Source organism: Rhodococcus sp. MPR-R1B, from assembly GCF_058793255.1.
The window spans coordinates 1-47685 of the sequence record NZ_JBXAFO010000037.1 but is presented as its reverse complement, the minus strand read 5'-3'; the positions used below and the strand labels follow the sequence as shown (position 1 = coordinate 47685).

43 protein-coding genes are annotated in these 47685 nt (G+C 62.8%); 28 read left to right on the top strand and 15 right to left on the bottom strand.

Features of this window, described 5'->3' with window-relative positions:
- Nucleotides 1–177 precede the first annotated feature (177 nt).
- The gene (locus AC1Q61_RS30065; protein ID WP_492651264.1) at nt 178–777 is read left to right on the top strand and encodes a GtrA family protein; all 600 of its coding nucleotides are present in this window, start codon (nt 178–180) and stop codon (nt 775–777) included.
- Nucleotides 778–803: 26 nt separating this feature from the next.
- On the opposite strand, the gene AC1Q61_RS30060 is transcribed toward AC1Q61_RS30065, so the two are convergent.
- The 5 genes from AC1Q61_RS30060 to AC1Q61_RS30040 form a co-directional block, all read right to left on the bottom strand.
- Nucleotides 804–2126, bottom strand: coding sequence for a sensor histidine kinase (locus AC1Q61_RS30060; RefSeq protein ID WP_003940828.1), 1323 nt, complete (start codon nt 2124–2126; stop codon nt 804–806).
- A gap of 26 nt (nt 2127–2152) precedes the next feature.
- Nucleotides 2153–2833, bottom strand: a complete 681-nt coding sequence (locus tag AC1Q61_RS30055) for a response regulator transcription factor (RefSeq protein WP_003940916.1) — start codon at nt 2831–2833, stop codon at nt 2153–2155.
- A gap of 37 nt (nt 2834–2870) precedes the next feature.
- Nucleotides 2871–3437 carry a PH domain-containing protein gene (locus tag AC1Q61_RS30050; protein ID WP_003941034.1) on the bottom strand — a complete coding sequence of 189 codons (567 nt, stop codon included), beginning with the start codon at nt 3435–3437 and terminating at the stop codon, nt 2871–2873.
- A gap of 74 nt (nt 3438–3511) precedes the next feature.
- Nucleotides 3512–4087 carry an HdeD family acid-resistance protein gene (locus AC1Q61_RS30045; RefSeq protein ID WP_003941007.1) on the bottom strand — a complete coding sequence of 192 codons (576 nt, stop codon included), beginning with the start codon at nt 4085–4087 and terminating at the stop codon, nt 3512–3514.
- 118 nt (nt 4088–4205) lie between these two features.
- Nucleotides 4206–5060, bottom strand: coding sequence for a biotin--[acetyl-CoA-carboxylase] ligase (locus AC1Q61_RS30040; RefSeq protein ID WP_003940755.1), 855 nt, complete (start codon nt 5058–5060; stop codon nt 4206–4208).
- 115 nt (nt 5061–5175) lie between these two features.
- Between AC1Q61_RS30040 and AC1Q61_RS30035 the strand changes: the two genes are divergently transcribed.
- From AC1Q61_RS30035 to AC1Q61_RS30025, 3 genes are read left to right on the top strand one after another with little or no spacing between them, the layout of a single operon-like run.
- Nucleotides 5176–6816 carry an acyl-CoA carboxylase subunit beta gene (locus AC1Q61_RS30035; RefSeq protein WP_003940853.1) on the top strand — a complete coding sequence of 547 codons (1641 nt, stop codon included), beginning with the start codon at nt 5176–5178 and terminating at the stop codon, nt 6814–6816.
- On the top strand, nt 6813–7154 hold the full coding sequence (locus tag AC1Q61_RS30030; protein WP_007731147.1) for an acyl-CoA carboxylase subunit epsilon: 342 nt from the start codon (nt 6813–6815) through the stop codon (nt 7152–7154). The genes AC1Q61_RS30035 and AC1Q61_RS30030 overlap by 4 nt, the downstream gene beginning before the upstream one ends.
- A gap of 16 nt (nt 7155–7170) precedes the next feature.
- Complete coding sequence (locus AC1Q61_RS30025) at nt 7171–7812, top strand: Maf family protein (RefSeq protein WP_007731146.1); 642 nt, start codon at nt 7171–7173, stop codon at nt 7810–7812.
- A gap of 109 nt (nt 7813–7921) precedes the next feature.
- On the opposite strand, the gene AC1Q61_RS30020 is transcribed toward AC1Q61_RS30025, so the two are convergent.
- Both AC1Q61_RS30020 and AC1Q61_RS30015 read right to left on the bottom strand, forming a co-directional pair.
- Nucleotides 7922–9232 (bottom strand): HNH endonuclease signature motif containing protein, encoded by a 1311-nt coding sequence (locus tag AC1Q61_RS30020; RefSeq protein WP_215515827.1) that lies wholly within the window; start codon nt 9230–9232, stop codon nt 7922–7924.
- A 61-nt stretch (nt 9233–9293) separates the two neighbouring features.
- Nucleotides 9294–10991 carry an MFS transporter gene (locus AC1Q61_RS30015; RefSeq protein WP_042922151.1) on the bottom strand — a complete coding sequence of 566 codons (1698 nt, stop codon included), beginning with the start codon at nt 10989–10991 and terminating at the stop codon, nt 9294–9296.
- Nucleotides 10992–11141: 150 nt separating this feature from the next.
- Here AC1Q61_RS30015 and AC1Q61_RS30010 point away from each other — a divergent pair, with 150 nt between their 5' ends.
- The 9 genes from AC1Q61_RS30010 to AC1Q61_RS29970 all read left to right on the top strand — a co-directional run bounded on the left by AC1Q61_RS30010 (nt 11142) and on the right by AC1Q61_RS29970 (nt 20086).
- Complete coding sequence (locus AC1Q61_RS30010; protein WP_042449584.1) at nt 11142–12635, top strand: condensation domain-containing protein; 1494 nt, start codon at nt 11142–11144, stop codon at nt 12633–12635.
- Complete coding sequence (locus tag AC1Q61_RS30005) at nt 12635–14098, top strand: condensation domain-containing protein (RefSeq protein ID WP_042449587.1); 1464 nt, start codon at nt 12635–12637, stop codon at nt 14096–14098. Before AC1Q61_RS30010 ends, AC1Q61_RS30005 begins: the two co-directional genes overlap by 1 nt.
- A gap of 118 nt (nt 14099–14216) precedes the next feature.
- Complete coding sequence (locus AC1Q61_RS30000; RefSeq protein ID WP_003940962.1) at nt 14217–15122, top strand: sulfurtransferase; 906 nt, start codon at nt 14217–14219, stop codon at nt 15120–15122.
- Entirely contained in the window at nt 15119–15535 is a 417-nt protein-coding gene (locus AC1Q61_RS29995; RefSeq protein WP_003940804.1) for a SufE family protein, read from the top strand. Before AC1Q61_RS30000 ends, AC1Q61_RS29995 begins: the two co-directional genes overlap by 4 nt.
- 4 nt (nt 15536–15539) lie before the next feature.
- A complete protein-coding gene (locus AC1Q61_RS29990; RefSeq protein WP_003940858.1) occupies nt 15540–16940 on the top strand; it encodes a condensation domain-containing protein in 1401 nt (466 codons plus the stop codon).
- A 138-nt stretch (nt 16941–17078) separates the two neighbouring features.
- A complete protein-coding gene (locus AC1Q61_RS29985) occupies nt 17079–18875 on the top strand; it encodes an acetyl/propionyl/methylcrotonyl-CoA carboxylase subunit alpha (RefSeq protein WP_030535031.1) in 1797 nt (598 codons plus the stop codon).
- Between the two features lie 76 nt (nt 18876–18951).
- Nucleotides 18952–19377, top strand: coding sequence for a DUF1707 SHOCT-like domain-containing protein (locus AC1Q61_RS29980; RefSeq protein ID WP_003940708.1), 426 nt, complete (start codon nt 18952–18954; stop codon nt 19375–19377).
- The gene (locus tag AC1Q61_RS29975; RefSeq protein ID WP_003940792.1) at nt 19377–19727 is read left to right on the top strand and encodes a hypothetical protein; all 351 of its coding nucleotides are present in this window, start codon (nt 19377–19379) and stop codon (nt 19725–19727) included. Before AC1Q61_RS29980 ends, AC1Q61_RS29975 begins: the two co-directional genes overlap by 1 nt.
- A complete protein-coding gene (locus AC1Q61_RS29970; RefSeq protein ID WP_042922147.1) occupies nt 19724–20086 on the top strand; it encodes a VanZ family protein in 363 nt (120 codons plus the stop codon). Before AC1Q61_RS29975 ends, AC1Q61_RS29970 begins: the two co-directional genes overlap by 4 nt.
- Here AC1Q61_RS29970 and AC1Q61_RS29965 read toward each other — a convergent pair whose 3' ends face one another.
- On the bottom strand, nt 20087–20887 hold the full coding sequence (locus AC1Q61_RS29965; protein WP_007727222.1) for a tyrosine-protein phosphatase: 801 nt from the start codon (nt 20885–20887) through the stop codon (nt 20087–20089).
- A gap of 130 nt (nt 20888–21017) precedes the next feature.
- On the opposite strand from AC1Q61_RS29965, the gene uraD reads away from it, so the two are divergent.
- From uraD to AC1Q61_RS29935, 6 genes are all read left to right on the top strand, one after another.
- Nucleotides 21018–21536, top strand: a complete 519-nt coding sequence (uraD, locus tag AC1Q61_RS29960) for a 2-oxo-4-hydroxy-4-carboxy-5-ureidoimidazoline decarboxylase (RefSeq protein ID WP_042922194.1) — start codon at nt 21018–21020, stop codon at nt 21534–21536.
- Nucleotides 21533–21862, top strand: a complete 330-nt coding sequence (gene uraH, locus AC1Q61_RS29955) for a hydroxyisourate hydrolase (protein ID WP_003940720.1) — start codon at nt 21533–21535, stop codon at nt 21860–21862. The genes uraD and uraH overlap by 4 nt, the downstream gene beginning before the upstream one ends.
- 64 nt (nt 21863–21926) lie before the next feature.
- Nucleotides 21927–22829 carry a factor-independent urate hydroxylase gene (pucL, locus tag AC1Q61_RS29950; RefSeq protein ID WP_030535035.1) on the top strand — a complete coding sequence of 301 codons (903 nt, stop codon included), beginning with the start codon at nt 21927–21929 and terminating at the stop codon, nt 22827–22829.
- A 53-nt stretch (nt 22830–22882) separates the two neighbouring features.
- On the top strand, nt 22883–24196 hold the full coding sequence (locus AC1Q61_RS29945) for an 8-oxoguanine deaminase (protein WP_232319072.1): 1314 nt from the start codon (nt 22883–22885) through the stop codon (nt 24194–24196).
- A 7-nt stretch (nt 24197–24203) separates the two neighbouring features.
- On the top strand, nt 24204–25013 hold the full coding sequence (locus AC1Q61_RS29940; protein WP_030535037.1) for an FAD binding domain-containing protein: 810 nt from the start codon (nt 24204–24206) through the stop codon (nt 25011–25013).
- A complete protein-coding gene (locus AC1Q61_RS29935; protein WP_054188167.1) occupies nt 25010–27718 on the top strand; it encodes a molybdopterin-dependent oxidoreductase in 2709 nt (902 codons plus the stop codon). The genes AC1Q61_RS29940 and AC1Q61_RS29935 overlap by 4 nt, the downstream gene beginning before the upstream one ends.
- Here the strand turns inward: AC1Q61_RS29935 and lat are convergent.
- Both lat and AC1Q61_RS29925 read right to left on the bottom strand, forming a co-directional pair.
- Nucleotides 27715–29043 carry an L-lysine 6-transaminase gene (lat, locus tag AC1Q61_RS29930; RefSeq protein WP_042922145.1) on the bottom strand — a complete coding sequence of 443 codons (1329 nt, stop codon included), beginning with the start codon at nt 29041–29043 and terminating at the stop codon, nt 27715–27717. The two genes, AC1Q61_RS29935 and lat, sit on opposite strands and share 4 nt — an antisense overlap.
- Before the next feature lie 65 nt (nt 29044–29108).
- The gene (locus AC1Q61_RS29925; RefSeq protein ID WP_003940830.1) at nt 29109–29573 is read right to left on the bottom strand and encodes an Lrp/AsnC family transcriptional regulator; all 465 of its coding nucleotides are present in this window, start codon (nt 29571–29573) and stop codon (nt 29109–29111) included.
- A 30-nt stretch (nt 29574–29603) separates the two neighbouring features.
- Here AC1Q61_RS29925 and hglS point away from each other — a divergent pair, with 30 nt between their 5' ends.
- Both hglS and amaB read left to right on the top strand, forming a co-directional pair.
- Nucleotides 29604–30899, top strand: coding sequence for a 2-oxoadipate dioxygenase/decarboxylase (hglS, locus tag AC1Q61_RS29920; protein ID WP_042922144.1), 1296 nt, complete (start codon nt 29604–29606; stop codon nt 30897–30899).
- On the top strand, nt 30886–32391 hold the full coding sequence (gene amaB / locus AC1Q61_RS29915) for an L-piperidine-6-carboxylate dehydrogenase (RefSeq protein WP_042922141.1): 1506 nt from the start codon (nt 30886–30888) through the stop codon (nt 32389–32391). The genes hglS and amaB overlap by 14 nt, the downstream gene beginning before the upstream one ends.
- On the opposite strand, the gene AC1Q61_RS29910 is transcribed toward amaB, so the two are convergent.
- From AC1Q61_RS29910 to AC1Q61_RS29900, 3 genes are read right to left on the bottom strand one after another with little or no spacing between them, the layout of a single operon-like run.
- Complete coding sequence (locus tag AC1Q61_RS29910) at nt 32342–33127, bottom strand: alpha/beta fold hydrolase (protein WP_042922140.1); 786 nt, start codon at nt 33125–33127, stop codon at nt 32342–32344. The genes amaB and AC1Q61_RS29910 overlap by 50 nt on opposite strands.
- Nucleotides 33124–34188 carry an isopenicillin N synthase family dioxygenase gene (locus AC1Q61_RS29905; protein WP_042449601.1) on the bottom strand — a complete coding sequence of 355 codons (1065 nt, stop codon included), beginning with the start codon at nt 34186–34188 and terminating at the stop codon, nt 33124–33126. Before AC1Q61_RS29905 ends, AC1Q61_RS29910 begins: the two co-directional genes overlap by 4 nt.
- Nucleotides 34169–35560, bottom strand: coding sequence for a uracil-xanthine permease family protein (locus tag AC1Q61_RS29900; protein WP_007727244.1), 1392 nt, complete (start codon nt 35558–35560; stop codon nt 34169–34171). Before AC1Q61_RS29900 ends, AC1Q61_RS29905 begins: the two co-directional genes overlap by 20 nt.
- Before the next feature lie 134 nt (nt 35561–35694).
- Between AC1Q61_RS29900 and AC1Q61_RS29895 the strand changes: the two genes are divergently transcribed.
- Genes AC1Q61_RS29895 through AC1Q61_RS29885 form a run of 3 tightly spaced genes read left to right on the top strand, consistent with a single transcriptional unit; the run spans nt 35695 to nt 38444 of the window.
- A complete protein-coding gene (locus tag AC1Q61_RS29895) occupies nt 35695–36258 on the top strand; it encodes a helix-turn-helix domain-containing protein (RefSeq protein ID WP_007727247.1) in 564 nt (187 codons plus the stop codon).
- Between the two features lie 55 nt (nt 36259–36313).
- Nucleotides 36314–37318, top strand: a complete 1005-nt coding sequence (locus tag AC1Q61_RS29890; RefSeq protein ID WP_128637938.1) for an acyl-CoA dehydrogenase family protein — start codon at nt 36314–36316, stop codon at nt 37316–37318.
- Nucleotides 37319–37352: 34 nt separating this feature from the next.
- Nucleotides 37353–38444 (top strand): N-formylglutamate amidohydrolase, encoded by a 1092-nt coding sequence (locus AC1Q61_RS29885; RefSeq protein WP_042922139.1) that lies wholly within the window; start codon nt 37353–37355, stop codon nt 38442–38444.
- A gap of 38 nt (nt 38445–38482) precedes the next feature.
- Here AC1Q61_RS29885 and AC1Q61_RS29880 read toward each other — a convergent pair whose 3' ends face one another.
- Entirely contained in the window at nt 38483–39814 is a 1332-nt protein-coding gene (locus tag AC1Q61_RS29880; protein WP_003940851.1) for an anaerobic C4-dicarboxylate transporter family protein, read from the bottom strand.
- Nucleotides 39815–39920: 106 nt separating this feature from the next.
- On the opposite strand from AC1Q61_RS29880, the gene AC1Q61_RS29875 reads away from it, so the two are divergent.
- Both AC1Q61_RS29875 and AC1Q61_RS29870 read left to right on the top strand, forming a co-directional pair.
- Nucleotides 39921–44468 (top strand): ATP-dependent helicase, encoded by a 4548-nt coding sequence (locus AC1Q61_RS29875; RefSeq protein WP_042449813.1) that lies wholly within the window; start codon nt 39921–39923, stop codon nt 44466–44468.
- A gap of 63 nt (nt 44469–44531) precedes the next feature.
- Nucleotides 44532–45323, top strand: a complete 792-nt coding sequence (locus AC1Q61_RS29870; protein ID WP_492651263.1) for a DNA-formamidopyrimidine glycosylase family protein — start codon at nt 44532–44534, stop codon at nt 45321–45323.
- Here the strand turns inward: AC1Q61_RS29870 and AC1Q61_RS29865 are convergent.
- Nucleotides 45310–45879: a TetR/AcrR family transcriptional regulator gene (locus AC1Q61_RS29865; protein ID WP_019747721.1), complete on the bottom strand. Its 570-nt coding sequence runs from the start codon at nt 45877–45879 to the stop codon at nt 45310–45312. The genes AC1Q61_RS29870 and AC1Q61_RS29865 overlap by 14 nt on opposite strands.
- Nucleotides 45880–45966: 87 nt before the next feature.
- Between AC1Q61_RS29865 and AC1Q61_RS29860 the strand changes: the two genes are divergently transcribed.
- Complete coding sequence (locus tag AC1Q61_RS29860; RefSeq protein ID WP_019747720.1) at nt 45967–46908, top strand: oxygenase MpaB family protein; 942 nt, start codon at nt 45967–45969, stop codon at nt 46906–46908.
- Nucleotides 46909–46925: 17 nt separating this feature from the next.
- Nucleotides 46926–47462, top strand: a complete 537-nt coding sequence (locus tag AC1Q61_RS29855) for a hypothetical protein (protein ID WP_019747719.1) — start codon at nt 46926–46928, stop codon at nt 47460–47462.
- Nucleotides 47463–47685: the final 223 nt, after the last annotated feature.

Here is a 47685-nt window from a genome sequence, read left to right as displayed (position 1 = left end):
GTCGAGGGGTGGTCGGGCGGGCGGGGATCTGCGCGGGATCGTTGTTGCCGGTCACGGCTCTCTATGTTGTCATGTGCCGCGTTCGCCCGTTCATTCAGCGTTCCCAATCTGTGATTCTGCTGATGAATCCGCGGCAAATTGGTGGTAACGCGGTTTCGTTTCGTAAACTCATCTGTTGTGCCATTTGTCGACGGGGTCATTGCCCGCATACCCCAACCGTTTCGTGACATCGCTCTGCGTCACAGCGAGCTGATCAAATTCGCGATCGTCGGCGGAACGACCTTCCTCATCGACTCGGGCATCTTCTACACACTCAAGCTGTCGATCCTCGAATCCAAGCCGATCACGGCCAAGATCATCGCCGGCGTCGTCGCGGTGATCGCGTCGTACATTCTCAACCGCGAGTGGTCGTTCAAGAACCGTGGTGGCCGTGAACCAGCGCACGAAGCTGCGCTGTTCTTCATCATCAGCGCCATCGGTGTCGTCATCAGCTTCATCCCGCTGTACATCTCCAGTTACGTCTTCAACCTGCGCGTACCCGAAGTCAGCCTGGCGACGGAGAACATCGCCGACTTCATCAGTGCATATGTCATCGGCAACCTGCTGCAGATGGCGTTCCGATTCTGGGCCTTCCGCAAGTTCGTGTTTCCCGACGAGAATCCGGAACCGCTCGAGCTGTCCGACACCACAGGATTGTCCGAAACCACAGCGTTATCCGAAAACACGGCGCCTGACCCGGTAATTCCTGACGCCGAAGAGGAGCTCGGGCACTCCTGAGTTTTCCGTCTGCGCCGGCCTTTCGGTCAGCGCGGTTCGCGGCGCGGAACGACGTCCGCGGTCGGCGCCGTGTTGGCCACCGGCAGGAAGACGGCGAACAAGGCAGGCTTACGCCTCTGCAGTTCCAGTCGGCCCCCGTCGGCTTCGATCAGTGCACGTGCGAGCGCCAACCCGACGCCGGTGGACCCCGCCCCCGAAAATCCTCTGTCGAAGATGTGCGGCGCCAGATCGTTCTCCACGCCGGAGCCTTCGTCGGTGACCTCGACGCACACCATCGAGTCACGGCGAGACGAACTGCGACCCGTACCGTCGATCAATCGCACCGACACCGTGCACGTGCCTTCACCGTGTTCGAACGAATTGTCGACCAGAACGGAAACAGCTTCACGCAGACGCGAGCCTGTGGTCGCGGCCATCACCGTGCGATCGCCGCGTAGGCGCAGCCTGCGTCCCTCTCCGTCGAACTGAGCCTGCCAGTCGCGAGTCACCTGTTCCAGCTCGCCGACTACCGACACCAGACTCGCCGATGACCCACTGGTGCGCGACGAGCGAATCAGGTCGTCGATTCCGTCGGTGAGCCTGTCCACTTGCGCCATGGCTTCCTCGGCCTCGTTCACGACGTCAGGATCTTCGTGAACGGACAACTCGTCCAGGCGCAGCCGCACTGCAGTCAGTCGACTGCGCAGTTGATGCGAGACGTCCGCAACCAGCGCGCGCTCTCGTTGCAGCCGCACGGAGATCTCCACGGTTGCCGCATCGAGGACGTCGGACACGCGGTCGAGTTCGGGGATGTCGTGCCGACGAGGATCCGGCCGGAAGTCGCCTTCGGCGAGGCGCGCCGCCCGGTCGGCCACATCCTGCAGCGGATCGGCAAGCCGACGCGCAGTGACCACAGCTACCACGGTGCCTGCCGTGATGGACAGAAGCACGAGCACGCCGACAGCCATCACCGCTTGTTTCTGCTGGGTGCGCAGGTTCTCCGACGGCACCTCGAGGCGCAACGAGCCGGACGTTCCCATCGCGAGCGATTCGACGAGTGCGTTCTTGACCGTCGCCTCACCGACGTCGACGCGTGCGGCGCCGTCGACGACGGTCGGATACACGACAACGAGGCGCCCGTCGTTCGGGGTGAGAACCTTGAGCGAATCTGTGTTCAACGCACCTTCGACGAGTCCGTTCGTCCCCTCTTGCGCGATGACCTCAGCGGCCATCCGGTCGAGGCGCACCCGGAGATCACTTCGCGTCACGTCCTCCACCCAGAGCCACGCCGTGTAGATCAGCGGAACCCCCAGCAGCAACGCCGTCATGATCACGACAGCGAGAATCGACTGCAATATGCGACGCCGCATGCCGGCAGTTCCTGATTCTCGAGAAGTTAGTCGGTGTTGATTCGGAAACCGACACCGCGGACGGTGGCAATCCTGCGTTCCACTGCGGGGCCCTCGTCGCCGATCTTGCGGCGCAGCCACGACATGTGCATGTCGAGCGTCTTCGATCCACGAAGCTCGACGTCGCCCCACACCTCACGAAGGATCGTATCGCGCGAGACCACTTCCCCGGCGTGCTCGAGGAGGACCCGCAGAAGCTCGTATTCCTTGTTGGCCAAGGCGATTTCGGAGCCGTTGACGAGTACGCGTCGTGCCGCGGGCTCGAGCCTGATGCCACCGACCTCGACGATCGTGTCCTCGCGGCCACCGTGGCGACGCAGGAGTGCTCGCACACGTGCCATCAACTCGGCGAGACGAAACGGCTTGCTGACGTAGTCGTCGGCGCCCGCGTCCAACCCGACCACGAAGTCGACTTCGTCGGTCCTGGCGGTCAACATCAGCACGGCGAGCGAGGTGCGATGCGCACGAATCTGTCGGCAGACCTCGAGGCCGTCCATGCCCGGAAGGCCGAGATCGAGAATCAACAGGTCGAAATCACCTTCGAGCGCCTGCTGCAACGCAGCGGGTCCGGTCGGTTCGACCGTCACCGAATACCCTTCACGCCCCAAGGCGCGGGAAAGGGGTGCAGCAATGGCCTCGTCGTCTTCGGCTAGCAATACGGCAGTCACACGAACAGACTACGGACAACACGCCTTTGCACGTTGATTACCAGCCATTTCGATCGTTCGGGTCGTCGTTTTCACCTGACGGCCACTGCGGTGCCTGCGAGGGTGGCTGCTGCATGGAATCGAAAACCTGGTGATACAGCAGGGCGTGAACGTGCTCGACGTCAGGAATGTCGTCGAACTCGAGCGGATCGTCACTGGCAGATGCGATGACCAGAGTTCCGGTCTTGAGCATTCGATCGATCAGGCCGTGACGGAACTGAACATTGCTGATCCGCCCCATGGGAATGTCGATACCCGTGTGCGTGAGCACTCCGTGGCGGATGAGCACTCGCCGATCGGTGACGATGAAATGCGTGAACTTCCAAACCGTGAAGGGCGCAACCGACCGCCAGGCCACGACACCGAGCCAGATGATTCCGACGGCAATGGACGACACGGTGCGAGCCGTGCCGTCCAATCTCGTCTGTGCGAGGCCCAGCAAGAACCCGGCGACGGCCGTCGCAAGCACGAACGTCAGCGCCGGAAGCACCAACATCTTCCAATGAGGATGGCGATGCAGTATCAGTTCCTCGTCCTGAGCGAGGGCGTCTTCGGGATATCCCATGACGGGAAGTCTGCCACCCCGCACCGACTTTCAGACACACCGACTTTCAGGCACACCCGTCTTCAGGGCAACGCTCAGGGCTGCGCGATCTTTCGCAGCACCAACGGGGTCACGACGATGATGATGCCGTACAGCACCATCCACACGCCGACCACGATGCGGAAGACGTCGAGCGAGAGTTCGGGCTGCAGAAGGACGATTGCACCCGCGACGATGCTGATGACTCCGAGCACGATCGACAGACCGCGATCGACGGTGTGCCCGGACGCCGCGTCGACCAGATCGAGAACGCCACGGAATACCCACCAGGCACCGATCACCAACGCGATCAGAACCACCGTCTGCAAAGGGCTACGGAGAACCAAGAATCCGAGGAGCACTGCCAACGCGCCGGAGATCGCGACGAGCGTGCGAGTTCCACCCGAAGCCGTCACGTCCGCGAACGAACGGATGATCTGAACGATTCCGAATCCGAACAGCTGGATCGCAATGACAACCGCGACCACGAACAGGGTGGCATCCGGCCACGCGAGTACCGCGATACCCAGGCCCAATGTGAGGACACCGAGCAGCACCGTCACGCCGGTGAGTACGCGGCGAGCGCTCTCGGCCGTCTCGGCTTCGGTCGGAACAACGATCGGTGTGGTCATGACGCCCCTAGGCAGCTCGGTAAATCCCGCAGTTGAGTGAAATGAAGGACGGACGGTTGGTTCGAAAACCGGTCCGGGCCAAAAATTAGCACTTTGGTGCCAGAAAATCCGGCAACGTTCACGATTCGGTGACCGGGGCGGCGCGAAGGTGCGTGATATCACCTGCTGCGACCGCAAAGGTCTCCCCATCTGTTCCCTCGATTTCGATGACGACGCGTCCGGAAGTGTCGACGTCGGTCGCGATACCGAACACCTCCTTGTCGCCCGGCAAAACCGCGCGGACTCGTTTGCCCAGCGTCCCGCAGCGCTGCCGGTATTCGGCAGCCAACACAGATGTATCCCATTTCGACGATTCCCAAGCACGGAATTGCGTCGCCAATTCACGGGCGATTGCGCGAACGAGAGTGTCGCGGTCGACAGTCGATGCTTCTTCGATCAGCAGTGACGTAGCGGTCGGGACGGGCAGCTCCTCGACGCCGAGGCTCACGTTCAGCCCGATCCCCACCACCACCGCGGGATCGGGCGCCGTCCTCGCCACCTCGGCCAGAATGCCGGCGACCTTCTTGTCACCGATGAGAACGTCGTTCGGCCACTTGAGTTCTGCGGGTACTTCGGCCACGTTGCGCAGCGCGTCGACGACCGCGATTCCCGACAGTAGCGGGAGCCAACCCATGTCCGCGAGATTCATTCCGGGCATCGACAGCAGAACCGACATCGAGATCTGCGCTTGCGGCGGACTCACCCACGTGCGCGAATGACGGCCACGGGCACTCGCCTGATATTCGGCGATCAGAACGTGACGGTCGGCATCCGGATCTGCCGCTCGCGCAAGGAGATCCGCGTTCGTCGAACCGGTCTCCTCGACAACGTCGAGGCGGTTCCAGAAAACGCGCGCGTCGTCGTTGTCACTGCGCACCAGTGCGCGTCGTAGGGCATTGCCGTCGAGGGGCGGTCGGTTCAAGTCGGTCCACATAGCCCCAGCCTATGACGACGGCGAGAATGTACTGGTCAGTAGCTTGAGCCTGCAAGACAGCGACAATCGGACCTGCCTTCGAAGCCCCCCACGCACTCTCGTTAAGCTCACGTCCATGACCACTGTCCAAGAGCCGAACGCGCCGGAGGCGGCGGCCGCACCCGATATCCACACGACCGCGGGAAAGCTCGCGGACCTGCGGAATCGCCAAGCCCAGGCGCAGGCACCGAGCGGCGAAGCCGCCATCGACAAGGTGCACGCCAAAGGCAAGCTGACCGCCCGCGAGCGCATCACCGCCCTCCTCGACGAGGGCTCCTTCGTCGAACTCGACGCACTGGCACGGCACCGAAGTGTGAACTTCGGTCTCGCTGACAACCGCCCGGTCGGCGACGGCGTCGTCACCGGTTACGGCACCATCGACGGCCGCGACGTCTGTGTCTTCTCACAGGACGCCACCGTTTTCGGCGGATCGCTCGGCGAAATCTACGGTGAGAAGATCGTCAAGGTCATGGACCTCGCGATCCGCACCGGGCGCCCCCTCGTCGGCATCAACGAAGGTGCAGGCGCGCGCATTCAGGAAGGCGTCGTCTCGCTCGGCCTCTACGGCGAGATCTTCCACCGCAACGTCCAGGCCTCGGGTGTCATCCCCCAGATCTCACTGATCATGGGACCCGCCGCCGGCGGCCACGTCTACTCCCCCGCACTGACCGACTTCGTCGTGATGGTCGACGAGACTTCCCAGATGTTCGTCACCGGCCCCGACGTCATCAAGACAGTCACCGGTGAAGACGTCACGATGGAAGACCTCGGTGGTGCTCGCACCCACATGGTCAAGTCCGGAGTCGCCCACTACGTCGCTTCCGGCGAGCAGGATGCCCTCGACTACGTCAAGGACCTGCTCAGCTACCTGCCGTCCAACAACCAGGCAGCAGCTCCCCGCGGCGAGATCACCGACCCCATCGTCGGTTCGATCGAAGACAGCCTGACCGCCGAGGACATCGAACTCGACACCCTCATCCCGGACTCGGCCAACCAGCCGTACGACATGCACGAGGTCATCCGTCGCATCCTCGACGACGACGAGTTCCTCGAGGTCCAGGCCGAGCGCGCGATGAACATCATCGTCGGTTTCGGTCGCGTCGACGGACGCTCGGTCGGCATCGTCGCCAACCAGCCCACCCAGTTCGCGGGCTGCCTCGACATCGACGCCTCGGAGAAGGCCGCTCGCTTCGTGCGTACCTGCGACGCGTTCAACGTCCCGATCATCACCCTCGTCGACGTTCCCGGTTTCCTCCCCGGAACCGAGCAGGAATACAACGGCATCATCCGTCGCGGCGCGAAGCTCCTCTACGCGTACGGCGAGGCAACGGTCGGCAAGATCACGGTCATCACCCGCAAGGCTTACGGCGGAGCGTACGACGTCATGGGCTCCAAGCACATGGGCGCCGATGTGAACCTGGCATGGCCGACCGCTCAGATCGCCGTCATGGGTGCATCCGGAGCAGTCGGATTCGTCTACCGCAAGCAGCTTCTCGAAGCCGCGAAGAACGGCGAAGACGTCGATGCATTGCGCCTCAAGCTGCAGAACGAGTACGAGGACACCCTCGTCAACCCGTACGTCGCCGCTGAGCGCGGATACGTCGACGCTGTCATTCCTCCGTCGCACACCCGCGGACAAATCGTTTCCGCATTGCGACTGCTAGAGCGCAAGGCCGTTTCCCTTCCGCCCAAGAAGCATGGGAACATTCCCCTATGACCGCAACCACCGAGGACATTCTCAGCGAAGATGTCGCACTGGCGGAGACCGCACCGACCAACGGTGCGGTCGTCGAGGGAACCGCGACGGATGCTTCGCTCACGGAGCTGACCGAGACGTCGACCTCCGACGCGTCGGTCATCAAGATCGTCAAGGGTTCGCCCACGGACGTCGAGATCGCGGCACTGGTCAGCGTGCTTGCTGCGGCTGCCGGCAGCGGTCAAGCTCCCGAGTCGAACGTTCCCGCGGAGACCTGGGGCGATCCGACTCAGTTCCACCGCACGCGTGCGCCGTTCTCGCCGTACGCGTACCTGAACCCCGCGATCCGTCGCAGCTGACGATCACTCTGCTGACGTGACTCAACTGGTTCTAGCTTCAGCGTCCCCGGCTCGCCTCGCAGTTCTGCGGGCGGCCGGGGTTTCGCCGCTTGTGCGTGTCTCCGGCGTCGACGAGGACAAGATCGCCGACAACCTCGGACCCGACGCCGCCCCCGAAAAAGTCGTGACGGTGCTGGCGGAGGCCAAGGCCGCCGAAATCGTCCCCGGCCTCGCCGCCGACAATCTCACCGACGTAGTCGTTGTCGGGTGCGATTCGATGCTCCTGATCGACGGGCAACTTCAAGGCAAGCCGGGCAGCGTCGATATCGCCCGAAAGAGATGGGCCGCAATGGCCGGACGCAGCGCCACTCTCTTGACCGGGCACTGTGTCCTACGCGTCGCCGACGGCCGCATCGTCCGCATGGCCTCGGATCACAGCGCAACAGTGGTTCATTTCGCGCAACCGTCCACCGAGGATCTCGAGGCATACCTGGCAACGGGCGAGCCGCTCCAAGTCGCCGGAGCATTCACGCTCGACAGTCTCGGCGGCTGGTTCGTGGAGAGGATCGAGGGTGATCCCTCGAGTGTCATCGGTATCGGATTACCTTTGGTACGAACACTTCTCGAGCGTGTCGGGGTTTCCGTCTCGGATCTCTGGCGCACGCAGAGCATCTTCTGACGCGTTTTCTCCAAGCACGTTTTCTCCAAGCACCACTGACCAGCCCCGCATCGGGTCCATGCCGATGCGAAGCTGGTCGTTTTTGTTGTCACCGAAAAGGTTTGACCCTTCAGGTTTTGAAGGTGGTGTTCGCCGGCCTCGGTTGCTGTCCGGGGTCGATCGAGGGCGGCGGAATGAACCACGGCTTGTTGTCGACACCGATCCGAATCGCCCACTTCCCGACGAACCCTGATTTCCGGTGCATCAACCGGTGGTGCGAACGGCACAGCAGGACCAGATTGTTCATCACCGTCGGGCCACCGTTGGCCCAGTGCCGGATATGGTGCGCATCAGTCCAAGCCGGTACACATGTGCAACCCGGGAACGCACAGCCTCTGTCTCGGGCAATCAACGCCACTCGCTGTTCGGCGGTCACCAACCTCTTCCCTGGTTTCGCATCGAGCGGCGCGCCGTGATCGTCGAGCAGAACGGTCGACAGGAAACAATCACACCCGAGAAGCCTGGTCTGCGACACCGACAGCGGTCCCAGCCAGGGCATGTGCCCGACATCAAGATCGGACAGCTCCAGTGAGCCGTCATCACCCGAATCCGAAGACTGTGCGGCACAATCCCGATGCTCAGCCAAATCACGAGCATTGATGTGAACATTCACATGCGGACGCTGACCACCATCGGTACCAGTCTTGGCGCAATCGAGATAACGCCGGATCAGTTCGGTGAACCCATCCGCAGTCCGCTTCGCCGCCGACCGGGCATCGGGAGTCCCGTCCGGTGCCGGGGTCGGCATCGTCAGATTCGACAACGCCGACAACAACATTTCCCCGGTGAGGGCATCGAAATCACCACGCACCACCACCCGACCGTTCAACGTCGACGCGATCCGCAACTCATTGAGATCGACATCTTCAGCGGGCGGAATCTCATCCGATTCGAACAACCGCTCCAACGTCGCGATCACGTTCCGCACCTTCGTCGTCGTCGCCTCCACACCCGACGCAGCAGCCAACAACAAATCGATACAGCGAGGGAGCGCGTCCTCCGGCATCCCCTTCGGCGGTGACTCGCAGAACGCCACGATCAACACCGCGTGCTCGAACGAGCAATCCCCGCAATCGAACCGAGCCGCCACCGCCGGAAACGGCCGCAACGCTGCACCGAGAGCGGCGATCTTCTTCCCGTCCCGAACCTGCAGCATCGTGTTGGCCGCCAACCACGCACCCACCCCGCGACTGGCAATCACCTGATCATCCGGGCGCAACGACAACTCGTCCACCACCGCCACACGCACAGCTTCGAGGCGCAGAATCTCCGCACTCGCCGACACCGCAGCAGCGCGCAACTCTGCAGCAGACAACTGCCACAACCGTCCGCGTAACCCCACCGCAGAACCCGACACCACATCCGACAACAAGACACTCATTGAATCCCCCGATCCCCTGCACACAGGGTACTCGAACACCCGTTCGAGTCAAGGGCAATTTTCAGACCGGCGAATTGACCCGCGGCAGAGCAGTCGACGCCAATCCGATACCGAGCGCAATTGCTGCGATGATCGCGAGCACACGGCGCTGCGCTTCGAGAAATGCTTCGCCGGCCGCCGCGCGAGTCGATGCGTACGCGGCATCAACTGCCACCTGAACGGATTGACCCCCGGCACCGGCGGAGCCGTCCCGGCGACATTCCGGCGCCACCTCCATCGGTGTTCCGGATGCCAATTGGCTTGTTGCGCAATCGACAAAGGCCTTTTCGGCGATGTCGATCAGGCCGGGACCAACGCCGGCAGCTTCAAGGTTCGCAACGTACTCGGGTCGCTCCCCCTGCACTGCTTGCGGAGCTTGCCCCGCGACGAGCGAGAAGAACACCACTCCGATCAAGGCCAGTCCGATGGAGCTGCCAACCTGCTGAACGGTAGGAAGCAGTCCCGACACCGAACCCGCGTGCGCGGGTTCGACCGTCGCAAGGATCGCGGTTTGCAGTGGTGCCACGAACAGTCCGAGACCTGCGCCACCGAGAAGCAGCGGACCGGCGAGCGCGAGCCAGCGTGGATCGGTTCCTTCGCGTTCGAGGATGATCGACAGCGCGATCAGCGAGCCGGCAAAGACGACCATCCCCAGGATCAGAACACGGTTTCCGAGCATCCGGTACACCGCCGATGAGAGAACCGCCGCCACGCCCATTCCGACGGCCCACGGCAGCGTCATGACGCCCGCTCGCAATGCGGAGAACCCGAAGCCGAACTGAAGGGTGAGACTGATGGTGAAGATCAAGGAAGTCAGGGTTCCGAAGAAAACGAACGCAAGAACCGCGCCGATTGTGAAGGCTCGGTCGCGGAAAAGCTCGAGACGAAGGACCGGATCGCCGCCTCGTTTCGCCAAACGCGATTCGTAGAGCACAAACGCCACTGCCACCGGCGCCGACATCGCGAGCATTACGACAAGACCTGTGGGCCATCCGCGCGCCCTTCCCTCGGCCAGGGGAAGGATCAGCAGGAACAGCGCCAGTGATGACAGTGCGGCGCCGATGAGGTCCAGTGAGCGCACATGCTCAGCGCGAGCATCGACGAGATGGAAATATCCGAGAATCAAGGCGGCGATGCCGATCGGGATGTTGACGAAGAAGATCAGGCGCCAGCCCCAGTCGAACAGATTCCACTCGATCAGCAGCCCGCCGATCAGAGGCCCGCTGACCGTTGCGAGCCCGATGGTCGCACCGTAGATCCCGAAGACTCGCGGATGCCTGGCCTTCGGAAACAGACCCGAGATGATGGCGAACGTCTGGGCGGACATCGAACCGGCCGCCAATCCTTGCAGACCCCGGAAGACGATCAACATCGTCGCGCTCTGCGCGAGCCCGCACAGCAACGAGGCAACCACGAATACGGACAAGGCGGTCAGAAAAACAACTCTACGGCCGAACAGGTCCCCCAGCCGCGCTGCAGTGATCAACGAACACGCGAAAGCCAGGATGTACACGCTGACCATGAGCAACTGCGCCGATACGCCTGCTTGAAGATCGACGGCGATACTCGGAAGCGCGACGTTGACGATGGTCGCGTCGAGCAATTGCATGAATGCCGCCGCCAGACTCGTCGCCAACCCGAGCCAGGGCGTCAGAGAACCAGCTCGCCGCCCGCCCTTGTGGTCGGCGCCGACAGCGTCACCTAAAGGGTCCGGAAGCACCGAATGATCCTAATCGAACACAACGCTTCTAGAACCTGTTCTTGTTTAGATTGTAGTATTTCGGACAATTCAGTCCCCCAGATGGGATAGTTCGTCGTCTGCCCATTTTCAGAGCAGGCTTCTCGACGACACACGCAGGAGTTCTACTCGATGGATCTGAACTTGATCACCCATTGGCACCCGCTTCCTGGGCGGGTAATCGAATGGGGCGTCACGCATGCTTCCGCTCAACGAGCCGCCGAAGCCGAGATCGACCGAGAACTACCCCCGACCACGATGCAGGATCGCCACCTGCGACGCGCCCGCGTCACCGCAGAGAAGGGCGATCCGCAGTCTCCGTGGATCGGTATCGCCTTCGATTTCGCAGGAACACTGGACCGCGACGCCATGACGCGAGCCCTTCAGCGCTACATCCGTCGCCACGACACGCTGCACAGCTGGTTCTCGTTCGACGAAGCAACCACCGACGCTGCGGACACCTCGTTCGAGGTCCGTCGACACGTGGTGCCGGTCGAAAGCATCGAACTCGAGTACCGCGTCGGCGACGACGTCTCCGAATCCGAGGCGATCCGCGCGCTCGTCGCGACCAAGTTCGCCACCGAAACCAGCGCGCTGCAGTGGCCGGCCTTCGTGTTCGGTGCCGTCGAGCACCACCATGCCGACCTCGAAGCCGATCCGAGCTTCACCCTGTTCCATGCAGTCGACCACGCCCATTCGGACATGAACTCGATGGTGCTGATGTACGCAGAATTGCGTCAGCTCTACGCCGCGGAAACGACCGGATCGCATCCCGAGCTCGGGCCGGCCGGAAGTTACGCACAGTTCGGTCGCGTCGAACGCGAGCGAACAACCGAACTGACGATGCAGTCACCCGAAGTGCACCAGTGGCTCGGTTACCTCATGCGCAGCGGCGGCTCGTTCCCCGGATTTCCGCTCCCGCTCGGGGCCGAAGACGCGCCCAAACCGGCTATCGGTTCACGCTTCGACCTGGCCGACGACATCGAGTGCGAGAAGTTCGGTGCGGTTTGTAAAGCCAACGGCGCCAACTTCATCGGCGGAATGTTCACCGCGCTCGCGATTGCGGAATTCGAACTCGCCGGACGCGACAAGTACATCGCCCTCTCGCCGGTCAGCACACGAACCGAGGCCGACTCGTTTGCGCAGGGCTGGTACATCAACCTGATCCCGGTCGGCATCGACGTCGACGACAAGCGACGCTTCACCGAGTTGGCAAAGCTCGGGCAGCAGGGGTACCACGACGGCAAGGCACTCCTCGATGTCTCTGTGCAGCAGGTCATCGATCTGGTTCTGTCGAGCTTGGCCGAGTCGGATTCCGCACCCGGCGGACTGTCGAAGACGCTCACCCCGCCGCCGATCGTCTCGTACATCGACGGCCGACGCATGCCGGATCCATACAGTTACGCCGAGACGAAGGCAACGGGAATCGTCGGCGGCAAAGAGACTCAGATCGCGTCGATGTGGATCAACCGGATGCACACCGGAACCTGGATCGCCGTGTCTCACCCCGACACCCCCATTGCCCACGAATCGGCCACCCGCTTCGCCGAGCATGTCTCGAAGATCATCAAAACTGTTGCAGCTCAAGGCGACTACTCGTTCGTGGCACCAGAGGGAGTGGCCTGATGCATGTCACCTCGATCGATCGATACGGACTCGACCCCGGAATCGTCACCGAATGGTCGCTTCAGCCCGCGGACGGCGCCGTCACCGAGTCGGAAGTACCACCGTCGTACAACCAGCATTTTCACCTCGAGACTGCGCGAACACACGGCATGGGCCGGAGTGTGTGGATGGCAGCCGCATTCGACCTTCCCGGAGAACTGAATCGGCCTGCACTCGATCTCGCGCTGCGCCTGTTCATCAGTCGCCATGACACTCTGCACACAGGATTCGAGGTGGGCGAGTTCACCACCACCCGAATGGGACTCGATCCAGACGGCACACACATCGAGACTTCGGAACCTCTGAAATTCGATTCGACCGAAGACCTCCGAGCGCATCTCAAGAAGCGATTCACGACGGTATGCGATCCACTGACCTTCCCTGCATACACGTTTGCCACGGTCGAACGCGAAGAGCATTACACGGTCCTGAGCGCGTTCGATCACACACTCGTCGACGGCTACTCGTTGGTCATTGCTCTCGGGGAACTGCGACAGATCTACGAGGGACTGATCGCCCTACCCGATCTGACCGACCACGAGGCCGTCGACGCAGTGATGAGCCGACTGGGTGACCCGGGAAGTTTCGTGCGGTACTGCGAACTGGAGGCAGACGCTCTGCTTCCCGTCGACAACGACCCTCGAATCCGAGAGTGGGCAAGGTTCTACGAGATCTGCGGTGGCACATCACCGAGTTTCCCCTTGGATCTCGGCGTCGAGGGCGGAAAGCCCGCGCCGCAGGGCGCCGATGTGCGCGTGCTGCTCGACGAGGAGTTGACGGCGACGTTCGACGAGATCTGCCTATCCGCCGGCGGTAGCGTGTTCACCGGAATCCTCACTGCGATGGGACTTTCCGTCCACTCGTACACCGGGCAGTCGACGCTTCCGCTGCAATTTCCGCTTCACATTCGCAAAGATCCGCGGTGGGCCGACGCGATCGGCTGGCTCACCACCAGCGCGCCGATCACGGTCCAGATCACTCCCGACGCGGATTTCGGTGCATCCCTTGCACATACGCACGCGTCGTTCCGAGTTGCGTTGACGCTCGAGGGCGTCACCATGGCCCAGGTTCGAGATGCTTTGGGCGACAAGATTCGACGCACACGCACCGACGTCTTCATGGTGTCGTACATCGATTACCGCAAACTACCCGGCACAGACGATCATGATCTCCTCAACGCCCATCACATCAGCAATGTGACGGTCGCCGACGATGCCCAGTTCTGGATTTCGCGAACGAACCGTGGTCTCTCGCTGCGTTCACGCTTTCCCGATACCGAGACGGCAAACGAAACCATGGTGAATTTCCTCACCGAACTCGACCGGATTCTGAGAGAAGTCTGCGCCCGGGGCGTGACGCCGATCGGAAGTGTCACCGAACAATTGAGAGATTCGAGCGTCGGAGCAGGAACACCGAGGATTTAGGGTCGGCAACGGGCACGAGCAGGCAGAACCTGCTTCCGGGCGTCTCACCTTGCGCACAGCGCATAGAATCGATCAAGTCCGTGTTCGAACCGAACGATTCGTCTTCAGGAGTACGCCCGTGCCCGTTGCCCCCGATCCCTCAACCGCGTTTGCCGAGTTCGCGCATCCCGACCGGTTGGTCTCGACGGAATGGCTCTCGGCGAATCTCGGTGCGCCGGGCCTCAAGGTTGTCGAATCCGACGAAGACGTGTTGTTGTACGACGTCGGCCACATCCCCGGAGCCGTGAAGATCGACTGGCATCTCGACCTCAACGATCCGGTCACCCGCGACTACATCGACGGTGCGAAGTTCGCAGAGTTGATGAACCGCAAGGGCATCGGCCGCGACGACACCGTGGTCATCTACGGCGACAAGAGCAACTGGTGGGCGGCCTACGCACTGTGGGTCTTCACTCTTTTCGGCCACGAGGACGTCCGTCTTCTCGACGGTGGCCGCGATGCGTGGATCGCCGAGAACCGCGACACCGCTTTCGACGTTCCCGACATCACGTCGACCGATTACCCGGTCGTCGAGCGCAACGACGCTCCCATCCGCGCATTCAAGGACGACGTTCTCGCGCACTTGGGCGACGGGCCGCTCATCGACGTGCGATCTCCGCAGGAGTACACCGGCGAGCGCACCCACATGCCCGACTACCCCGAAGAGGGTGCGTTGCGTGGTGGACACATTCCCAGCGCGCTCAGCATCCCGTGGGCGAAGGCAGCGGCACCGGACAGCCGCTTCCGCACCCGTACCGAACTCGGCGAGATCTACGGCGACCTGTCGGCCGACGACAACATCGTCGCGTACTGCCGCATCGGTGAGCGTTCCAGTCACACCTGGTTCGTGTTGACTCATCTTCTCGGCTACCCGAACGTTCGTAACTACGACGGTTCGTGGACCGAGTGGGGCAATGCCGTGCGCGTCCCGATCGTCCAGGGCGAAGAGCCCGGCGCCGTTCCGTCCTCTGTATCGGCGTCATGAGCGCTCTTCCTTCGGCTCTGGCCGAGATCGTCGACGACTTCGCGGCCGTCGGCGCCTCGGACAAGCTCACCCTTCTTCTCGAGTTCAGCCGAGAGCTGCCGCCGTTGCCGGCGGAGCTCGAGCAGAGCGCGATGGAGCCGGTCCCCGAATGTCAGTCGCCGCTCTTCCTCTCGGTCGACGATTCGGATCGCGACAACGTCCGTCTGTACTTCAGCGCTCCCCCCGAGGCTCCCACGACGCGTGGTTTCGCATCGATCCTCGCGCAGGGGCTCGACGGCCACAGCGCCGACGAGATCCTCGGTGTACCCGACGACTTCTATTCGGCGCTCGGTCTCGCAGAAGCCGTGAGCCCGCTCCGTCTGCGCGGAATGTCGGCCATGCTCGCGCGCATCAAGCGGCACTTGCGGGGCTGAAAACATGGAGTTCACCGAACTGGCCGACTATGCGATTCCGGCCGGCGCACTCGTCGAATGGTTGCCGTGCGCAACCGGGCCCTGGGTTCCGGATCCGCGGCCCGTCTCCTACATTCACGAGGCACATCTCAACCGTTCCGCTGCAGGCGCAGGCGACAAGTCTTGGCTGGGAACAGCTTTCGAGATTTCCGGCCCGCTCGACGTCGATGCGTTCCGAGTCGCTCTCGGCCGGTGGATCGACCGTCACGAAGTTCTGCGCTCGCATACCGTCCTCGAACCCTCGAGCGGCGAGATCACCCGGCACACGGTCCCGCTCGGCGGAATCGACATCGGGGTCGTCAGCCACGGCTACGACGCGTCCAGCCAGGACAACTTCGACCACCTTCACCGCCTGTTCGACGATTACGCGTCCCCGCACAGTTGGCCGTCGTACGTCTTCGCGACGTTGACGCCCCGCGGTGGCGACGGTCCGTTCACCGTGTTCTTCGCGGCGGACCACTCGATCATCGACGGGTTCTCGATCGTGCTGGTCGCTCACGAGATCGCAGCTCTGTACCGCGAGGCCTCGACCGGTAGTGCTGCAAATCTGTTTCCGGTGGGCAGCTACGTCGATTTCGGTGCCGTCGAACGCGAGCAGATGGCCGACATGGAAGCCGAGAAGGCTGCGGTCGAGATCTGGCGAAAGGCTCTCGGCACGGACGGTCTACCCCAGTTCCCGCTACCGATCGGTGACCGTGGAACCGATTCTCAGAACGGCCTGTCGACCTGGCTGCTCGACGCCGACCAGTCCAAGGCCTTCAGTTCGACGTGTGCAGCCACCGGCGTGGGGTACTTCGCCGGACTTCTCGGCGGACTTGCCGCTGTAGGTCGCGAAGTCGCGGGATCCGATCGATTCGAGGTCGTGACGCCAGTTCACACCCGCAGCGCTCAGGAGTGGGCGGGCGCGCTCGGCTGGTTCGTCGGACTGTGCCCGGTCGAGTTCGCCGTTGGATCGGACTGTTCGTTCGGCGACCTCGCGACACGCGCCGCCGAATCCATCGCTTCGGTCAAGCCTGCCGCAGCTGTCCCGTTCGATCGGATCGGTGAGCACCTCGAAACCCCGATCCGACCGCGATTCGTCGTGTCCTACATGGACGTTCGCTTCGTGCCCGAAGCCGCACAATGGCCCGAATGGAACGCCAGAGCACTTCGAAGCAAGGCATATACGCACGACGTCTACATCTGGATCAACCGCACACCCCAGGGACTCAACCTCGCGGTCAGGTACCCAGGCAACGAGACGGCGAACGCCGCGGTTCACGCCTACGTGGCCGCACTGCGCCGGACCATCGAAGAAATCGTCACCGAACCGGACGCCGCCACCTCCGACAGCTACTCATCGGTAGTTTTCGAAACCGTTTCCTAAGCCGGAGTGGGCTTTAGCGATCCGGTTACAACCAGCGCCGAAGCGATGCATACACTCCGAAGTGATGCCAATCCCCCGATGGTGAAATCCCAGAGGAATACACCGCGGAGACAGACTATGCGAACCACAGGAGGCTCAGTGCCCAGTCATGCCAGCGCGCACATTACGAAGGTGCTTGTCGCGAACCGCGGTGAAATCGCGGTACGGGTCATCCGGGCGGCCAAGGATGCCGGCTACGGCAGCGTTGCCGTTTACGCCGAGCCCGATGCAGACGCGCAGTTCGTGAAGCTCGCAGACGAGGCATTTGCCCTCGGTGGACAGACGTCCGCCGAGTCCTACCTCGTGTTCGACAAGATCCTCGACGCAGCCAAGAAGTCCGGCGCCGACGCCATCCACCCCGGCTACGGTTTCCTCTCCGAGAACGCCGACTTCGCCCAGGCCGTCATCGACGCGAACCTCATCTGGATCGGTCCGTCACCGCAGTCCATCCGCGACCTCGGCGACAAGGTCACGGCACGCCATATCGCAGAACGCGCGAAGGCGCCGATGGCAGCAGGCACCAAGGATCCCGTCAAGGGCGCCGACGAGGTCGTCGCATTCGCCAAGGAATACGGCGTCCCGGTTGCGATCAAGGCTGCCTTCGGTGGCGGTGGACGCGGCATGAAGGTCGCCCAGACCATCGAGGAAATCCCCGAGCTGTTCGAGTCGGCCACCCGTGAGGCCATCGCAGCCTTCGGTCGCGGCGAGTGCTTCGTCGAGCAGTACCTGGACAAGGCCCGCCACGTCGAGGCTCAGGTCATCGCCGACCAGCACGGCAACGTCGTCGTCGCCGGTACCCGCGACTGCTCGCTGCAGCGTCGCTTCCAGAAGCTCGTCGAAGAGGCTCCCGCTCCCTTCCTGACGGACGACCAGCGCGCACGCATCCACGCATCCGCCAAGGCCATCTGCAAGGAAGCCGGCTACTACGGCGCCGGAACGGTCGAGTACCTGGTTCAGGGCGACACCATCTCCTTCCTCGAGGTCAACACCCGCCTGCAGGTCGAGCACCCCGTCACGGAAGAGACCGCGGGCATCGACCTCGTGCGTCAGCAGTTCCTCATCGCCAACGGCGAAGAACTCTCCATCAAGGAAGATCCCACCCCGCGTGGACACTCCTTCGAGTTCCGCATCAACGGCGAAGACGCCGGCCGCGGCTTCATGCCTGCCCCCGGCCCGGTCTCCGTCTACCGTGAGCCCACGGGCCCCGGCGTTCGCGTCGATTCCGGTGTCGTTGCCGGCGACGTCATCGGCGGACAATTCGACTCCATGCTCGCCAAGCTCATCGTCACCGGCGCCACCCGCGAAGAAGCCCTCCAGCGGGCATCGCGCGCTCTGGCCGAGTTCGAGATCGACGGCCTCGCGACCGTTCTCCCGTTCCACCGCCACATCGTCGAGAACCCGGCGTTCATCGGTGACGGCGAGAAGTTCGACATCTACACCAAGTGGATCGAAACCGACTGGGTCAACCCCATCGAGCCGTACGCAGGCGCCGGTGCTCCCGTAGACGACGAGGACGAGGCTCTGCCGCGTCAGAACGTCGTCGTCGAGGTCGGTGGACGTCGCGTCGAGGTTTCCCTCCCGGGCCAGTTCTCGCTCGGCAACGGCGGCGGCGCTGCCTCCGGTGCGATCCGCAAGAAGCCGAAGGCGCGCAAGCGCGGCGGCGCCGGCGGAGGTGCAGCATCGGGTGACGCTGTCACGGCTCCGATGCAGGGCACCGTCGTCAAGGTTGCAGTGACCGAAGGCCAGGAAGTCGCAGAAGGCGATCTGATCGCCGTTCTCGAAGCCATGAAGATGGAAAACCCCGTCAACGCGCACAAGGCCGGTGTCGTCACCGGACTGTCCGTCGAGCCGGGTGCAGCAATCACGCAGGGAACGGTTCTCGCAGAACTGAAGTAGGGCCTCCGGCCCCGTGCGCCTTTCCGGTAGTCCCCACTACCGGAAAGGCGCACAGTCGTTTGAGTAGGCTGTAACGATGGCTGACGTCCCCGACATTCGCATCGGCACTGCAGAACGCGAGCAGGCACTCGATCTCCTGAGCGAGCACTTCGCCGCAGGCCGCCTCACCGTCACCGAGTTCGACGAGAGAAGCGGAATCGTCAGTGCCGCAACAACTCGCAGTGAACTCGTTCCGGTGTTCGCCGATCTTCCGGGCAACTACCAAGCCCCCGGCACCGCTCCACTGTCGATGGTGACGCCTCCCGACGCGCCGGCGGAGCGAGGCTTCAACCCCGACTGGTCCGGTCGCGTCATGGCCGTCGTCCCGATTCTCGCGGTGATCCTGTTCTTCGTCACCGGCACCTGGTTGTGGTTCCTCGCGATTCCCCTGGCCGGTGCACTGCTGTTCGGTACCGACCGGGAACGCAAAGCCAAGCGCCGCCGCGAGCGGGACTCCGACTGATGGAGCCGATCGAGATCAACGCAGGCGGCTGGTATCTACGCGCACTACGCGCAGACGAGCGTGTGGACGACCGCCCCGCCCTTGCCGATGGTGGTATCACCGACCCCGATTACGTGAGTCAGCGAAGCGCTCAGTGGCACGAAAACAGCGTCTACTCCTGGGCAGTGTGCCAACCCAACACCGGTGAGCTTCTCGCCGAGGTCGTTCTGACGCCTCTCGACTCCACCGCCCTGCTCACCGGCTGGGCCCGCGACGGGCACACCGAGGCGCTCACGACGGCCGCCGACGCCGTCACCAGATTCGCCGAAGGTGCACTCGGACTCGTCGTCGTCGAGGGGCAGACGAATTGAAGAACAACCGATACTGGCCGTTGGCGATCGCCGTGGTCATTGCCCTGATCATGCTCTTCTCCCCGGGTTCCACCGTGCCCTCGAGCCCGGAGAACACCGACAAGATCACTCACACGCTGATGTTCGCGGTATTGGCGATCACCTCGTTGCACGCGCGGATCCCGGTGTGGCTCACGGCTGTGTGGTTGTTGATCTTTGCCGCGACGTCCGAGGTTCTTCAAGCAGCGCTGCCCATTTCGCGTTCCGGTTCGATCTGGGACGGCAGCGCCGACCTGCTCGGCATCGCCATCGGGATCGGTATCGTCAGCCTCGTGACGAGGCGACGAACTTCCCGCCGAGACGAGCCGAGCAGGTCCTGATCAGCTGAGCAGGTTGCTTCGCAATTGGTCCTGGGTCGACGCGTCGATCTTCAAGCCGTCGGTGAAGTAGGCCTCGATGGATCCGTGTACCTGCGCGAGCTCTGCCATCGACGCCTCCAGGTACTCGCGCCTGACACCGAGGACACCCTCGAGCAGGGTCGGGTCGATCCCCTTGGCCTCGAATCGCTCGAGGAGCGGCGCGAACATCGGCAACAAAATCTTGTTGGTTTCGAGGTAGTCCGCGAAGACCGCGTCCTCGGAGGCACCCAGGAACAGCAGTAACGCGGCCGCTGCCCAACCCGTGCGATCCTTGCCCGTGGTGCAGTGAATGAGTGCCGGCGAGCTGGGCGGCTGCGCCAAGTCGACGAACAGTTGCCGGTACGACGCGACCGCACTCGGCAAGGTCACGAAATCGCGGTAACTTCCCTGAAAGTACTCGAGCGCCTGGCCGCTGCCCAACGCTTCGGCAGCAAACGCCGGGTCGGCGATCATCTGCTGCATCTGAGCCGGAATGGCGCGATACTGCTTGTCCGCCAATACGTCCAGGCCGATTTCTCGGATACCGTCCGGCGTCAGATCCGGTGCCGTCTCGCGTTCGGATTCGGTGCGCAGATCGTAGATCGTGACGATGCCCAGATCGGCGAGGGTCTGTGCGCCGTCCGCACTGAGCGATGCCAGATCGGTGGAACGAAACACGCTCCCGGTGCGGACGGTGCCACCGAAGCTCGATTCGGGGCCACCGATGTCTCGGAGGTTCGCCAGGGACGGTACGACGGAAGACAGCTTCGGAGTATCGGTCATACCTGAGAATGTATCGGTCGCCGAGAAACCGTGATCGGGGAAGAGCAGCCGGAGAAATAAGATCGAGACACATCATCTCCCGTAATTGCTGCGCTACAGATCCGTAACATGCTCAAGTAATCCTGTGGACATGCCTACAACGAATTCCAGTGGTCTCGGAGCCTTCGATGCGCTCGGTGACCACCAGGCAGTCGCGGCGCTGCTCGAGTGTTGCCATTCCGCCGTGTGGGCACAGGAAATCGCCTCGTCTCGCCCGTTCGCCGATCTGGAAGCTCTGTTCGACAAAGCAGATGCGGTGCTGGCCGAGCTTCCCGAGTCCGAGATCGACGACGCTCTCTCCGGCCACCCACGAATCGGTGAGCGAAGCGAGAGCGCGTCCTCTACCCGTGAACAGTCGGGAGTCTCGTCGGCGACAGAAGACGTACTCGCGGAACTTCGACGGAAGAACGCCGAGTACGAAGAGACATTCGGCCATGTTTACCTGGTCTGCGCGTCGGGGAAATCTGGAACGGAGCTCCTCGACATCCTTCGAGGTCGTCTCCGAAACGACCCGGCGACCGAGCGTTCCGTGCTTCGAACCGAATTGGCCGCCATCAATCGGATCAGACTCGCCCGTCTGATCGATGCACTCGCCGGAGGCACAGCATGAGCAAGACCCTCAGCACGCACGTTCTCGACGCGACGACGGGCAACCCCGCGGCGGGGATTCGCGTCGAACTTCGTGATCGAGACGGCGCCTCCGTCACCACTGCGGAGACCGACTCCGACGGCCGCATCCCCGAACTTGCTCCCAGCGGCCTGACCGCCGGTCACTACACCCTGACTTTCGACACCGGAACGTATTTCGAGACCAACGGACAAGAAAACTTCTACCCGGAAGTGACAGTGACCTTCCGGGTGGACGACACGGCACGGGGCTATCACGTCCCACTGTTGCTGTCGCCCTTTGCTTATTCCACCTATCGCGGGAGCTGAACACGTGACTACCGAAAACATCACGACCGGCAACATCACAACCGGCAGTACGAACACCGAACGGTTGAGCGGATCGATCGAACTATCGGGTCACCAGTACGGCAAAGCGGAAAATCGAGTAGTCCGAATCTATCGAGACACCCCCCGTCACGAAATTCACGACATCAACGTCTCCACCTGCCTGCGTGGAGATTTCGCCGACGCGTACCTCACCGGTGATCAATCGAAGGTTCTGCCGACCGACACGCAGAAACAAACGGCCTACTCCTACGCCAAGGAAAAGGGTCTGATCTCGATCGAGACGTACGGACTCGAACTCGCCCGTCATTTCGTCGACGACATCGAACCGGTCAGTGGCGCGCGGATCGAGATCGAGGAATACGCCTGGGAGCGTGCGATTGTCGACGGCAGCGAGCACGACTACACCTGGATTCGGAAGGGTCAGGAAGTTCGGACGGCGTCGATCACCATCGCCGATACCGGGACATGGGTGATCGGCGGTCTGAAGGACCTCGTGATCCTCAAATCGACCGGTAGTGAGTTCTCGGGTTTTCTCGAAGATCCGTACACCGTTCTCGAGCCGACCGACGACCGCGTCATGGCGACGACGTTGGTCGCCCAGTGGCGATTCGTCACCACCGACGTCGACTGGGAATCGGTCTACGCGGGAATCAAGGCACAGATCGTCAAGCAGTTCGCACAGGTACATTCACTTGCCCTGCAGCAGACGCTCTTCCACATCGGCAAGGCAATCCTCGAGGAATTCCCGATCATCGCGGAGGTTCGACTGTCCGCACCCAACAAGCATCATTTCGAATATGCACTCGGCCGCTTCGGAGTGGAGAACGACAACGAGGTGTTCCACGCTGCGGATCGTCCGTACGGCCTGATCCAAGCTGCGGTCAGCCGATCCGACGCACCAGACGCGGGACCGTCGTGGACCACCTACGCCGGTTGGTTGTCGTGACCGAATCAGCTCTCGGGGCAACACTCGTCGTGGCGGGCGCTCATGTGGTCACGATGGACGGCGACCGCTCCGAGTACTCCGACGGCTATGTGGTGATCTCGGGCAACAAGATCGTCGACGTCGGCGCCGGAACGCCACCCGAATACCCGGGTGCGCAAGTGATCGACGGGAGTGGTTGCCTGATCACGCCGGGTCTGGTCAACACACATCATCATCTCTACCAATGGATCACCCGAGGCCTGGCCGCGGACTCGATGCTTTTCGAGTGGCTGACCACCCTGTACCCCGTCTGGGCAGGTATCGACGCCGACGCCGTCCACGTGGCGGCCACCGGCGGCCTCACGTGGTTGGCGAAAACCGGATGTACGACCACCACCGACCACCACTACGTCGTTCCCCGCGACGCCGGCGACGTTTTCGAGGCCGAGATCACCGCTGCTGCGCAGGTCGGCCTTCGATTCCACCCGTGTCGTGGGTCGATGGATCTCGGCCAGAGTTCCGGCGGCCTGCCACCGGATCACGTCGTGGAAAAACTCGATGACATCCTGACCGGCACGCAGTCGGTGATCGACCGTTGGCACGACCCGAATCCCGGATCGATGCTGCAGATCGCGGTAGCTCCCTGCTCACCCTTCTCGGTGACGGAGGCATTGCTCCGCGAGTCCGCGACGCTGGCCCGCGAAAACGGCGTGCGTATGCACACGCATCTGGCCGAGACACTGGACGAGGAGAGATTCTGCCGCGAGCATTTCGGTTGCACGCCGGTCGAATACATGGAACGAGTCGGCTGGGTGGGCCCGGACGTCTGGTACGCCCACGCAGTCCATCTCGACGACGCCGGTATCGAGACGATGGCGCGAACCGGAACTGCGGCGGCGCACTGCCCGACCTCCAACGCGCGCCTGGGAGCCGGTATCGCCCGTGCCGCCGATTTGGTGAACGGCGGGGTCACCGTGGGGCTCGGCGTAGACGGCGCGGCGAGCAATGAAGCTTGCAGCCTGATCGAGGAGTCTCGTCATGCACTTCTGTTTGCTCGCGCGAAGGGCGGACCGCAGACGATGACGGTACGAAAAGCCTTGGAATTGGGAACGATCGGCGGCGCACGAGTTCTGGGCCGCGAGGGCGAAATCGGATCGATCGAGGTCGGAAAACTTGCCGACCTGGCGGTGTGGAAACTCGACACCGTCGCGCATGCCGGCATCACCGATCCGGTGGCGGCGCTCGTACTCGGCTCGACTCCCCCGCTGAAGTTACTGCTCGTCAACGGACGAATCGTAGTTGCCGACGGACGAGTCACCACCGTCGACGAGGACGTCGTGGCCTCGGATGTCGCACGCGCACACCGCGATCTACTCGGAAAGGCTTGAGGTCGCGATGGACCTGCACAGCGTCGACGAAGTTCTGGTGCCGCGGACCCGCGCCGAACTCCCCTGTGCCTCACCCGGCATCGGGTTCATCGGTGGCGGCACCTGGCTGTACTCGGAACCGCAGCCGCACCTGACCACCCTTGTCGACCTTGCGGGCTTCGACTGGGAAGCTGTGGCGGTCGGCGATCTCGGTCTCGAGATCGCGGCCACCTGCACCATCGAGGAACTGTGCCGCGCCGAACTTCCCGCATCCTGGCGCGCCGCAGCGCTGTTCCAACACTGCGCTGACGCACTACTCGCATCGTGGAAGGTGTTGCGATACGCGACAGTCGGCGGCAACATCGCGCTCTCCTTCCCGGCCGGAGCGATGACGACTCTGTGTACCGCTCTCGATGCCGAACTGACGATCTGGCGTCCGGACGGTACCGAATACTCCTTCCCCGTAGTCGATTTCGTTATCGACGATTCTCGAAACGTACTCAGGTCCGGCGAAATCATCCGCAGTATCCGGATTCCCGTGCATGCATTGACTGCACGTACCGCGATGCGAAAGCTGGCTCAGACGTCACTCGGGCGATCGGCCGTAGCCGTGGCCGGACGCTGCGGCGCCGACGGTTTCACGCTGGCGATCACCGCCGCGACCCGCCGTCCGTACGCTCTCAAATTCGACGAACTCCCCGACGCCACAGCACTTGCGGATGCGTTGCGCAGCAGGATTCCGGAAGACGCCTACTTCACCGATGTCCATGGAACTGCGCCGTGGCGGAAGGCGATGACCGAGCTTCTTGCCGAAGAAATCCGAGGTGAACTGGAATGAAGTACTCGGTGGACGGAGTTCCGCGCGACGACCAGCCCCGCCCAGGACAGTGCCTGCGAACCTTCCTCCGCGAGCACGGAGCGAACTCCGTCAAGAAGGGGTGCGATGCCGGAGACTGCGGCGCCTGCTCGGTGCTGGTCGACGGACACCCCACCCATTCGTGCATATTTCCCGCCCATCGCATCGACGGCCGCGACGTCGTCACCGCCTCCGGTCTCGGAACACCGGAGAAACTTCACCCCATTCAACAGGCATTCGTGGACGCGGGCGGATTCCAATGTGGTTTCTGTACAGCGGGAATGGTAGTCACCGCATCAGCGTTGTCGGTCGAGCAAAAATCCGATCTCGCGTGCTCGATGAAAGGTAACCTGTGCCGCTGCACCGGTTATCGGTCCATTCGTGACGCTCTCGCCGGTACATCCAATACGGAGACTGCCAAAATAGGCGGGGCACAAGGGCGTTCGATCGCAGCACCGGCGTCCGCGCGCATCGTCGCGGGAACCGAGCAGTACACCATGGACTTCTCCCCGGGTGAGAAGCCGGTCGACCTGCTTCACGTCGCAGTACTCGGCAGTCCGCACGCACACGCACACATAACGCGGATAGACACGGCAGCAGCCGAAGCGGCGCCGGGCGTCGCCGCGGTCCTCACTTTTCATGACAGTCCGGACGTGCTGTTCTCGACCGCCCGGCACGAGGACCGCAACGACGATCCGGACGACACGCGCGTGTTCGACAGCACCCTCCGTTTCCGCGGCCAGCGCGTAGCCGCGGTCATCGCCGAAACCCCGACGCAGGCGGAACGTGCACTCTCGCTGATCGAAGTCGACTACGAGGTACGCGACGCGGTATTCGAACCAGATCTGGCGCGTTCCCCCGGCGCTCCACTCCTGCACGGCGACAAGGACGAGAGCTCGCGGATCGCCGAGGCCCCCCGCAACGTGGTTGCCGCGCTTCACGATGGCGTCGGCGATCTGGACCGTGCGCTCGCGGATGCGACTGCAGTCGTCGAAGGTAAGTGGAAAACTGCGCGAGTCCAGCACGTGGCCTTGGAAACTCACGGCGCAGTGGGGTGGCTCGACGAGGAGGGCCGTCTCGTCATCAGAAGCAGCACACAGGTGCCGTTTCTGGTTCGGGACGAATTGGCCCACATCTTCGATCTCGATCGCAGCCGAATCCGGGTGTTCGCAAAACGGGTAGGCGGGGGTTTCGGCGGGAAGCAGGAACTACTCACCGAGGATCTGGTCGCACTGGCCGTCTTGAAGACCGGCAAGCCCGTAGCCTACGAGTTCAGCCGAAGCGATCAGTTCACCATCGCACCGTCACGGCATCCGATGCGAGTATCGGTGCGTGCGGGCGCCGACGCCGACGGAACTCTCACTGCGCTCGCTATCGACGTCCTTTCCGACGCGGGGGCGTACGGGAACCATTCGATCGGAGTCATGTTCCATGGGTGCGCCGAATCCATGGCGGTCTATCGCGCTGCGACCAAACGCGTAGACGCCGAAGCGGTCTACACGAACAACGTTCCCTCCGGGGCCTTTCGTGGTTACGGGCTCGGCCAGATCATCTTCGCCGTCGAGTCGGCCATGGATCAGCTCGCGGATCGTCTCGGCATGGACCCCTTCGAGTTTCGGCGGCGCAACGTCGTCGTTCCCGGAGACGATTTTGTCGACTGGCACGTCGAAGACGGTGATCTCGAATTCGGCAGCTACGGACTGGACCAGTGCATCGACCTCGTCGACAGTGCACTGTCGAGCGGGCGCGGAGAGGCTGCACCGGCTGGGTCGCGTTGGCAGATCGGTCGGGGCATGGCAATTGCCATGATCGCGACGATCCCGCCGCGTGGTCACTTCTCCGACACCACCGTCGCACTCGAGGCCGACGGTCGGTACGTCGTGAACATCGGCACCGCTGAGTTCGGCAACGGAACCACTACGATTCACCAACAGATCGCGGCCACCGAATTGCGGACGACAGTCGATCGCATCACGATTGTTCAATCCGACACCGATGCCGGCGGATACGACACCGGAGCGTTCGGGTCGACGGGAACGGTGGTCGCCGGAAAGGCGCTCCTGATCGCCTGCGAGCGCCTTCGCGAGCGGATACTGACCCGTGCGGTGCGATCGAGCGGTCGCGGCGCGCAGATCGACGACCTTTCGCCGGACGGTGTCGAAACGTCCCACGGTTGCCTCGATTTCGCGACGCTACTCGAAGGTGGCCCGCTCGCCGCTGACGGTCGCCACGACGGGACACCGCGCTCGGTCTCGTTCAACGTTCACGGTTTTCGCGTTGCCGTCGACACGAACACCGGCCGGGTGAAGATCCTGCAGTCGGTTCAGGCCGCCGATGCCGGCACCGTCATGAACCCGGCACAACTGCGCGGGCAGGTGGAAGGCGGTGTGGGACAAGCGCTCGGCGCTGCGCTGTCGGAGGAGATCGTCATCGAAGAAGGTCGGGTGATCAATCCGCAGTTGCGCAATTATCACGTTCCCCAGATCGGGGATCTGCCGATCACCGAAGTACTGTTTGCCGACACGTACGACAAGCTCGGGCCTTTCGGCGCGAAATCGATGAGTGAGGCCCCCTTCAATCCTGTAGCACCGGCGTTGGCAAACGCGATTGCCAACGCGTGTGGAGTGCGTATGTACTCCACACCGATGACACCGGATCGAGTGTGGGAACAGCTACAGAGGCCCTAGGTCTCGCGTGCGAGCACGCGCTCGACCGCGTCGACCGCGTCGTCCAGCTCACTGGTGGTCACCGTCAGCGCGGGCCGGAATCTGATTCCCCTCTTCCCGGTAGGCAGTATCATCACGTGCTCGTCTTCACGCAGTCGCTGTACGACGCGATCGCGAAGGTCACTGTCTTCCAGAGTGATCGCGCACATGAGGCCACGACCGCGCGGCTCGGTTGCCGCCGCGTACCGCCCGCAGACTTCGGTCAACCGGGCAAGGAGATGCGCACCCGTGAATCGCACGCGGTCGATCAGTCGGTCCTGCTCGACGACTTCGAGTATCCGCCGGGCACGAACCATGTCGGTGAGGTTGCCACCCCACGTCGAATTGATCCGAGAACTGACGTGAAACACGTTGTCATGCACTTCATCCACGCGCCCGCCGGCCATGATTCCGCACACCTGCGTTTTCTTGCCGAACGCCACCACATCCGGACTCAGACCCAATTGTTGGTAGGCCCAGGCAGTTCCGGTGATTCCGCAACCGGTCTGTACTTCGTCGAGAATGAAGAGGGCGTCGTTTTCGTGGCACAACTCCTGCATCGCCTGCAGAAATTCCGGCCTGAGGTGATGGTCGCCGCCCTCGCCCTGGATCGGCTCGGCGATGAAACAGGCAATGTCGTCGGGGTTGTCGGCGAAAGCTCGGCGCGCTTGATCGAGAGCTTGCCTCTCCGCAGCTTCGACATCGCGGCCGTCTGCCAGGTACGGCGAGTCGATACGTGGCCAGTCGAACTTGGGGAATCGCGCGACCTTGCCCGGTTCGGTGTTGGTGAGCGACATCGTGTAGCCACTGCGGCCGTGAAAAGCCTCGGTCAGGTGCAGGACCTTTGTCCCCAGATCTGCTGACAACCCACGGCTTTCGTTCCACCGACTCTTCCAGTCGAAGGCAACCTTGAGTGCATTTTCCACCGCCAGGGCTCCGCCGTCGACGAAGAACAAGTGTGGGAGTGCCGAATCCCCCAGTACCCGAGCGAAAGCCGCAACGAAGCGCGCCATGGGTTCGGTGTAGATGTCGGAGTTACTCGGCTTGTTGGAGGCCACGACAGCCAACTCCTGTTGAAACTCCTCGTCGCCTGTGATCGCAGGGTGATTCATACCCAGGGCCGAAGAGCCGAAGAAACCGAACATGTCCAGATACTCGGTTCCGTCTCGCAGGTCACGGAGATAGGAACCCCGCGACCCTTCGACGTCGAGAATCAGATCGAATCCGTCGACGAGGATGCTGGCCTTCAACACGTCGTAGACCGGAAAGAGCGCACTGTCACCGAAGTCTCGCATCGCAGTACTCATACGCGAAGGCTATGTCAATTTTCCGGGAGTGTCGATAGAGGACCGTAAAAGTTATTGAACAAGCGTCATTCGTCGTAAAAAGTTTGTAGGATGATGGTGCTTCGTGTGTTGACGTTGGCTGCCGTACGGATCTCCTGCAGCAATCGCTCCAACGCCCGAGGTGACGCCACCCGGACCAGGAGGACGTAGCTTTCGCTCCCGGCTACCGAGTGACACGAGACGACCGCCGGCAGATGACGCAAGCGGGCAGGCGCATCGTCGGGCTGCGAGGGATCGAGAGGAGTGATGGCGACAAATGCGGACAGATTGTGACCGAGTGCCTCCGGATCGATCTTCGCGGAGTACCCACGGATCACCTTGCGAGATTCCAAACGACGCACTCGCGACTGGACTGCGGAGATCGAGAGTCCAGCCTTTTCAGCAAGACTCGCGAGAGTGGCACGGCCGTCCAAGACCAATTCACGCATCAAGAGTCGATCGGTTTCGTCGACCGGAACACCGGCAACGTCACTGGTTTCTGTTTCTCGCACCTGCGCAGGCTAACGCAATCGGACATTCGTATGGTTGAAACCTGGGAGCTACGTGCACGGTTCGCAGCGGCCCTCGCCAAGATGTATGGCGACGAGGTCCCCGCTTACAACACCTTGGTAGATGTAACGATGCAGGTGAACCGTGATTTTGCCGCCGAACATCCGGATTCTGCGGAGCGCCTGGGCAGCCTGGCGAGAGTCAGCGCCGAGCGTCACGGCGCCATCAGACTGGGGACTCTCGACGAACTACGTGACGTAGCCACCGTCTTCGGCGGATTCGGTATGTTTCCGGTCGGCTATTACGACCTCCGGCTCACCGACTCCCCCATTCCCGTTGTCTCGACGGCATTTCGCCCCACCGATCCCGCCGAACTCGCCCGGAACCCGTTCCGCGTTTTCACCTCGGTGCTGACCAGTTCCGATTCCAGGTTCTTCGACACCGACCTCGAGCGTCGGATCACCGGGTTTCTGCGTCGCCGGACCCTGTTCTCTCCCGAACTTCTGCAGTGGGCACGTCAATCGAGTCGCGAGGGCGGCCTGACGGAGCCCGAGGCGACACAGTTCGTCGATGCAGCGACCTCGGCGTTTCGGCTCGGCACCGATCCCATCGACGCGGGCTGGTACCGCGAACTCGCCGCAATCTCGCCTGTCGCTGCAGACATTGCGGGGCAGGGCTCGACCCACGTCAATCACCTCACCCCGCGAGTGCTCGACATCGACGAGTTGTACCGCCGCATGACCGAGCGCGGTATCACCATGATCGACCGCATCCAAGGCCCGCCGAGATGGAGCGGACCACCACTACTTCTGCGGCAGACGTCGTTTCGTGCATTGGCCGAAGACAGACTCTTCCGTCAGCACGACGGATCGGTCACCACTGAGCCCGTCCGCGTCAGATTCGGCGAGGTGGAGGCACGCGGAATCGCGTTGACCCGCAGCGGGCGAGTGATCTACGACCGACTGATCGCCACGCCCGAGGACGCCGATTGGGACAGCGAATTTCCGCACTCCGAAAGCGAACTCGATGCCGCGGGGTTGGCGTACTTCACGTACCGAAACGAAGGAACTGTTGTCGTCCGCGACCCGATCGTCTACGAGGACTTCCTACCTGCCTCCGCGGCCGGGATCTTCGCATCCAATCTCGATTCCGTGACCGGATTCGTTTCCGATGCGCCCGGCGCCGAATACGGGCAGGATCGATTGGAGGGCGCCATCGACCGCACCATCGAAGATCCGTTCGAGCTGTACCGCGCACAACAAGAGGCGTCACGTGCCGTGCTGCCTCCCGCCCACAACAACAGAGGACTCCCCAGTGAACCTGCCTGATTCTTCGAGCCTCGCCGATCGCGCCGAAAGCGCCCTTGCCGCGTGCGGTGTCGAGTGGCCCGCCGGCGACCTGAGCGCACGAACCCCCATCACCGGTACGCAACTGCGTACCGTTCGGCAGCACTCCGGTAGAGAAGTCGACGACGCCGTCGACGCGGCGCATCGCGCGTTCCTCACCTGGCGCACCGTCCCCGCTCCGGCGCGCGGCGCGGTCGTACGCCGGCTGGGCAGCCTACTGACCGAGCACAAGGATGACCTCGCGGAAATCGTGACGTTGGAGGCCGGGAAGGTCACCTCGGAGGCTCTCGGCGAGGTACAGGAGATGATCGACATCTGCGAGTTCGCCGTCGGTCTCTCCCGGCAGCTCTACGGACGCACCATGCCGTCCGAGCGTCCCGGACACCGGTTGACGGAAACGTGGCACCCTCTCGGCGTTGTCGGAGTCATCTCCGCGTTCAACTTTCCCGTCGCGGTGTGGTCGTGGAATACCGCCATTGCTCTCGTGTGCGGCGACGCCGTCGTCTGGAAGCCTTCGGAAACCACTCCGTTGACCGCGCTGGCATGTGACGCGCTCCTGCGACGTGCGCTCGCGGATTGTCAAGCACCGATCGACGTTCACCAGTTGGTCGTCGGCGGACGTGACGTCGGTGAGGCTCTCGTGGACAACCCACTCGTGGCCTTGGTCAGCGCCACCGGTTCCGTGAGGATGGGCCGCGCCGTGGCTCCGCGGGTCGCCGAGCGCTTCGGACGAAGTCTCCTGGAGCTGGGTGGAAACAACGCCGCAGTCGTCACGCCGTCGGCGGATCTCGAGCTTGCCGTGCGCGGAATTGTCTTCTCCGCCGCTGGAACTGCCGGGCAGCGCTGCACCTCACTGCGCCGGCTCATCGTTCACGAGTCGATCGCCGACAACGTCGTCGACCGCGTTGCGTCCGCGTACGCGCAACTCCAGGTCGGTAGTCCCTTCGATTCCGGTGTTCTGGTCGGGCCGCTGATCAACGAAGCCGCGTTCGAGACGATGCAGAAATCGCTCTCGGCCGCACGCGCGGATGGCGGAACTGTGGTGTGTGGCGGGGACCGCGTCGGCGATTCCGGGTTCTACGTGACGCCCGCTCTCGTTCGTATGCCAGCACAGACCGAGGTGGTACGAGCGGAGACTTTTGCACCCATCCTCTATGTCTTGACCTACACCGATTTCGACGACGCCATTGCGCTGCACAACGGCGTACCTCAAGGACTTTCGTCCTCGATCTTTACACTCGACCAGCGAGAAGCAGAGCGCTTCCTCGCCGCCGACGGCTCCGATTGCGGCATCGCGAACGTGAACATCGGAACGTCCGGTGCGGAGATCGGCGGCGCATTCGGCGGGGAGAAGGAGACTGGCGGCGGACGCGAGTCGGGTTCGGATTCGTGGAAGGCATACATGCGCCGAGCCACCAATACCGTCAATTACTCGGACCAGCTTCCGCTGGCTCAAGGGGTCGAGTTCGGCTGAACACCTGCCGGGCGAAATCGGTGATCGCGTCGATCAACTCCGGGAGCGCCGACAACTGCGGTGCATGGTCGGTGCCCAGGCTGACCACCTGGGCACCGGGGACAAGTCTCTGCATGGCGCGTTGAGCCTCGATCGGCACGGTTCGATCCAGCGTGCATTCGACATACAACCTCGGCACGGTTCCGAATCGCTCTTCCGTCCAGACAGGTGCCATCAGGCGGGCTGACTCCAGTTGTGGAACGAGCATGCGCGCGGCGAAGATCGCATCAGCCTCCGGCGCTTCGTGGAAGAACACAGCGGCACCGGCTTCGGGCGGTACCACCGTCGCATCCCCGTCGGCGGTGGGGACCAACCAACGTGAGATCCCGACCGGACTTTCCAGACCGAGTTCGACGCAGAGCATCCCGAAGTCCGTCTGCGATGGAAGCATCATCCCTGCGACGTACACAAGACCCGTTACCCGCGAAGGCAGCAACTCAGCCACCTGTGAGGCCACGATGCCACCGCCGGAGTGACCGACGAGGGCGCACTGCCCGTCCAAGGACTCGACAACTGCCACAACATGTTCGGCAACGACATCGAGATCGATCACGTCGTCTGAGTTCCAACTTCCCGAGCCGGGAAGCTCCACCACAACAGGATTGAAGCCGGCCGATTTCAGTGGGCCACACACACGATCCCAGACCCAACCGCCGGCCCATGCTCCGTGGATCAGGACGATGTTCCGTGCACTCACTGCTTGACCTCGAGCTCTGCAGCCGAAAGTACCCGAGCCGCCTCACGACCTGCGGCGGCGTTGGACTTCCCCTGCCTCGACCCGGCCAATTTGGCCTTGATGTGATCGCGAACGGTAATGGGTTCGTACTCCAAGCCGGAGTCGTCCTGAAAACTCGGCAAGGTCGCAATCACCGCGTCGACGTTTCCGTCATGGAAGAAGGCCGCCGATCGCCGGCGCTTGATGGTGCCGTTCACCACCGGAGGCGCAACTCGGTGCAGCGTGGACATCCACCTGTCGTTGGTCAGTCGCGCGGTGAGATCCCCGAGGTTGACCAGTAGCGCGCCGTCGTGCGGCCAGACATCGTGCCAGCGTCGGTCGCTCCCGAGTACTTGCAAACCTTCGACCTGATCCGCCCACAGCACGGTGACCAGCCCGAAATCGGTATGTTCGCCCATCCCCTTCAACTCACCGTCCAACGTCACCGTCCCTTCGGGTAACGCGTAGTTGTTCATCCGCAGTACGTCGATGGAGTGGTCGGTGATCGACTCGAAGAATCCTGGGGTCAGCCCGAGCGCGTCTTCGAAAATGGTGGTCAGTGTGCGTGCCACCCGCTCGCCATGGGCGTAGTAATTCTCCACCCGCTCCGTGAAACCAGACACTGCGGGCCACAGGTTGATTCCGTAATCGTCCTCCGACAGTTCGAGTTCGGTGAATGATCGGGCTTCGGTTCCGACGTTGAAGGCCTCGAAAAAGTCGTTCATTCTGGTCGCGGATTCGACGCCGAGGCTCAGGCTCAGCGACTCGCTCTTGGGCGGGCTGTACCCACGATTCGCGCCCTCGATTCGGTAGCCCGACTTCGTCTCCATCGGCAGCCCGAAGAAGTCGTCCATCGCTTCGGCGAGGCCGGAAGAAACAGCGGCCGGAACACCGTGGCCCCGAATCTGCATGAAACCTACAGTCCGACAAGCATGGTCGACTTCGGCAGCCACTCGCGCCTTGTCCTGGTCGGCACCACCGAGCACGTAAGGCGAGATGTCGACGACGGGCACTTCGAAGGGATCAGACTGGGACTGTGACACTGGCGTCTCCTGCAGAGCTGGTGGCGGGTTCAGATTTTGCAGTGGCATGGAGGCTCTCTCGCGATCGCCTCGCGAGTTCACCGAGTCGGGTGTGATTGAACAGCAGATTGAGCGAAAAGGCCGAGGCCGCAGCCAAGGTGATGCCGCTACCGAGGAGGATCTGAGCCGAGGAGGGGAATCGCTCGAACATCCCCTCCGCAAATTCCGGAAGAATACCGATCCCCACCGATACAGCGGCGATCGTGGTGTTGATCGGGTCGCTGAGATCGACCTTGCGCAGCGTGTTGATTCCGACCACGGCGACAGTGGAGAACAAGATGATTCCGACACCGCCGACCACCGGATCAGGCAGGGCTGCAACCACTTCACCCATTCGCGGGATGAGGCCGAGGACGATCAGAATGGCACCGCTGGTAGCGGTCACGTACCGGCTGTACACCCGGGTCGTGGCAACGGCGCCGACATTCTGCGAGAAAACGGTGTCGACAAAGGCATTGAAGATTCCGCCCAGAACTCCCGACATCCCGTCGGCCACCAGCCCTCGTGCGAGATCTGCTTTCTTCAAAGGCTTTCCGGTGATCTCGCTGACCGCCAGCATGCTCGCCGTCGACTCTGCGAAGACGACTGCCATGACGATACTCATCGCCACCACGGCGGTGACGGGAAACTCCGGAGCGCCGAAGTGGAACGGCATCGGGAAGCCCACCCAGGCCGAGCCGCCGACGCCACTCAGATCGATCAGGCCCATCGGGATGGCGATCACGGTGCCGATCACAAGCGCCATCAGTACACCGAGCTGCGTCCACATCCCGCGGCCGAGGCAGATGAAGGCCACCGCGACCACAACGACTGCGGCAGCCAGCGCCAGATTCTTCGGGTCGGCGAACGACGGGGAGGTGGGGTCGTTTCCGACGATCAGTCCTCCTGCGACACCGATCAACGAGATGCCGATCACTGTGAGGACGACGCCGGTAACCAGGGGTGGGAAGTATCGGACGATCTTGGCGAACGGCACGGCCAAGGCAATGCCGACTACGCCACCGACCAGCATGGACCCGTACACCGCCTGCAGGCCGTACTCCTTGGCGATCAGAATCATCGGCGTCAGCCCGGCGAAGGTCGCCCCGCAGACGATCGGCAGCCGGACACCGGCGACCTTCCCGACGCCCAGGCTCTGAATGATCGTGATGATGCCTGCAACGAGCAAGTCCGCGCTGATCAGCATCGCGACTGTGCTGCGGTCCAGCCCTACGGCGGCACCGAAAACCAGCGGAACCGTGATGCAGCCGGTGTACATGATGAGGACGTGCTGAAGAGCAAAAGCAGACTGGCGGGCAAATGGGAGCCGCTGGTCGACAGGATGGATGGCCATGCGCCGATCTCCGTCCGAAGCTGGAAGTGTTTCGTGTACGGGACTATTCAGCACGTCGATAATTTCTTACCGTGGTCGAATTTGTTTCGTCTGTGTAATCAAAACTTTCACCAGAGCACTGCTATCTTCGGCACATGGACGACGACCAGAAGGCGATAGCGACCGCAATCGGGGCTGCCGTGCGGACGGCGCGAAAAGAAGCCGGACTGACGTTGCGCGAGGTTGCCGTGAAGTCGGGCTTGTCCCAGCCCTTCCTGAGCCAGACCGAAAACGGCCACGCAGTACCCAGTGTCATGAACCTTCATCGCCTCGCGCAATCGCTCGGCACCACGGCGCACGCACTCTTGGCACAGGGTGAGCGAACTCCGTCCAGCCTCGTCCGCGCCGGCGAGGGGCGAACCTTCGAACTGGCACACGATTCGGTGATTCGATTCTGCTCCACCGGCTCACGGACCATGGAACCCAACGAGATCACGGCAGCACCTCATTCCGAGGCAGGTGAGCACACCGAGCACGCCGGCGAAGAGTTCATTCATGTTCTCGAAGGATCTGTCGAGGTCGAGGTGGGACTGGACGAGCATCACGTTCTTCACGTAGGCGACACCCTCCTCTACACCTCGACCATCCCGCACCGGTGGTTCAATCGCACCGATGCGGTCGCGAGGTTCCTCATCGTGAGTTCGCCGCCCTCGTTCTAGATGCGCGGCTGTAGTTCCACACCACAACCCCCCGCTCACGGCTTACCCTGACAGCGTGACCATGTGGCCGGAACTTGCGCGCGAAATCGCCGATACCGTTCTGTTTCCCGTCGCCGACAGCGTCGACGCCGACGGAGAAATCCCCAGCAGCCATTTCGACGCGCTCGCCGCCGACGGCTTCTACGGCATCGCCGCCCTCGGTGAGGGTGGCCCCAGCAGCGAAGAACTGGTCGAGGTCCTCGAAACCTTGTGCGGCGGTTGCCTCGCGACGACGTTCACCTGGATGCAGCATCACGGCGTCGTCGGAGCCCTGGCGGCGAGTCCCAATGCACCTCTGCGCGAACAATACTGGGACGGTCTGGTTTCCGGCATGATTCGCGGTGGGGTTGCCTATGCCGGCGCCATCCCCCGCCCACCGCTCCTGTGGGCGAAGCGGGTGAACGACGGCTACGTCCTCGACGGGATCGCCCCCTTCGTCACCGGTTGGGGCATCGTCGATGTTCTCTTGGTGTCGGCGCGCGACGAGTTCGACAATTCCATCGTTCATTCCGTCGTACCGGTGGGCGAGGCCCCGGGTCTGACGATCGAGGAGCTTCCACTGATCGCGGCGCGCGGGAGCAACACCGTCCGAATCGTGTTCGACGCTTTCGAAATTCCCGATACCGACGTCTGTGCTGTCGTCAGCGACGAACAATTCCAGAGCACCCAGCTCCCCGGCTTGTGGCTCAACGGCGCGATGGCCATGGGCATCACCCGCCGCGCTGTCACCGAACTTGCGGATCTGGGAGTCGACACCGACGCGTTCGAGGAACAAGCCACCCGGGCGCGCGCCGATCTCGATGCAGCACTGCGCGACGGCGGCGACATGTCGGCCGCCCGCGCCCGAGCGTCGGAACTTGCGATACGCGCGTCGGCCGCACTCGTGACTGCGACCGGAAGCCGCGCTCTGGTCGGCAGCAACACCCCCGAGCGGCTCATGCGTGAAGCCACCTTCACTCTTGTCGCGGCTGGTCGCCCGGAGATCAAAACAGCTCTCGTGGAACGACTCAGCGGATACTGAGTACGCACGGATGTACTCGATTACGCTGGGGCTCATGACCAGTGGAGAACCAGTACTCATCCCGGCCGGAACCGTGTTCACGCCGGAGGACCTGACGTTCTATGCCGATCGCGACTCCCGCAGTCTCGACGACGCCATCGCCGAAGCCGACCTTCTTGTCAGTTGCCCACACTCGGGTTCCGCGATTCCAGCAGAACTCTCACGTTTTCTCGCACCCGAGTTCACACAGCGGCTGCAGTTCGACTTCACCGACATGTCCACCAGTCCCATCGTGCGCCGTTGGGCCGAAATCGATTCGCGCATCGTGTACGTGGAGAATCCGCACCCTCGCATGATTCGCGATCCCAACCGTGCGAAGCCCGAAAACCTGGAAGCGTCACTGCGCGAGGCCTTCGCCCGCGTCCACGAGGCCGGTGCCGGCAACAAAGCGGACCTCACCGGTGTCGACGCAGTTCGCCCTGTCACCTTCTCGTTCTACCCCCTGCTGCTCGAGCCGACCGACGACGCGGGTTGGAAGGACCTCGCCGAGACCTTCACCGAGACAGCTGAACACGGTTTGGGCGTCTACGAGAGAACTCGCGACGCACTGATCGAAGCCATGGTGGCGAAGAGCTTCGAACTCGGTCGATCGTTCACGACCTTGTCGTTCCACGACACGATGAACCACACCACCCGGCAGGACGGCGCCGTCAATGTCGAACGGCCGGAAGCAGATCGGCTCCCCGACGTCGTCGCGCTCTCCAATCGTGGCGACCACGACGGCAATCGACGCGGCGACAATCCCGTGACGATGGATCCGGAGCTCATTCGCACACTTGCGATCTCACATCGCAAGGGATTTCAGGTCGACGATCCGGATGCCGTCGCTCTCAATCAGCCGTACCTCGGCAGTTTCGAAATCATTCGAGCCGGAGCCAGATTCGCCGAATTGAGCGCCCGCGCCGCCGAAGCCGGGATCACGTTGAGCGCGGTTCAGGCCGAATTCAAACGAGAATTCCTACTGGGAGACGAACTGGCCGCCTACATCATGGAACCCGGCGTCGACTGGCCTACACCCGACGCCGAACGGGTGGACCAGCTCGCCCACGCGTGCAAGGCGAGCTGGGACCACTACCGCAACAGCTGACTCAGCGCTGTCACTCAGGGCTGACTCAGTCGCAATACTCAACCGAGCACCACTCCGAACAACGCGCCGGCCGCAATCGTCGTGACGGCCAAGATGATGGTCGGCAGGAAGAACGAGTGGTCGACGAGCTTGGAACCGAGCTTCGTGCTGCCCGAGAGGTCGAAGTTCGCAGCCGCGATCTGCGAACCGTTTGTCGGCAACAGGTAGACGCCGGCAAACGCTCCGGCCCACATTCCGCTCACCAGACCGGGTGCAATCCCGGCAGCGAGACCGATCGGCACGATGGTCCTCGTAGCGGTCGACTGACTGGTCGTCAGTACACAGACCAGGAAGACACCGAGCGCGAAGATCCACGGCGCGGCGTTGACCCAGTCGCCGACGGTGCTCGTGATCAGCTCGGAATGGGCGCTGATGAACGTGTCCGTCAGCCATGCCAGACCGAACAGCGCGATGGCCGAGACCATACCGGCACGGAACACCGTCGACGACGGCACGTCGGCGACATTCGGGCGGCACACCAGCAGGATCAACGTACCCACGACGAACATCAGCATTTCGATGATCGGTGTCATCCCCATCGGAGTACCGTCGGCAGCTTCGGGACGAATCCCCTTGAACAGGCCGAAGATCACGATAGCCAGGACGCCGGCCAGGAAGATCAGTGCCGCGTTTCGTCCGGTCTTCGTCGAGACGAGTTCGGTCTTGGAGGCTGCACCAGGTCCGGCCAATTCGCCCGACTTCATCTTCGCCTGTATCTCCGGGTCGTCGTCGAGATCTTTGCCGAGTCGGTTGACCGCGATTGAGGAAAGGACGATGCCGACAACAGCAGCCGGGAAGGTGATCTTGATGATGTCGATGAGTTCGAAATCGTAGGGCGGCACGTCGGTCAGCGTGACCATTGCCGCCATTGCCGCGGACACCGGACTACACGCGAGCGCTACACCGGTCGAGACAACTGACAGCGACAGCGGTCGTGACGGCCGCACACCGTTCTTGTACGAGACGTCGTAGATGACGGGGAGCAGCGGGTAGAGGATGTTGGACGTGCCGGCACCGACCGAGAACAGGAATGACACCAACGGCGCGATCAGCGTGATCTGTTTCGGGCGAGATTCGATCAACTTGGCCGCGATGGTGACCATCCAGTCGATACCACCGGCCGCCTGCATCATCGACGACGCAAGGACGACGGACAGGACGATGAGGAGAGCGTCGACCGGCGGACTGCCGACGTCCTCTCCGAAGACGAACACGAGGACGGCAACACCTGCGCCGCCCCACAGACCGAGAGCGACACCGCTCGATCTGGTACCCATGACAATCGCCCCGAGCACTACCGCCAGCTCGAGGACAATCTTGACTGCTTCCATCAGGCACTCGCCTTCTCGATAACAAGAGAATCGCTATAACAGGGCAAATAGTATGCTCTGCGCTTCGGCTGCAGGCACGAACACGCTGTCGGTGGGAAGGGGCAATATGGTGGTCGTGACCAACGTCCTCGGTAGGTTCTCGCCCGCCACACGCGAGTGGTTCGGCGGCGCTTTCAGCGCTCCGACTGCTGCGCAGCTCGGCGCCTGGGAATCCATCGCGAGTGGCTCTCACACACTTGTCGTCGCGCCCACCGGCTCCGGCAAGACATTGTCGGCGTTCCTGTGGGCGCTCGATCAACTCGCCGCCAAGGACGAAGGCGAACGCGCCACCAAAGTCCTCTACATTTCGCCGCTCAAAGCGCTGGGTGTGGACGTCGAGCGGAACCTTCGCGCGCCGCTGGTCGGCATCACGCAGACGGCGAAGCGTCTAGGCCTCACTCCGCCCGAGATCACCGTCGGTGTCCGTTCCGGTGATACGTCCCAGGCCGATCGGCGCTCGTTGATCAAACGACCCCCGGACATCCTGATCACCACGCCTGAGTCGTTGTTCCTGATGCTCACCTCCGCTGCCCGGGAAACACTGGTCGGTGTCGACACCGTGATCGTCGACGAGGTTCACGCGGTGGCGGGCACCAAGCGCGGCTCTCACCTCGCGCTCTCACTGGAACGCCTGGACGGCTTGCTCGAGCGTCCGGCGCAACGCATCGGATTGTCGGCCACTGTCCGTCCGCACGAGGAGATCGGGCGGTTCCTCGCCGGTTCGGCACCCATCCGGATCGTGGCACCGCCTGCCGCCAAGACCTTCGACCTCACGGTCCGTGTTCCCGTCGAGGACATGACCGAACTGGGGATCGCGACGCCGGACGACGGTTCCGAATCTCCCACCCCGCAAGCCGGTTCGATCTGGCCCCACGTCGAGGAACAGATCGTCGACCTCGTTCTCGACCACCGATCGTCCATCGTGTTCGCCAACTCTCGCCGCCTCGCCGAACGATTGACAGCCAGGCTCAACGAGATTCATGCAGAACGCATCGGTCTGGCCGTCGAGAAAACATCTCGCCCGCCCGCGCAGATCGGGGCTCCCACCGAGGTCAACTACGGCGCCGAACCCCTCCTTGCTCGCGCCCACCACGGATCGGTCAGCAAAGACCAGCGAGCCCTCATCGAAGACGACCTCAAATCGGGTCGATTGCGATGCGTCGTCGCCACCAGCAGCCTCGAACTCGGAATCGACATGGGCGCCGTCGACTTGGTCATCCAGGTGGAGGCACCGCCTTCTGTTGCCAGCGGCCTGCAACGTGTCGGTCGCGCCGGCCACCAGGTCGGCGAGATATCGCGAGGCGTCGTCTTCCCCAAGCATCGCACCGACCTGATTCATTGCGCGGTGACCGTCGAGCGCATGGTCGAAGGCAAGATCGAAGCGATGGCCGTTCCGGCCAATCCCCTCGACATCCTCGCTCAGCAAACTGTTGCGGCCACCGCTCTCGAACCGATCGACGTCGACGACTGGTTCGAGACGGTGCGCCGAAGCGGTTCCTTTGCAACGCTTCCCCGTTCGGCGTACGAATCGACTCTGGACTTGCTGGCGGGGCGGTACCCCTCGGACGAGTTCGCCGAATTACGTCCTCGCCTTGTCTGGGATCGTGAGTCCAACACGCTCACGGGCCGCCCGGGTTCGCAGCGTTTGGCCGTCACTTCCGGCGGCGCAATCCCCGACCGCGGCCTCTTCACCGTCTACATGGTTGGCGAGAAAGCGTCCCGCGTCGGCGAACTCGACGAGGAAATGGTCTACGAATCCCGGGTCGGCGACGTCTTTGCGCTCGGCGCCACCAGTTGGCGGATCGAGGAGATCACCTTCGATCGGGTTCTGGTCAGCCCCGCCTACGGCATGCCGGGTCGTTTGCCCTTCTGGCACGGCGACGGACTCGGTCGCCCCGCCGAACTCGGACAGGCGTTGGGACAATTCGTTCGAGAGACCGCGCTGGGTAACGAAGCCGACGTCGTCGAGCGTTGTCGCGTGGGCGGGCTCGATCACAACGCCACAACCAATCTGATCCAACTCGTCGGTGAGCAGAAGAATGCCACCGGGCAGGTGCCGTCAGATCGAACCCTGGTGGTCGAACGCTTCCGCGACGAACTCGGTGACTGGCGTCTGGTGCTGCATTCCCCGTACGGCCAACGGGTTCACGCACCGTGGGCCCTCGCCATCGGGGCGCGCCTGCAGGAACGATACGGCGTCGATTCCAGTCCGACGGCCTCCGACGACGGCATCATCATCCGTCTCCCCGACACCGAGAACGAACCTCCCGGCGCCGAACTGTTCACCTTCGACGTCGAGGACATCGAAGATCTGGTCACCCAAGAGGTGGGCGGCTCCGCGCTCTTCGCTTCCCGATTCCGCGAATGTGCCGCCCGCGCACTGCTTCTCCCCCGCCGCAATCCCGGAAAACGTGCACCACTGTGGCAGCAGCGTCAGCGGTCGGCGCAACTGCTGGACGTCGCCCGCAAGTTCCCGACCTTCCCGATCCTGCTCGAGACCGTACGCGAGTGCTTGCAGGACGTTTACGACCTGCCTGCACTGAAGGAATTGTTCGGCAAGATCGAGAAAAGGCAGATTCGAATCGTCGAGGTGGAGACGGCCTCTCCGTCTCCGTTCGCCAGTGCGCTCCTGTTCAACTACGTGGGTGCGTTCATGTACGAGGGCGACAGCCCCCTCGCCGAGCGACGCGCCGCCGCTTTGTCCTTGGACTCCACGCTGTTGGCCGAACTCCTCGGCCGCGTCGAACTGCGCGAGCTCCTCGACGCCGGAGTGATCGAGCAGGCCGAACGTGAACTGCAACGGCTCGTCCCTGACCGAAAGGCCAAAGACCTCGAGGGTGTTGCCGACCTCCTCCGCATGCTCGGCCCGCTGACCACCGAAGAAGTCACCGAACGCTGTCTCGAGGACCCGGTCTCATGGCTCGAGAAGTTGGTTACGGACAAACGCGCCCTCCACGTCTCGTATGCGGGCGAGAGCTGGTGGACCGTCGTCGAAGATGCAGCGCGGCTTCGCGATGGACTCGGCGTTCCCCTACCCATCGGCGTTCCGGCCGCGTTCATCGAGCCGGTCGATCAACCACTCGACGACCTCCTGAGCCGGTACGCCCGCACCCACGGTCCCTTCACTCTCGCCGACGCGGCTGCACGCTTCGGTCTCGGAGTATCAGTCGCGCGTGACGTTCTCGGTCGGCTCGCGCTCGAAAAGCGGGTCCTGGAAGGTGAATTCCGCCCGTCTGCAACCGGAAGCGAATGGTGCGACGCCGAGGTCCTGCGTCGCTTGCGGCGTCGCTCGCTCGCCGCGGCACGGCAGGAGGTCGAGCCGGTCAGCACCGCGACCCTCGGGCGATTCCTTCCCAGTTGGCAGCACGTGGGCGGCACGCTGCGAGGAATCGACGGTGTTGCAACGGTGGTCGATCAACTTGCCGGCGTCCCGATTCCGGCGTCCGCTCTCGAATCGTTGATCCTGCCGAGCCGAGTTGCCGACTACTCTCCCGCGATGTTGGACGAACTCACGTCGACGGGTGAAGTCCTGTGGTCCGGATCGGGAGCTATCTCGGGCAAGGACGGGTGGGTAGTGCTGCACCCCGCCGACCTGGCACCGATCACGCTCAATTCGCCCGCCGACACCGACGTCTCGGAATTGCAGAAGCGCATCCTCGACCTGCTGTCCGGCGGCGGTGCCTACTTCTTCCGCCAGTTGGTCGACGCGTTGCGAACTACGGAGTCGGCTGCGGACACGGTCGACAGTGCGGTGACGACGGCACTGTGGGAGTTGGTGTGGCTCGGACACATCGGTAACGACACCGTTGCACCGCTGCGCGCACTTCTCTCCGACACCACCAGAACAACAACCAGTCACCGATCGCCTCGCCGTGTTCCGCGGGCCCGTCCGTACCGCGGAATGGCCCGCGCTTCCACGCCCGCGCGCACGGGACCGGCAACTGCCTCCGGTCGGTGGTTCCAGCTGCCAGGTATCGAACCTGACCCCACTATCCGGGCGCACGCCACGGCTGATCTGCTGCTCGAACGATACGGCGTCGTCACCCGCGGTTCGGTGATGAGCGAGAACGTGCCGGGCGGTTTCGCGTTGATCTACAAGGTACTGAGCACGTTCGAGGACAACGGGCGCGCTCGACGCGGATACTTCGTGGACACCCTGGGCGGCGCTCAATTCTCCACGCCTCCCGTGGTGGACCGCTTGCGGACGTTCGGTGATTCCATCGAGGGGCGCCACACCTCCTCGGCTGCAGTCACTCTCGCGGCGTGCGACCCGGCAAACCCGTACGGCGCGGCGCTGCCGTGGCCGGCGTCGGGGGGCGAAGAGTCACCAGGACACCGACCCGGACGAAAAGCCGGCGCACTGGTAGTTCTGGTGGAGGGTGAGTTGGTTCTGTTCGTCGAGCGCGGCGGTCGCACGATCCTGACATTCACCGACGACGGCGGAACGTTGCGCCTGGCAGCACTGTCACTTGCTCAGAAGGTGACTTCTCGCGCCATCGACAAGTTGGTAGTGGAGAAGGTCGACGGAGAGACCATCCACGGCAACGATTTTGCTCCGGTCCTGGTCGAAGCCGGCTTCGCGGCCACCCCTCGCGGATTCCGGTTGCGGTCATGAGGATTGGGGTCATGATGATTGAGATCGTGGAAGTTGAGATCCTGAAGTGTGGGTGCGGCGACCATGCCTGAGGGCGATACCGTGTGGCGGGCCGCCAATGAACTGCGCGCTGCCCTGGCCGAGAAGGTACTCACCACTTGCGATGTCCGCGTTCCTCGCTATGCCACCGTGGATCTGTCGGGTCATCGTGTGGATTCCGTCGCCAGCCGCGGAAAGCATCTGCTGATCCGCGTGGGCGAAGCGTCCATTCACACGCATCTGAAGATGGAGGGTCAGTGGCAGATTTATCGCCCCGGCGAGCGCTGGCGCAGACCCTCCCACCAAGCGCGCATAATCTTGGCCACCGAAGACTCTGTAGCAGTGGGCTTTTCACTGGGAATCACCGAGATCCTCGAACTGGGGCAGGAACAGGAGGCCGTCGGGCACCTCGGACCGGACCTGCTCGGGACCGATTGGGACAATTCCGTGGCCGTCGAGAATCTTCGCGCTGCAGACTCCGTACCGATCGGAATCGCGCTCCTGGATCAGCGCGTGATGGCCGGACTGGGCAACGTGTACCGCAACGAGATCTGCTTCCTACGAGGCATTCACCCGAAGACGCCGACACACCGCGCCGGGAACCTCGACGCGATTGTGGATCTGTCATTCCGCACCATCAACGTCAACAAGTCGCGTCGCATCCGGGTCACCACCGGCGACACCCGCCCAGGTAGGCAAACGTGGGTGTACGGCAGACGCGGAAAACCTTGCCGCCGATGCGGAACCCGCATCAGAGAAGACACCCTCGGACCGGATCAGCTCACCGAGCGAAATATCTTCTTCTGCCCCGTGTGCCAGCCGTTCACGCCTGGTTAGCGTTGATCAGCAGCCGGACGCAATGGCGCACAAATCGCTCGCGCTCGACGACGATCGAGCCGTCCAGATAACCGATGAACAGTGTGAACAACGCCCCGACCAGCCCGACTGCCACCAGCTGCTTGTCCACCGGATCAGCAATCTCGGACAACTGGTCGTACACCAGGTCCACGAACGCCGGCATCGATTCGATACCGCGTCCGCTCAGCACCGGCTCCGAGAGCGGAGCGATCAGAAGCACTCGCCCCATTGCCGGGTCGTCGACCATCAGCTTGACGAAAGCGTCGACCGCAGCGGTGGCGACTGCCTCGGATGTCGTCTCGGACTCCACTGCCGTGGCGAGCGCCGACTGCGCGCGCTCGGCGACAAACGTGTGGACCGCGACAACGTACTGATCGCGATCGGTGAAGCTCTCGTAGAAGTACCGCTCGGTCAGACCAGCGGCCTTGCAGACCGCTCGCACGTTGACGGCCGGACCGTCGACCGCACCGAGCAGTGTCACTCCGACGTCGAACAACGTCGCCTTTCGAGTGGCCCTGCGTTCTTCGATGCTCACAACTTCCCCACTTCGCCGACACTTGTTCTTCAATGCACCCGGTATTCGATCCTTGACTACCGCTGTTGTCGATCCTAATCTGACAACATGCGTAGTCAACTTGGCGACAGCAGCACCCCGGTTCCCCTCGGTCCGGATTCCCTGACCTGGAAGTATTTCGGCGACTGGCGCGGGATGCTCCAAGGTGTCTGGGCAGGTTCGATGCAAAACATGCACCCTGGTCTCGGCGCCGGGGTCGAGGAGCACTCGCAGTTCTTCGACGAGCGCTGGGAACGGCTGTACCGCTCGCTGTATCCCATTGCCGGCGTCGTCTTCGACGGCGATCGCGCGCAGCAGACAGCCGAAGAAGTCCGTGGCTATCACACACGGATCAAGGGCATCGACAAGCTGGGACGCCGGTACCACGCACTTGATCCCGACACCTTCTACTGGGCGCACGCGACATTCTTCATGGGCACCATCGTCACCGCCGAGAACTTCTCCGGTGGCCTGACCGAGGCCCAGAAACGACAACTCTTCACCGAGCACATTCAGTGGTACCGCCTGTACGGGATGAGCATGCGCCCGGTTCCCGAAACCTGGGAGGCATTTCAGGAGTATTGGGACCACATGTGCCGCAACGTACTCGAAGACAACAAAGCGACCCGCGACGTCTTGGATTTGTCGGGGCTGGGAAAGCCCCCGTACATGACGTGGCTACCCGATCCGTTGTGGCGGCTCACGCGGATTCCCCTCGCCCGCGGATTCGTGTGGCTGACAGTGGGCATGTACGACCAACCGGTTCGCGACCTTCTCGGCTACTCGTGGACCAGTCGCGATCAGAAAATTCACAACGCTGTCGGCCGCACCGTCAACGCCGTCTTCCGCCTGGTGCCGTGGCGATACCGGTATCAACCGCGCGCTCGCGCGGGATGGGACCGAGCCAGCGGCAGAATTCCCGCCGGGGCTCCACTGGTCCACACGCCGGCCCGCAATCTACCGCCGCTCGAGCAGCGAGATAATCCGATGCACTACAGCCCGAGGGTCTGATCTGCCATGCTCTGAGCATGGAGTGGGACCTGCGAACACTGCTGAACCGGCCGATCACGTCTCACGGTGCGCCGCTGGGACAAGAACGTGTGGCGGCGAGAACCACCGCGTACATCTACGGCAACATTCTTGTCCTCGCCGCACTCGTCCCGGTGACAAAATCTCAGGAATCACTGGGCGCCGCGATTGTGGTCGGCACGGCATTGTCGACGTACATCGCCCACACATTTGCCGAGAGCGTCGGCGAGAGCATTCGCAACGACCGCCGTCTCACCACCGCGGAGAGAATCGACTCGCTGCGCGATTCTGTCCCGATCCTCACCTCTGCGGTTGTTCCTGTCGCCATTCTCGCGACGGCGTGGTTCAACTTCCTGGAACCACGGACGGCGCAGTTGATCGCGGAAATCGTCTTGATCCTGCGCATCGGATCCACCAGTTACGTGATCAGCCGTCTTCACGGCGAGAAAGTCAGCACGAACACACATCTGGCAGCCTTCGGCCTCGCTGCCGTCGCCACCCTCATAGTCGGCTTGAAGATAGTGCTCACTCATTGACGAGCCACAAGTGCAAAAGAAGTCAGACCGGTCGTATATAACTAAGACGGGCAATTCGCAGAAACCTAACAATCGGTAATTTCGATGTGCGGTGATCGACGACTAACTCGGCCCACTTCTATCAAGTAGGCAGAGGAGCAGCCCGAAATGACAACACCACAGCCGCCGTATCCCTGGAACAACGACCCCAACCACACGACGCCTCTCCCTCCGCCCCCTCCTC

What these genes read in the sequence shown, in the direction of transcription:
- hglS (WP_042922144.1), top strand. Translation starts at nt 29,604, where the DNA reads ATGGTTGAAACCTGGGAGCTACGTGCACGGTTCGCAGCGGCCCTCGCC.
- AC1Q61_RS30045 (WP_003941007.1), bottom strand. Translation starts at nt 4,087, where the DNA reads ATGACCACACCGATCGTTGTTCCGACCGAAGCCGAGACGGCCGAGAGC.
- AC1Q61_RS29880 (WP_003940851.1), bottom strand. Translation starts at nt 39,814, where the DNA reads ATGGAAGCAGTCAAGATTGTCCTCGAGCTGGCGGTAGTGCTCGGGGCG.
- AC1Q61_RS29935 (WP_054188167.1), top strand. Translation starts at nt 25,010, where the DNA reads ATGAAGTACTCGGTGGACGGAGTTCCGCGCGACGACCAGCCCCGCCCA.
- AC1Q61_RS30020 (WP_215515827.1), bottom strand. Translation starts at nt 9,232, where the DNA reads ATGAGTGTCTTGTTGTCGGATGTGGTGTCGGGTTCTGCGGTGGGGTTA.
- AC1Q61_RS29885 (WP_042922139.1), top strand. Translation starts at nt 37,353, where the DNA reads ATGACCAGTGGAGAACCAGTACTCATCCCGGCCGGAACCGTGTTCACG.
- AC1Q61_RS30030 (WP_007731147.1), top strand. Translation starts at nt 6,813, where the DNA reads ATGACCGCAACCACCGAGGACATTCTCAGCGAAGATGTCGCACTGGCG.
- AC1Q61_RS30050 (WP_003941034.1), bottom strand. Translation starts at nt 3,437, where the DNA reads ATGGGATATCCCGAAGACGCCCTCGCTCAGGACGAGGAACTGATACTG.
- AC1Q61_RS29980 (WP_003940708.1), top strand. Translation starts at nt 18,952, where the DNA reads ATGGCTGACGTCCCCGACATTCGCATCGGCACTGCAGAACGCGAGCAG.
- AC1Q61_RS29975 (WP_003940792.1), top strand. Translation starts at nt 19,377, where the DNA reads ATGGAGCCGATCGAGATCAACGCAGGCGGCTGGTATCTACGCGCACTA.
- uraH (WP_003940720.1), top strand. Translation starts at nt 21,533, where the DNA reads ATGAGCAAGACCCTCAGCACGCACGTTCTCGACGCGACGACGGGCAAC.
- AC1Q61_RS29895 (WP_007727247.1), top strand. Translation starts at nt 35,695, where the DNA reads ATGGACGACGACCAGAAGGCGATAGCGACCGCAATCGGGGCTGCCGTG.
- AC1Q61_RS29855 (WP_019747719.1), top strand. Translation starts at nt 46,926, where the DNA reads ATGGAGTGGGACCTGCGAACACTGCTGAACCGGCCGATCACGTCTCAC.
- AC1Q61_RS29990 (WP_003940858.1), top strand. Translation starts at nt 15,540, where the DNA reads ATGGAGTTCACCGAACTGGCCGACTATGCGATTCCGGCCGGCGCACTC.
- AC1Q61_RS29940 (WP_030535037.1), top strand. Translation starts at nt 24,204, where the DNA reads ATGGACCTGCACAGCGTCGACGAAGTTCTGGTGCCGCGGACCCGCGCC.
- AC1Q61_RS29900 (WP_007727244.1), bottom strand. Translation starts at nt 35,560, where the DNA reads ATGGCCATCCATCCTGTCGACCAGCGGCTCCCATTTGCCCGCCAGTCT.
- AC1Q61_RS30060 (WP_003940828.1), bottom strand. Translation starts at nt 2,126, where the DNA reads ATGCGGCGTCGCATATTGCAGTCGATTCTCGCTGTCGTGATCATGACG.
- lat (WP_042922145.1), bottom strand. Translation starts at nt 29,043, where the DNA reads ATGAGTACTGCGATGCGAGACTTCGGTGACAGTGCGCTCTTTCCGGTC.
- AC1Q61_RS30035 (WP_003940853.1), top strand. Translation starts at nt 5,176, where the DNA reads ATGACCACTGTCCAAGAGCCGAACGCGCCGGAGGCGGCGGCCGCACCC.
- uraD (WP_042922194.1), top strand. Translation starts at nt 21,018, where the DNA reads ATGCCTACAACGAATTCCAGTGGTCTCGGAGCCTTCGATGCGCTCGGT.
- AC1Q61_RS30040 (WP_003940755.1), bottom strand. Translation starts at nt 5,060, where the DNA reads ATGTGGACCGACTTGAACCGACCGCCCCTCGACGGCAATGCCCTACGA.
- AC1Q61_RS30005 (WP_042449587.1), top strand. Translation starts at nt 12,635, where the DNA reads ATGCATGTCACCTCGATCGATCGATACGGACTCGACCCCGGAATCGTC.
- AC1Q61_RS29875 (WP_042449813.1), top strand. Translation starts at nt 39,921, where the DNA reads ATGGTGGTCGTGACCAACGTCCTCGGTAGGTTCTCGCCCGCCACACGC.
- AC1Q61_RS29860 (WP_019747720.1), top strand. Translation starts at nt 45,967, where the DNA reads ATGCGTAGTCAACTTGGCGACAGCAGCACCCCGGTTCCCCTCGGTCCG.
- AC1Q61_RS29995 (WP_003940804.1), top strand. Translation starts at nt 15,119, where the DNA reads ATGAGCGCTCTTCCTTCGGCTCTGGCCGAGATCGTCGACGACTTCGCG.
- AC1Q61_RS29945 (WP_232319072.1), top strand. Translation starts at nt 22,883, where the DNA reads ATGGACGGCGACCGCTCCGAGTACTCCGACGGCTATGTGGTGATCTCG.
- AC1Q61_RS29870 (WP_492651263.1), top strand. Translation starts at nt 44,532, where the DNA reads ATGCCTGAGGGCGATACCGTGTGGCGGGCCGCCAATGAACTGCGCGCT.
- AC1Q61_RS30010 (WP_042449584.1), top strand. Translation starts at nt 11,142, where the DNA reads ATGGATCTGAACTTGATCACCCATTGGCACCCGCTTCCTGGGCGGGTA.
- AC1Q61_RS29965 (WP_007727222.1), bottom strand. Translation starts at nt 20,887, where the DNA reads ATGACCGATACTCCGAAGCTGTCTTCCGTCGTACCGTCCCTGGCGAAC.